This is a genomic window from Nocardia sp. NPDC057272, assembly GCF_042668615.1.
GTDB lineage: Bacteria > Actinomycetota > Actinomycetes > Mycobacteriales > Mycobacteriaceae > Nocardia.
Window position 1 is genome coordinate 224,476 of the sequence record NZ_JBHUYK010000006.1, and the last position, 54,403, is coordinate 278,878.

The 54,403-nt window shown below is 67.6% G+C and carries 61 protein-coding genes, 1 pseudogene and 1 riboswitch (2 of these 63 running past the window's edge); of the genes and pseudogenes, 26 read left to right on the forward strand and 36 right to left on the reverse strand.

Annotation, left to right across the window (positions count from 1 at the left end; translation table 11 throughout):
- Positions 1-355, forward strand: a pseudogene (locus tag ACFULV_RS12145) (nitroreductase/quinone reductase family protein); it begins 151 nt to the left of the window's first position.
- 176 nt (positions 356-531) lie between these two features.
- On the opposite strand, the gene ACFULV_RS12150 reads toward ACFULV_RS12145, so the two are convergent.
- Both ACFULV_RS12150 and ACFULV_RS12155 read right to left on the reverse strand, forming a co-directional pair.
- Positions 532-1,629, reverse strand: a complete 1,098-nt coding sequence (locus tag ACFULV_RS12150) for an SPFH domain-containing protein (RefSeq protein ID WP_378633668.1) — start codon at positions 1,627-1,629, stop codon at positions 532-534.
- A gap of 12 nt (positions 1,630-1,641) precedes the next feature.
- Entirely contained in the window at positions 1,642-1,860 is a 219-nt protein-coding gene (locus ACFULV_RS12155; RefSeq protein ID WP_378633666.1) for a hypothetical protein, read from the reverse strand.
- Between the two features lie 115 nt (positions 1,861-1,975).
- Between ACFULV_RS12155 and ACFULV_RS12160 the strand changes: the two genes are divergently transcribed.
- Both ACFULV_RS12160 and ACFULV_RS12165 read left to right on the forward strand, forming a co-directional pair.
- A complete protein-coding gene (locus tag ACFULV_RS12160) occupies positions 1,976-2,608 on the forward strand; it encodes a DJ-1/PfpI family protein (RefSeq protein ID WP_378655830.1) in 633 nt (210 codons plus the stop codon).
- Positions 2,605-3,054 carry a MarR family winged helix-turn-helix transcriptional regulator gene (locus tag ACFULV_RS12165; RefSeq protein ID WP_378655832.1) on the forward strand — a complete coding sequence of 150 codons (450 nt, stop codon included), beginning with the start codon at positions 2,605-2,607 and terminating at the stop codon, positions 3,052-3,054. Before ACFULV_RS12160 ends, ACFULV_RS12165 begins: the two co-directional genes overlap by 4 nt.
- A gap of 66 nt (positions 3,055-3,120) precedes the next feature.
- Here ACFULV_RS12165 and ACFULV_RS12170 read toward each other — a convergent pair whose 3' ends face one another.
- The 4 genes from ACFULV_RS12170 to ACFULV_RS12185 all read right to left on the reverse strand — a co-directional run bounded on the left by ACFULV_RS12170 (position 3,121) and on the right by ACFULV_RS12185 (position 6,292).
- Entirely contained in the window at positions 3,121-3,669 is a 549-nt protein-coding gene (locus ACFULV_RS12170) for a YceI family protein (RefSeq protein ID WP_378633658.1), read from the reverse strand.
- Between the two features lie 28 nt (positions 3,670-3,697).
- Entirely contained in the window at positions 3,698-4,312 is a 615-nt protein-coding gene (locus ACFULV_RS12175; protein ID WP_378655834.1) for an FMN reductase, read from the reverse strand.
- Positions 4,313-4,364: 52 nt separating this feature from the next.
- A complete protein-coding gene (locus ACFULV_RS12180) occupies positions 4,365-5,456 on the reverse strand; it encodes an LLM class flavin-dependent oxidoreductase (RefSeq protein WP_378655837.1) in 1,092 nt (363 codons plus the stop codon).
- Between the two features lie 77 nt (positions 5,457-5,533).
- Complete coding sequence (locus ACFULV_RS12185; protein WP_378634471.1) at positions 5,534-6,292, reverse strand: HAD-IIA family hydrolase; 759 nt, start codon at positions 6,290-6,292, stop codon at positions 5,534-5,536.
- Between the two features lie 159 nt (positions 6,293-6,451).
- On the opposite strand from ACFULV_RS12185, the gene fgd reads away from it, so the two are divergent.
- The 4 genes from fgd (at position 6,452) to ACFULV_RS12205 (ending at position 9,495) form a co-directional block, all read left to right on the forward strand.
- Positions 6,452-7,462, forward strand: coding sequence for a glucose-6-phosphate dehydrogenase (coenzyme-F420) (gene fgd, locus ACFULV_RS12190; protein WP_378633650.1), 1,011 nt, complete (start codon positions 6,452-6,454; stop codon positions 7,460-7,462).
- Between the two features lie 99 nt (positions 7,463-7,561).
- Entirely contained in the window at positions 7,562-7,918 is a 357-nt protein-coding gene (locus ACFULV_RS12195) for a hypothetical protein (RefSeq protein WP_378655840.1), read from the forward strand.
- A gap of 192 nt (positions 7,919-8,110) precedes the next feature.
- Positions 8,111-8,305, forward strand: a complete 195-nt coding sequence (locus ACFULV_RS12200) for a helix-turn-helix transcriptional regulator (RefSeq protein WP_378655843.1) — start codon at positions 8,111-8,113, stop codon at positions 8,303-8,305.
- Positions 8,302-9,495 carry a type II toxin-antitoxin system HipA family toxin gene (locus ACFULV_RS12205; protein ID WP_378655845.1) on the forward strand — a complete coding sequence of 398 codons (1,194 nt, stop codon included), beginning with the start codon at positions 8,302-8,304 and terminating at the stop codon, positions 9,493-9,495. The genes ACFULV_RS12200 and ACFULV_RS12205 overlap by 4 nt, the downstream gene beginning before the upstream one ends.
- A 59-nt stretch (positions 9,496-9,554) precedes the next feature.
- Here the strand turns inward: ACFULV_RS12205 and ACFULV_RS12210 are convergent, their stop codons facing one another.
- The 3 genes from ACFULV_RS12210 to ACFULV_RS12220 all read right to left on the reverse strand — a co-directional run bounded on the left by ACFULV_RS12210 (position 9,555) and on the right by ACFULV_RS12220 (position 11,831).
- A complete protein-coding gene (locus ACFULV_RS12210) occupies positions 9,555-10,763 on the reverse strand; it encodes an O-succinylhomoserine sulfhydrylase (protein ID WP_378655847.1) in 1,209 nt (402 codons plus the stop codon).
- Between the two features lie 10 nt (positions 10,764-10,773).
- Positions 10,774-11,190, reverse strand: coding sequence for a rhodanese-like domain-containing protein (locus tag ACFULV_RS12215; protein ID WP_378655850.1), 417 nt, complete (start codon positions 11,188-11,190; stop codon positions 10,774-10,776).
- Between the two features lie 17 nt (positions 11,191-11,207).
- A riboswitch (SAM riboswitch) is annotated at positions 11,208-11,327 on the reverse strand.
- A gap of 45 nt (positions 11,328-11,372) precedes the next feature.
- On the reverse strand, positions 11,373-11,831 hold the full coding sequence (locus ACFULV_RS12220) for a hypothetical protein (protein WP_378655853.1): 459 nt from the start codon (positions 11,829-11,831) through the stop codon (positions 11,373-11,375).
- A gap of 190 nt (positions 11,832-12,021) precedes the next feature.
- On the opposite strand from ACFULV_RS12220, the gene ACFULV_RS12225 reads away from it, so the two are divergent.
- Both ACFULV_RS12225 and ACFULV_RS12230 read left to right on the forward strand, forming a co-directional pair.
- Positions 12,022-13,410: an FAD-dependent oxidoreductase gene (locus ACFULV_RS12225; RefSeq protein WP_378655855.1), complete on the forward strand. Its 1,389-nt coding sequence runs from the start codon at positions 12,022-12,024 to the stop codon at positions 13,408-13,410.
- 153 nt (positions 13,411-13,563) lie between these two features.
- The gene (locus tag ACFULV_RS12230) at positions 13,564-14,415 is read left to right on the forward strand and encodes an amidohydrolase family protein (RefSeq protein ID WP_378655858.1); all 852 of its coding nucleotides are present in this window, start codon (positions 13,564-13,566) and stop codon (positions 14,413-14,415) included.
- Here the strand turns inward: ACFULV_RS12230 and ACFULV_RS12235 are convergent, their stop codons facing one another.
- A complete protein-coding gene (locus ACFULV_RS12235; protein ID WP_378634468.1) occupies positions 14,416-14,898 on the reverse strand; it encodes a DUF456 domain-containing protein in 483 nt (160 codons plus the stop codon).
- Positions 14,899-15,026: 128 nt separating this feature from the next.
- Between ACFULV_RS12235 and ACFULV_RS12240 the strand changes: the two genes are divergently transcribed.
- Positions 15,027-16,124: a CaiB/BaiF CoA transferase family protein gene (locus ACFULV_RS12240; protein ID WP_378633631.1), complete on the forward strand. Its 1,098-nt coding sequence runs from the start codon at positions 15,027-15,029 to the stop codon at positions 16,122-16,124.
- A gap of 78 nt (positions 16,125-16,202) precedes the next feature.
- Positions 16,203-16,574 carry a hypothetical protein gene (locus ACFULV_RS12245; protein WP_378655860.1) on the forward strand — a complete coding sequence of 124 codons (372 nt, stop codon included), beginning with the start codon at positions 16,203-16,205 and terminating at the stop codon, positions 16,572-16,574.
- Here ACFULV_RS12245 and ACFULV_RS12250 read toward each other — a convergent pair.
- Positions 16,561-18,060 (reverse strand): PLP-dependent aminotransferase family protein, encoded by a 1,500-nt coding sequence (locus ACFULV_RS12250; RefSeq protein WP_378633625.1) that lies wholly within the window; start codon positions 18,058-18,060, stop codon positions 16,561-16,563. The genes ACFULV_RS12245 and ACFULV_RS12250 overlap by 14 nt on opposite strands.
- A gap of 62 nt (positions 18,061-18,122) precedes the next feature.
- Here ACFULV_RS12250 and ACFULV_RS12255 point away from each other — a divergent pair, with 62 nt between their 5' ends.
- The 3 genes from ACFULV_RS12255 to ACFULV_RS12265 all read left to right on the forward strand — a co-directional run bounded on the left by ACFULV_RS12255 (position 18,123) and on the right by ACFULV_RS12265 (position 19,984).
- Complete coding sequence (locus ACFULV_RS12255; protein WP_378655863.1) at positions 18,123-18,386, forward strand: hypothetical protein; 264 nt, start codon at positions 18,123-18,125, stop codon at positions 18,384-18,386.
- Positions 18,387-18,423: 37 nt separating this feature from the next.
- Positions 18,424-18,987 carry a methylated-DNA--[protein]-cysteine S-methyltransferase gene (locus ACFULV_RS12260; protein ID WP_378655866.1) on the forward strand — a complete coding sequence of 188 codons (564 nt, stop codon included), beginning with the start codon at positions 18,424-18,426 and terminating at the stop codon, positions 18,985-18,987.
- Between the two features lie 178 nt (positions 18,988-19,165).
- Positions 19,166-19,984 (forward strand): alpha/beta fold hydrolase, encoded by an 819-nt coding sequence (locus tag ACFULV_RS12265; protein WP_378633618.1) that lies wholly within the window; start codon positions 19,166-19,168, stop codon positions 19,982-19,984.
- Here ACFULV_RS12265 and ACFULV_RS12270 read toward each other — a convergent pair whose 3' ends face one another.
- From ACFULV_RS12270 to ACFULV_RS12280, 3 genes are all read right to left on the reverse strand, one after another.
- Complete coding sequence (locus ACFULV_RS12270; RefSeq protein WP_378633615.1) at positions 19,985-20,278, reverse strand: hypothetical protein; 294 nt, start codon at positions 20,276-20,278, stop codon at positions 19,985-19,987.
- Between the two features lie 119 nt (positions 20,279-20,397).
- Positions 20,398-21,276 (reverse strand): hypothetical protein, encoded by an 879-nt coding sequence (locus tag ACFULV_RS12275; protein WP_378655869.1) that lies wholly within the window; start codon positions 21,274-21,276, stop codon positions 20,398-20,400.
- Positions 21,277-21,509: 233 nt separating this feature from the next.
- Entirely contained in the window at positions 21,510-22,799 is a 1,290-nt protein-coding gene (locus ACFULV_RS12280; protein ID WP_378633609.1) for an adenylosuccinate synthase, read from the reverse strand.
- 247 nt (positions 22,800-23,046) lie between these two features.
- Here ACFULV_RS12280 and ACFULV_RS12285 point away from each other — a divergent pair, with 247 nt between their 5' ends.
- Genes ACFULV_RS12285 through ACFULV_RS12295 form a run of 3 tightly spaced genes read left to right on the forward strand, consistent with a single transcriptional unit; the run spans position 23,047 to position 25,356 of the window.
- Entirely contained in the window at positions 23,047-23,676 is a 630-nt protein-coding gene (locus ACFULV_RS12285) for a hypothetical protein (protein ID WP_378633606.1), read from the forward strand.
- Positions 23,673-24,461 (forward strand): site-2 protease family protein, encoded by a 789-nt coding sequence (locus tag ACFULV_RS12290; protein ID WP_378655872.1) that lies wholly within the window; start codon positions 23,673-23,675, stop codon positions 24,459-24,461. The genes ACFULV_RS12285 and ACFULV_RS12290 overlap by 4 nt, the downstream gene beginning before the upstream one ends.
- A gap of 40 nt (positions 24,462-24,501) precedes the next feature.
- Positions 24,502-25,356 carry a glycosyltransferase family 2 protein gene (locus ACFULV_RS12295; protein WP_378633601.1) on the forward strand — a complete coding sequence of 285 codons (855 nt, stop codon included), beginning with the start codon at positions 24,502-24,504 and terminating at the stop codon, positions 25,354-25,356.
- A 2-nt stretch (positions 25,357-25,358) separates the two neighbouring features.
- Here ACFULV_RS12295 and ACFULV_RS12300 read toward each other — a convergent pair whose 3' ends face one another.
- Positions 25,359-26,525 carry an aromatic acid exporter family protein gene (locus ACFULV_RS12300; RefSeq protein WP_378633598.1) on the reverse strand — a complete coding sequence of 389 codons (1,167 nt, stop codon included), beginning with the start codon at positions 26,523-26,525 and terminating at the stop codon, positions 25,359-25,361.
- Between the two features lie 25 nt (positions 26,526-26,550).
- Positions 26,551-26,985 (reverse strand): DUF3151 domain-containing protein, encoded by a 435-nt coding sequence (locus ACFULV_RS12305; RefSeq protein WP_378633595.1) that lies wholly within the window; start codon positions 26,983-26,985, stop codon positions 26,551-26,553.
- A gap of 451 nt (positions 26,986-27,436) precedes the next feature.
- On the opposite strand from ACFULV_RS12305, the gene ACFULV_RS12310 reads away from it, so the two are divergent.
- The 3 genes from ACFULV_RS12310 to ACFULV_RS12320 all read left to right on the forward strand — a co-directional run bounded on the left by ACFULV_RS12310 (position 27,437) and on the right by ACFULV_RS12320 (position 31,610).
- On the forward strand, positions 27,437-28,225 hold the full coding sequence (locus tag ACFULV_RS12310) for a hypothetical protein (protein ID WP_378655876.1): 789 nt from the start codon (positions 27,437-27,439) through the stop codon (positions 28,223-28,225).
- Positions 28,226-28,509: 284 nt separating this feature from the next.
- The gene (locus ACFULV_RS12315) at positions 28,510-30,453 is read left to right on the forward strand and encodes a hypothetical protein (RefSeq protein ID WP_378655879.1); all 1,944 of its coding nucleotides are present in this window, start codon (positions 28,510-28,512) and stop codon (positions 30,451-30,453) included.
- A gap of 98 nt (positions 30,454-30,551) precedes the next feature.
- On the forward strand, positions 30,552-31,610 hold the full coding sequence (locus ACFULV_RS12320) for a fused (3R)-hydroxyacyl-ACP dehydratase subunits HadA/HadB (RefSeq protein ID WP_378655881.1): 1,059 nt from the start codon (positions 30,552-30,554) through the stop codon (positions 31,608-31,610).
- Positions 31,611-31,662: 52 nt separating this feature from the next.
- Here ACFULV_RS12320 and ACFULV_RS12325 read toward each other — a convergent pair whose 3' ends face one another.
- The 4 genes from ACFULV_RS12325 to ACFULV_RS12340 all read right to left on the reverse strand — a co-directional run bounded on the left by ACFULV_RS12325 (position 31,663) and on the right by ACFULV_RS12340 (position 35,175).
- On the reverse strand, positions 31,663-32,781 hold the full coding sequence (locus ACFULV_RS12325) for a BTAD domain-containing putative transcriptional regulator (protein ID WP_101465335.1): 1,119 nt from the start codon (positions 32,779-32,781) through the stop codon (positions 31,663-31,665).
- A gap of 30 nt (positions 32,782-32,811) precedes the next feature.
- Positions 32,812-33,849 carry a class II fructose-bisphosphate aldolase gene (gene fbaA, locus ACFULV_RS12330; protein WP_358184881.1) on the reverse strand — a complete coding sequence of 346 codons (1,038 nt, stop codon included), beginning with the start codon at positions 33,847-33,849 and terminating at the stop codon, positions 32,812-32,814.
- A 111-nt stretch (positions 33,850-33,960) separates the two neighbouring features.
- Positions 33,961-34,761 carry an RNA-guided endonuclease InsQ/TnpB family protein gene (locus ACFULV_RS12335; protein ID WP_378655971.1) on the reverse strand — a complete coding sequence of 267 codons (801 nt, stop codon included), beginning with the start codon at positions 34,759-34,761 and terminating at the stop codon, positions 33,961-33,963.
- 15 nt (positions 34,762-34,776) lie between these two features.
- Positions 34,777-35,175 carry a helix-turn-helix domain-containing protein gene (locus ACFULV_RS12340; protein WP_378655885.1) on the reverse strand — a complete coding sequence of 133 codons (399 nt, stop codon included), beginning with the start codon at positions 35,173-35,175 and terminating at the stop codon, positions 34,777-34,779.
- 280 nt (positions 35,176-35,455) lie between these two features.
- On the opposite strand from ACFULV_RS12340, the gene ACFULV_RS12345 reads away from it, so the two are divergent.
- Complete coding sequence (locus ACFULV_RS12345; protein ID WP_378634467.1) at positions 35,456-36,112, forward strand: DedA family protein; 657 nt, start codon at positions 35,456-35,458, stop codon at positions 36,110-36,112.
- A 32-nt stretch (positions 36,113-36,144) separates the two neighbouring features.
- Entirely contained in the window at positions 36,145-36,810 is a 666-nt protein-coding gene (locus ACFULV_RS12350; RefSeq protein WP_378634465.1) for a DedA family protein, read from the forward strand.
- Between the two features lies 1 nt (position 36,811).
- On the opposite strand, the gene ACFULV_RS12355 is transcribed toward ACFULV_RS12350, so the two are convergent.
- The 3 genes from ACFULV_RS12355 to ACFULV_RS12365 form a co-directional block, all read right to left on the reverse strand.
- The gene (locus ACFULV_RS12355; RefSeq protein ID WP_378655974.1) at positions 36,812-37,903 is read right to left on the reverse strand and encodes a glycoside hydrolase family 76 protein; all 1,092 of its coding nucleotides are present in this window, start codon (positions 37,901-37,903) and stop codon (positions 36,812-36,814) included.
- A 131-nt stretch (positions 37,904-38,034) separates the two neighbouring features.
- A complete protein-coding gene (locus ACFULV_RS12360; RefSeq protein ID WP_378633582.1) occupies positions 38,035-38,700 on the reverse strand; it encodes a TrmH family RNA methyltransferase in 666 nt (221 codons plus the stop codon).
- 24 nt (positions 38,701-38,724) lie between these two features.
- On the reverse strand, positions 38,725-39,063 hold the full coding sequence (locus tag ACFULV_RS12365; protein WP_378633580.1) for a DUF4190 domain-containing protein: 339 nt from the start codon (positions 39,061-39,063) through the stop codon (positions 38,725-38,727).
- Positions 39,064-39,138: 75 nt separating this feature from the next.
- On the opposite strand from ACFULV_RS12365, the gene ACFULV_RS12370 reads away from it, so the two are divergent.
- On the forward strand, positions 39,139-39,585 hold the full coding sequence (locus tag ACFULV_RS12370; protein WP_378655888.1) for a hypothetical protein: 447 nt from the start codon (positions 39,139-39,141) through the stop codon (positions 39,583-39,585).
- Here ACFULV_RS12370 and ACFULV_RS12375 read toward each other — a convergent pair.
- From ACFULV_RS12375 to clpB, 8 genes are all read right to left on the reverse strand, one after another.
- Positions 39,569-40,567: an alpha/beta fold hydrolase gene (locus ACFULV_RS12375; protein ID WP_378655890.1), complete on the reverse strand. Its 999-nt coding sequence runs from the start codon at positions 40,565-40,567 to the stop codon at positions 39,569-39,571. The two genes, ACFULV_RS12370 and ACFULV_RS12375, sit on opposite strands and share 17 nt — an antisense overlap.
- A 127-nt stretch (positions 40,568-40,694) precedes the next feature.
- Positions 40,695-41,390: a lysoplasmalogenase family protein gene (locus ACFULV_RS12380; RefSeq protein ID WP_378633573.1), complete on the reverse strand. Its 696-nt coding sequence runs from the start codon at positions 41,388-41,390 to the stop codon at positions 40,695-40,697.
- Position 41,391: 1 nt separating this feature from the next.
- Entirely contained in the window at positions 41,392-42,450 is a 1,059-nt protein-coding gene (locus tag ACFULV_RS12385) for a beta-ketoacyl-ACP synthase 3 (protein WP_378633570.1), read from the reverse strand.
- A 69-nt stretch (positions 42,451-42,519) separates the two neighbouring features.
- A complete protein-coding gene (pyrE, locus tag ACFULV_RS12390) occupies positions 42,520-43,083 on the reverse strand; it encodes an orotate phosphoribosyltransferase (RefSeq protein ID WP_358061648.1) in 564 nt (187 codons plus the stop codon).
- 5 nt (positions 43,084-43,088) lie between these two features.
- Entirely contained in the window at positions 43,089-43,895 is an 807-nt protein-coding gene (locus ACFULV_RS12395) for an SDR family NAD(P)-dependent oxidoreductase (RefSeq protein ID WP_378633568.1), read from the reverse strand.
- A gap of 53 nt (positions 43,896-43,948) precedes the next feature.
- Positions 43,949-45,115: a hypothetical protein gene (locus ACFULV_RS12400; protein WP_378633565.1), complete on the reverse strand. Its 1,167-nt coding sequence runs from the start codon at positions 45,113-45,115 to the stop codon at positions 43,949-43,951.
- A gap of 68 nt (positions 45,116-45,183) precedes the next feature.
- Complete coding sequence (locus tag ACFULV_RS12405; RefSeq protein WP_378655893.1) at positions 45,184-45,999, reverse strand: DUF5666 domain-containing protein; 816 nt, start codon at positions 45,997-45,999, stop codon at positions 45,184-45,186.
- 63 nt (positions 46,000-46,062) lie between these two features.
- On the reverse strand, positions 46,063-48,636 hold the full coding sequence (gene clpB, locus ACFULV_RS12410; RefSeq protein ID WP_378655896.1) for an ATP-dependent chaperone ClpB: 2,574 nt from the start codon (positions 48,634-48,636) through the stop codon (positions 46,063-46,065).
- 210 nt (positions 48,637-48,846) lie between these two features.
- Between clpB and ACFULV_RS12415 the strand changes: the two genes are divergently transcribed.
- Complete coding sequence (locus ACFULV_RS12415) at positions 48,847-49,836, forward strand: NADP-dependent oxidoreductase (protein ID WP_378655898.1); 990 nt, start codon at positions 48,847-48,849, stop codon at positions 49,834-49,836.
- A 105-nt stretch (positions 49,837-49,941) separates the two neighbouring features.
- Here ACFULV_RS12415 and ACFULV_RS12420 read toward each other — a convergent pair whose 3' ends face one another.
- The 4 genes from ACFULV_RS12420 to ACFULV_RS12435 are packed head-to-tail and all read right to left on the reverse strand — an operon-like array spanning position 49,942 to position 52,950.
- Positions 49,942-50,700, reverse strand: a complete 759-nt coding sequence (locus ACFULV_RS12420) for an ESX secretion-associated protein EspG (protein ID WP_378655901.1) — start codon at positions 50,698-50,700, stop codon at positions 49,942-49,944.
- A gap of 33 nt (positions 50,701-50,733) precedes the next feature.
- Positions 50,734-52,032: a hypothetical protein gene (locus tag ACFULV_RS12425; protein ID WP_378655904.1), complete on the reverse strand. Its 1,299-nt coding sequence runs from the start codon at positions 52,030-52,032 to the stop codon at positions 50,734-50,736.
- Position 52,033: 1 nt separating this feature from the next.
- The gene (locus ACFULV_RS12430; RefSeq protein ID WP_378655906.1) at positions 52,034-52,411 is read right to left on the reverse strand and encodes a hypothetical protein; all 378 of its coding nucleotides are present in this window, start codon (positions 52,409-52,411) and stop codon (positions 52,034-52,036) included.
- Positions 52,412-52,425: 14 nt separating this feature from the next.
- Positions 52,426-52,950 carry a DUF3558 domain-containing protein gene (locus ACFULV_RS12435; RefSeq protein ID WP_378655909.1) on the reverse strand — a complete coding sequence of 175 codons (525 nt, stop codon included), beginning with the start codon at positions 52,948-52,950 and terminating at the stop codon, positions 52,426-52,428.
- Positions 52,951-53,038: 88 nt separating this feature from the next.
- On the opposite strand from ACFULV_RS12435, the gene ACFULV_RS12440 reads away from it, so the two are divergent.
- The gene (locus tag ACFULV_RS12440; RefSeq protein WP_378633544.1) at positions 53,039-53,404 is read left to right on the forward strand and encodes a hypothetical protein; all 366 of its coding nucleotides are present in this window, start codon (positions 53,039-53,041) and stop codon (positions 53,402-53,404) included.
- Between the two features lie 7 nt (positions 53,405-53,411).
- Here the strand turns inward: ACFULV_RS12440 and ACFULV_RS12445 are convergent, their stop codons facing one another.
- Positions 53,412-54,044 carry a maleylpyruvate isomerase family mycothiol-dependent enzyme gene (locus tag ACFULV_RS12445; protein WP_378655911.1) on the reverse strand — a complete coding sequence of 211 codons (633 nt, stop codon included), beginning with the start codon at positions 54,042-54,044 and terminating at the stop codon, positions 53,412-53,414.
- A gap of 118 nt (positions 54,045-54,162) precedes the next feature.
- On the opposite strand from ACFULV_RS12445, the gene ACFULV_RS12450 reads away from it, so the two are divergent.
- A protein-coding gene (locus ACFULV_RS12450) for a MarR family winged helix-turn-helix transcriptional regulator (RefSeq protein WP_378655976.1) crosses the window boundary here: on the forward strand, positions 54,163-54,403 show its 5' portion. Its footprint extends 143 nt past the window's final position; only the first 241 of its 384 coding nucleotides appear in the window; it begins with the start codon at positions 54,163-54,165; its stop codon lies off the right edge, out of view.

Here is a 54,403-nt window from a genome sequence, read left to right on the forward strand (position 1 = left end):
AGTACACCGTGCTGGGCCCGATCGGCGCCCGGTGATCCTGCTCACCACCACCGGCCGCAAGTCCGGCGTCGCGCGCACCCAGCCGCTGCTCTACGTCCACGACGGCGACACCCTGTACGTGGTCGGTTCCAACTTCGGCCAGGCCCACCACCCGGCCTGGACCGGCAACCTGCTCGCCGATCCGGCAGCCACTGTCGCCATCGCCGGCGAACGCATCCGGGTGACCGCCACCCCGGTCACCGACGCGGACAAGGACGCGATCTTCGCCCGCTTCATCGACATCACCGGCGCCTACGCCGCCTACCGCGACCGCACCACCCGCGACCTGCGCATGTTCGCCCTGCGCCGGGCGTAAGCGCCGGGTTCGGTCCGGATGCTCTTCGAGAACGTCGAGCGGACTCTCGCGGCCGTCGGAGCGACCTGGACCGACGTCATTGCCGCCCGGGCGACCGCACTCGCGAGCCGGCAGGACTGACGAGGTATCCGGTCAGCCCTGCCGGCTCGAGTACTCGGCCCACGACGTGGCGGTGATCAGACCTTGTCGACTTCGCCGTTCGACAGAGCCTTCTGCAAGGAATTGAAGACCGTCAGGCCCTGACCGACCATGCCGTTGAGCAGCTCGCCCACGCCGTCGGGGCCGTTGAGGACGGTGAGGTTGGCGCCCGCCAGGCCGTGCGAGGCCTGCTTGACGATTTCCGGGAGTTGCTCGATGAGCATCTGGTCCAGCGCGATGCGGTTGTTGGACGCCGCCGCCTCGGCCTGAATACGGGTGCGGTCGGCCTCGGCCACCGCGAGGATGCGGACTCGTTCCGCCTCCGCCTCAGCGGGTTTCACCACTTCGGCCTGGAGTTGCTGTTCGCGCAGTTCCGCGTTCTTGCGGGCCTGCTCGGCCTGGGCGTGCAGCACGGCCTGCCTGGCGATGGCGTCGGCGAGCGGACCCGCCTGTGCCGCTTCGGCATTGGCCTTGTCGATGTCGCGCTGGTACTGCGCCTTGAGGATCGAGGTCTCACGTTCGTATTCGGCGCGACGGCGCAACGACTCCTGCTCGGCTTCAGCGGAGCGCTGCGCGGCCTGGGCCTGAGCGATCTGGGCATCCCGCTGGACGGCCGCATTGTGCGGTGCCGCAAGGGCATTGATGTAGCCGAGGTTGCCGTCGTCGATGGACTGGATCTGGAACGAATCGACCCACAGGCCGATATTGCTCATCTCCACCTTGGAGGCGATGAGCACCTCGTCGGCCAGCTTCTGACGTTCGCGGATGATCTCCTCGACGGTCATCGAGCCCACGATCGAGCGCAGATGACCGGAGAAGATCCGCCCGGTCAGCACCGACATCTCCTGCTCCTGTTCGGACAGGAAGCGCTGTGCCGCATTGACGATCGACTGGGTGTCGTTGGCGACCTTGAACGCGATCACCGCACGCACATCGAGCTGGATGGCCTGCTTGGTGACGCAGCGCTCGCGGATCTCGGACTCGAACATGGCCAGTGACAGGTATCGGACCTTACGGAACAGCGGCACCACCCAGGTGCCGCGCCCGATGACCACCTTGAACGGGGTGTCGTCCTTGGTCTTGGCGCCACTGACCAGCATGGCTTCGTCGGGATCGGGAACGTGATAGCCCAGCATCGCGGGCCCCTTTCATTCAGAGGGAAGCGGAATCCAGGTGACCACGTCGACCAGGCGACCCGGGTGGACCGCGACGATCAACACGGTGGTCCAGGCGGCGATCGGTTCGTCGGCTCGGGCGAGATAGAGCTCGGTGCCCCCGCGAATCGAGATCAGTACCTCACCCAGTGCGCCCGCCTCCCGAATCGGTGACGTGATGGTGCCCGTCATGCCCTGCACCGAGTCGGTCATCGCGGGTGAACCTCCCTGTCTCGCACCGGATGCCGTCAGCGTACGGAGGGTCGGCTATAAGCCGGTAGCAAAATTCTTATTGACAGCATCCTGTCAAAGATGACAGGATGCTGTCATGTCGAAGAAAACAGTTCACGTAGCCGTCTACGACACCCTGGCCGACTGGGAAGTGGGGGCCGCGACGGCCCACATCGCCAACGGCAACTGGCACCGGGAGCCTGGAACATTCGAGGTCGCGACGGTCGGCCTCACCACCGAACCGATCACCACCATGGGACGCCTGCGAGTGACACCCGACCTGGCCGTCACCGATCTCGACCCGGCCGGCAGCGCGATGCTGATCCTGCCCGGCGCGGATCTGTGGATGGGTGAGGACCTGATCGCGTTCGCGCACAAGGCGAAAGAGTTCGTCGACGCCGGGGTGCCGGTGGCCGCGATCTGCGGCGCGACCTTCGGACTGGCCACGGCGGGACTGCTCGATGATCGCGCGCACACCAGCAACGCGGCGGAATTCCTTGGCTACAGCGGATACTCGGGTGCGCGGCACTACGTCGAGGCGCCCGCGGTCACCGACGGTGACGTGATCACCGCGGACGGCATGTCGCCGTTCGAATTCGCCAGGGAGATCTTCGCGCGGCTCGATCTGTACGAACCGCGGGTACTCGACGCCTGGTACCAGCTGTATGCGCACAAGGACCCGGCCGGGTACGCCACGCTCGCCGAATACGAAGGGAGCCACGCGGCTTGAACTCCGAACAGGACCTGCTCGACGGCGCCGCCCTCACCGTCTTCCGGCTCAACGGTCAATTCCTGACCATCGGCGACAGCTTGTCCGCGCCGGCCGGAATCTCGGTGGCCTGGTGGCAGGTGATGGCCGCGGTACAGGACCAGCCGCAGCCGGTAGCCGGGATCGCCCGCGCGATGGGCATCACCCGGCAGAGCGTGCAGCGGATCGCGGACCTGCTGGTCGGCAAGGGCATGTGCGAGTACCGGCCCAACCCCGCGCACAAGCGGGCCAAGCTGGTCGCGATGACCGAGGAAGGCACGGCCGCCATCCGTCGCATCGATCCGCAGCACGCGGCCATGGCGCACCGGCTGGCCGAGGCGCTCGGCCCGGCCGAGTTCGCCGCGACGGTCGCGACCCTCACGCGTCTCGCGGCGACCCTCGACACGATCATCGCCGACGAGGACTAGCCACGGCGCACAACGGCCGACGCCCCCATCACCGCACAGGTGATGGGGGCGTCACGTCGGTCCGGGTCAGCCCTGGAGGACGGCCTCGATCTCGAGGGTGAGGGTGATCTTGTCGCCGATCACGGCGCCGCCGTCGGGCAGCGGCATGTCGATGTCGAGGCCGAAGTCGCGGCGCGAGACCACGGTCTTGGCCTCGAAGCCGGCGACCTGGCCGTTGCCCATGCCCGGGCTCACGCCGACGAACTCGACCTCGAGGGTGACCGGCTTGGTGTTGCCGCGCACGGTGAACTCGCCGTCGACGACGAAATCGCTGCCCTCGCCACGGAATGCGGTGGACTTGAAGGTCATCAGCGGGAATTCCTCGGCGTGGAAGAAGTCGGCGGTGCGCAGGTGGCCGTCGCGCTGAGCGTTGTCGGTGGTGAGGGAGTCGACGCGGATCTCGGCGTGCGCGGTGGCGGTGCCGTCCTCGGCGATCACGAGCGCGCCGTCGAAGTCGGTGAAGCGGCCACGGACCTTGCTCACCATCAGGTGGCGTACGGAGAAGCCGACGGTCGAGTGGGTGGGGTCGATTGCCCAGGTGCCTGCGGTGAGTCCCTTGGCGATGGCGGTGGTCATGAGTGTGCTCCTTGGGGGTTGGTGTGCATCAGTGATTCGCTGCGAGAAGGTCTTCGAACGGGGTCGTATCGGTGTAGGGGTCGGTGGGTCGGGTGGCGGACGTGCCGAGCAGCAGTGCGCCGAATCCGGCTGCGGCGCGGTCGATTCGATGGTTGAGCGCCTTGTCGCCGCCGTTCGCGCCCCAATCTGTCGACGCCGCGTAGACCGCGGTGGGGACGACGATCGAGCGCAGGTAGGCGAACAGCGGGCGCACCGCGTGCTCCAGCGCCAGGGAATGACGCTCGGTGCCGCCGGTCGCGCCGGTGAGCACCGGCATCCCGGCGAGCGAATCCGGTTCCAGCACATCGAAGAACGTCTTGAACAGGCCGCTGTAGGAGGCGCTGAAGATCGGCGTCACGGCGATCAGGCCATCGGCGGTGACGACCTTGTCGATCGCCGCCCGCAGCGCGGGGGCCGGGAAGCCGGTGAGCAGGTTGTCGGCCAGATCGCGAGCGTGATCGCGCAGGTCGACGAAGTCCACTTCGACCTCGGCGCCTTTCGCGCGGAGCTCGCGTGCTGCCGCGGCGGCCAGTCGATCGGCCAGCAAGCGTGTCGACGAAGGCTGCGAAAGCCCTGCCGAGACCACGGCGATACGGGTTGTCATGCGATCACCTCCGTGGTGTGCGGGCCGCCGAATGCGCGGCGCGGTGTGGATGTCACGCGCTGACCTCCGCCATGGTCTTGGCGGCGAGCAGCGAGTCGTGCGTCGGCGCGTCCGGGACGTGCGCCGGGCGTCGAGCCGCGAACTCCTTGCGCAACACCGGGATCACCTCCTCGCCGAGCAGGTCGAGCTGCTCGAGCACCGTCTTCAACGGGAGTCCGGCGTGGTCGACCAGGAACAGCTGGCGCTGGTAGTCGCCGAAGTGCTCGCGGAAGGTGAGCGTCTTCTCGATCACCTGCTCCGGGCTGCCCACGGTGAGCGGGGTCTGCTCGGTGAAATCCTCCAGCGACGGGCCGTGTCCGTAGACGGGTGCGTTGTCGAAGTAGGGCCGGAATTCGCGGACCGCGTCCTGAGAGTTCTTGCGCAGGAACACCTGTCCGCCGAGACCGACGATCGCCTGGTCGGCGCTGCCGTGGCCGTAGTGCTCGTAGCGCCTGCGGTACAGGTCGATCAGCCGCTTGAAATGGTCGGTGGGCCAGAAGATGTGGTTGGCGAAGAAGCCGTCACCGTAGTACGCGGCCTGTTCGGCGATCTCGGGGCTCCGGATCGACCCGTGCCAGACGAACGGCGGCACGTCGTCGAGCGGACGCGGGGTCGAGGTGAACGACTGCAGCGGTGTGCGGAACTTGCCTTCCCAGTTCACGACGTCTTCACGCCACAGCCGGTGCAGCAGAGCGTAGTTCTCGATGGCCAGGGGAATGCCGTCGCGGATGTCCTTGCCGAACCACGGATAGACCGGGCCGGTGTTGCCGCGGCCGAGCATCAGGTCGACGCGGCCGTCGGCCAGGTGCTGCAGCATCGCGAAGTCCTCGGCGATCTTGACCGGGTCGTTCGTGGTGATGAGCGTGGTCGAAGTGGACAGCAAGATGTTGTCGGTGCGGCCCGCGATATAGCCGAGCATCGTCGTCGGTGACGACGGCACGAAGGGCCGATTGTGGTGCTCGCCCATCGCGAACACATCGAGGCCCACTTCCTCGGCCTTCTGCGCGATCGCGACCATCGCCTTGATCCGCTCGGCCTCGGTGGGGGTGCGGCCGGTGGTGGGATCGGTGGTCACATCGCCGACGCTGAAGATTCCGAACTGCACGGGCCCTCCTTTGGTTGCCATGGCAACTATAACCACGGCAGGCGGGCACCTATTCCGATGAGATGCGGATCACATGGCTACTCGGCGAACGGGTGGCGCGTGCGGCCGATCAAGTCGGCCACCGAGCCCACCACCATGGTCGGCCGGAACGGATAGGCCTCCACCGAGGACTTCGTCGAGATGCCGGAGGTCACCAGCACCGTGCGCAGACCCGCCTCCAAGCCGGCGATCACGTCGGTGTCCATCCGGTCGCCGATCATCACCGTCGATTGGGAATGCGCGCCGATCTGACGCAGCGCCGAGCGCATCATCAGCGGATTGGGCTTGCCGACGTAGTACGGCTCCTTGCCGGTGGCACGGGTGATCAGGGCGGCAACCGAACCGGTGGCGGGCAGCACGCCGTCGCGCGAGGGTCCGGTGGCATCAGGATTGGTGGCGATGAACTTCGCGCCCCTGTCCACCAGCCGGATCGCGGTGGTGATCGCCTCGAAGGAGTACGTCCGGGTCTCGCCGAGGACCACGTAATCGGGGTCGCTGTCGGTGAGCACGTAGCCGATCTCGTGCAGCGCGGTGGTGAGACCGGATTCGCCGACCACGTACGCGGTGCCGTTGGGGCGCTGGTCGTCGAGGAAGGTCGCCGTGGCCAGCGCCGAGGTCCAGATCGACTCCTCGGGGATGTCGAGGCCGGTGTGGCGCAGGCGGGCCTGCAGGTCGCGGGGCGTGCGGATCGAGTTGTTGGTCAGCACGAGGAACGGGATCTCGTTGGCGCGCAGTTCGGCGAGGAACTCGTCGGCGCCGGGGATCAGCTGATCCTCGTGCACCAGCACGCCGTCCATGTCGGTGAGGTACGACAAGATCTGTTCATCCTTGGTGGCCACCAGTTAATTGTCCGCTAAAACTCGGCGTGGTGGGTGACGAAACGGCATGGGCGCGGATGACGGGCTGCGCGCTAGTGTCGTGTTGGCAGGGGTCAACGGACGACAGGAGTGGCTGGAATGGTTGAGCTCAAGCTCGGGTACAAGGCATCGGCAGAGCAGTTCGGGCCACGAGAGCTGGTCGAACTCGGCGTCGCCGCCGAGCAGCACGGTCTCGACAGCGCGACCGTGAGCGACCACTTCCAGCCGTGGCGCCACGACGGCGGGCACGCGCCGTTCTCGCTGGCCTGGCTGGCGGCCGTCGGCGAGCGCACCGAACGCATCCAGCTCGGCACCTCCGTGCTCACCCCGACCTTCCGCTACAACCCGGCGGTGATCGCGCAGGCCTTCGCCACCATGGGCTGCCTGTACCCGGGCCGGGTGATGCTCGGTGTGGGCACCGGTGAAGCGCTCAACGAGATCGCCACCGGTTACAAGGGCGAATGGCCCGACTTCAAGGAGCGTTTCGCCCGCCTGCGGGAAGCGGTGAAGATGATGCGCGAATTGTGGACCGGCGATCGCGTCGATTTCGACGGCGATTACTACCACACCGTGGGCGCCTCCATCTACGACGTACCCAAGGGCGGCATCCCCGTCTACATCGCCGCGGGCGGCCCGGTGGTCGCCAGGTACGCGGGTCGCGCGGGCGACGGTTTCATCTGCACCTCGGGCAAGGGCATGGACCTCTACACCGAGAAGCTGCTGCCCGCCGTCGCCGAGGGCGCCGAGAAGGTCGACCGCGATGTCGCCGAGATCGACAAGATGATCGAAATCAAGATCTCCTACGACACCGATCCCGAACTGGCACTACAGAACACGCGATTCTGGGCCCCCCTCTCCCTGACCCCCGAACAGAAGCACGACATCACCGACCCCATCGAAATGGAGAAGGCCGCCGACGCCCTCCCGATCGAACAGGTCGCCAAGCGCTGGATCGTCGCCAGCGACCCCGACGAAGCCGTCGCCGCGATCAAGCCCTACCTCGACGCGGGCCTCAACCACCTGGTCTTCCACGCCCCCGGCCAAGACCAGCTCCGCTTCCTCGATCTGTTCAAGCGAGACCTGGCCCCCCGCCTGCGCGCCCTGGGCTGAGACCGGCCGGCTCGAATCCCTGGCCGGGCTCCATTAACGGCGCCCGGCCAGATATCGATCCATGGTCACGAACATCGGATCGACACAAGGAAACGAACCATGGGATTGTGGATCGGTAGCCCCGCGCTGAACGCCACCGAGAACGTCGTCTGGCAGAAACTCGCCAATCGAACACAAGGCAGCAGGGCCGTCGGCGGACGCCTCCACCTGACCGAAACCCGACTGCTCTTCGTGCCCAATCACCTCGACGCGATCACCGGCGGCAAGCGCTGGGAAGCGCGCCTGACCCAGCTGCGCGCCGTCGGGCAGCAGAGCCCGGATGGCGGCCTGTTCAGCGGCGGCCTCCGTACTCGTCTGCGCGTCGACACCGACGCCGGAACCGAACTCTTCGTCATCGATCCGATCGACGAGGCGATCGCGATTCTGGACGCCGCGAGGACAGATACCCGGAGCTAGCTCAGGGCGGGGGCGGGTGTTCGACTAGCCAAAATTCGGCAGCATCCTGCCGGTTCAGCCCTGCCGGGGCGACGGGGTGAACACCACACACCAAGTCGGCAGAATATTGCCGGTACTCTACTATTTGAGGTACCCTCACTTAGCCGATGGAAAATTCGGCGGAATTCTGCCGACCAAAGGCTGGCTGCGAATATGTTGCATGCGGTGGGCGCGGCGATTCGGGCGGAGCGGCGCCTCCACCACTTGACGCAGGAGCAGCTTGCCGAGATTGCGGGCACCTCGACCCGAACGGTCCGCGATATCGAGCAGGGGCGAGGTTCACCCAGCATCGGGACGGTCGCCGCGGTGGCCGGCGCGCTGGGGCTGTCCCTGGCGGTCACGCCATGACAGACTTCGAAGCATTGCGCACCGTCAGGAGCGCAGATGTCTATAAAGCCGGTACCCTCGCTGCCTCGATCAACCGGACACGGCAAGGCGGCACCGAATTTCAGTACGCACCAGGGTATTCCGGTGATCCGGTCGCTTCTACTCTGCCGCTCGGCACCGAGCCGGTCACCAGCGGATCGGGATCTGTACCAGCCTTTTTCGCGGGCCTGCTGCCGGAAGGGCACCGCTTGACGGTGCTTCGTCGTGCCGTAAAGACCAGCATCGACGACGAACTCAGCCTGCTACTCGCGGTCGGTGCCGATGTACCGGGTGACGTTCAAGTGTTTCCCGCCGGCGCACAACCTGTCGACGTTCCCGCGCTGGTCGACTGCATGTCAGCCGACGAGCTCGAATTCGACCGCCTCGTAGACGATGTCGATCGACAGGCGATCCCTGGGATCCAGAACAAGGCGAGCGCGTCGATGATCAGCACACCGATTGCCGCGGGCTTCGGTCGATTCATCCTGAAGCTGTCACAGTCGGGATACCCGTATCTGATCGAGAACGAATCCGCGCACCTGGCCGCGGCGCGGGGACTGAAGCTTGATGTTGTCGGGTCGGACCTGGTGCACGACCGATATGGGCAGCCGGGCTTGCTGGTCCGACGGTTCGATCGTGTGCACGAAGGGGATGAATGGCGTCGTCTCGCGTTCGAGGATGCCACCCAGGTCCTCGGGTTGCCGCCGTCGTCGAAATACAACGTCGACGCGGTGCAGGTCGTCGAAGCGCTCGCTGGAATGGTCCGCGCCCCTCTGATCGCAGCACGAAATCTCTACCTGCAGTTCCTGTTCGCGTGGTTGACCGGCAACGGTGACCTGCACGGCAAGAACGTCGGGGTACTTCGAGACACCATGGGACGCTGGAGTATCGCGCCGCTGTACGACATTCCGTGCACTCTCGTCTACGACGACGATTCGATGGCGTTGCCGATCGCCGGACGAACCAGGGGCCTTCGAGCGAAGCACTGGGCCGAGTTCGCCGGACAAGTCGGACTGCCTGCCAAGGCCGCGAAGTCAGCGCAGCAACTCGCGCTCCGCGCCGCCGCGACGGTCGATTTCGACCAGCTCCCGTTCACCGGTTCACCGTTGAACAGGACTCGGCGTGAGCTGCGCTTACGCCGAGGCGATTTGGAGCTTTCGCTCAACTCGTGACAGGGGTGCCAGATCTGACCCTGCCCATTCGTCTCCTGGCGCCTGGCACTTCTCGGGGGCTAACTCAGGGCGTGGTCCAGGTCGCCGAGGAGATCTTGGAGGTCTTCCAGGCCGACCGAGATGCGGACTACCCCGTCGGACAAGCCGATTGAGGCGCGGCCCTCGGGGCCCATGGCTCGGTGGGTGGTGGTGGCGGGGTGGGTGATCATGGTTTTGGCGTCGCCCAGGTTGTTGGAGATGTCGATGATGCGCAGGCGGTTCAAAACCTCGAAGGCTCGCTTCTTGCCGTCGTCGCCGGTGAGGGCGAAGGTGACCACGGTGCCGCCGCCGGTCATCTGCTCCTTCGCCAGTGCGTGTTGCGGATGTGATTCCAGGAAGGGGTATTTCACCCAGTCGACCGAATTCTTGGTCTCCAGGAACTTCGCCACCTGCAGGGCCGACTCGGTGGAGTGGCGCACGCGCAACGGCATGGTTTCCAGGCCCTTGAGCAAGGTCCAGGCGTTGAAGGGGCTCAGGGCCGGGCCGGTGTGGCGCATCAGGGTTTTGACGGGGCCGTCGATGTAGTCCTGGGCGCCGAGGATGGCGCCGCCGAGGACGCGACCCTGGCCGTCGATGTGTTTGGTGCCGGAGTAGACCACCACGTCGGCGCCGAGTTCGAAGCCGCGCTGGAGCAGGGGGGTGGCGAAGACGTTGTCCAGCACCACCTTCGCGCCCGCGGCGTGGGCGAGCTCGGTGACCTTGCGGACATCGACGAGGGTCTGCATCGGGTTGGCGGGGGTCTCGAAGAACACGGCCTGGGTGGGGACGGACAGGGCCTGCTCCCACTGGTCGAGGTCGTCGCCGTCGACGAAGACGGTTTCGATGCCCCAGCGCGGCAGGATCTCGTTACAGACCACGAAACAGGATCCGAACAGGCTGCGGGCGGCGACGAGACGGTCGCCCGCCTTCAGCAGGGCACCGAGCGCGGTGAACACCGCCGACATGCCGGACGCGGTCGCGAAGGCCGCCTCGGCGCCGTCGAGCAGGCGGATGCGCTCCTCGAACATGGCCACGGTCGGGTTGCCGAAGCGGGAGTAGACGAAGTGCTCGACGTCGCCGGTGAACGCGGCCTCGGCGGCTTCGGCGCTCTCGTAGACGAAACCCGAGGTCAGATACAGCGCCTCGGAGGTCTCGTCGAAGCCGGAACGGCGCAGGCCGCCACGCACGCCGAGCGTACCGGGACCGACGCCTTCGGGCAGTGGCTTGTCGAACGAACCACCGGTGATCATGCTTTTCTCCTTATGCCTGACGCCACGGCAGGCCGACAGCGCGCCAACCGGTGCTGCCGCGCTGACCGAACGCGTCGGGACCACCTTCGAAACCGTCGAGCACGTTGTAGGACGGCGCCACGCCCGCCGCCGTCGCCAGGTTCGCCGCATGCGCGGAACGCTGGCCGGAGCGACACAGGAACACCACGGGCGCGTCGTCGGGGCGACCGGCGAGTGCCTGCTCGAGCTGCGCGCCGAACTCGGGATTGCGGGTGCCGGTGCCGTCGACCCATTCGATGAAGTGGGCCGGGCGCTCGATGGAACTGGTGTCGGGAATGCCGATGTGTGCCCACTCGCCTTCGGTGCGCACGTCGACCAGCACGGCGCCGGGGTGCTCGGTGAGCAGCTCCCACGCCTTCTCAGGGGTGATGTCGCCGGCGTAAGTCATGTCGATCCTCCTGCGTGAATCCGCTCTTGCCGTGCCGGAAATCCCCGAACACACGGCCAGGTCGTCACCCGGAGCACCCCACCGCGGAGGAGGGTTGCCGACCAGCGAGCCGGGGCTTGACGCTGGCACTCATGACCTTGCGATCTGAGATTGCCTCGGCACCGGTCATCGTGTCAAACGATTCAGAACGAGCACACCAGCCACGCGCTGTCCACGCGGGTCAGTTTCCAGTTGCTCGCCGCCGGGTTGCCGTTGACCACGAGCGCCGCGTCGATTTTGGCGCGGTCACCGTTGACGGTGGCGTTCTCGAAACCCTTGCCGTCGATCGTGACAGTGGATTTCGGGCCACCGAGCTGTTCGCCGAGGCCGGAGGTCTCTTCGCTGAAGCCGGGGCAGGCCACGCCCGTCGGCGGACGGAGGTCGCTGCGCGAGCGCGCGTCGATATAGTTGGTGACGGCGGCCGCGAGACGGTCGGCCTCTGTGACATTTTTCTCAGCGGGTGAGAGCAGTCCGCCCGCCACGATGCCGATGAGCACGATGATCGCGACCACCGCGGCCGCGACGAACGGGACGATGGAACGCTTGTCGGTCTGATCCACCACTACGGGCTGGTCATCCGAGCCTGTTTGCTCCTCGTTCATGCTGTAATCCTGACAGACCCGCGCGGGCAGCTACACCGCGCGCCGGGTGGCTGCAACGCCGCAGCTAGAATCGCCTTGATTGCGGTCGGCTGCCGACGTCGATGGCAGCTGCCAGTAAGCGGATGTCCGACTTAGCCTAAGCTAAGTTGACGCCGTCAAATCAGTTCTCGACCAAAGGGTGCGCGTAGAAATGACCGAACAGAGTGCAGCGACTCGCCCACTTCGCATTGCGATCGTGGGTGCGGGACCGGCCGGTATCTACGCCGCCGACGCGTTGATGAAGTCCGATGCCGACGTGAGCATCGACCTCTACGAGCGCATGCCCGCACCCTTCGGCCTGATCCGCTACGGCGTCGCCCCCGACCACCCCCGCATCAAGGGCATCATCACCGCCCTGCACAAGGTCCTCGACAAAGACCAGGTCCGCCTGCTCGGCAACATCGACTACGGCACCGACATCACCCTCGACGACCTGCGCCAGTTCTACGACGCGGTCATCTTCTCCACCGGCGCCAACGCCGACCGCGCCCTGGCCATCCCCGGCATCGACCTCGACGGCTCCTACGGCGCCGCCGACTTCGTGTCCTGGTACGACGGCCACCCCGACGTCCCCCGCTCCTGGCCCCTCGAGGCCGAGAAGGTCGCCGTCCTCGGCGTCGGCAACGTCGCCCTCGACGTCGCGCGCGTACTCGCCAAGACCGGTGACGAACTGCTGCCGACCGAGATCCCGCCGAACGTCTACGAAGGCCTCAAGGCCAACAAGGCCCTCGAGGTCCACGTGTTCGGTCGTCGTGGCCCCGCGCAGGCCAAGTTCACGCCCCTCGAGCTGCGCGAACTGGATCACTCGCCGACGATCGAGGTCATCGTCAACCCCGAGGACATCGACTACGACGAGGGCTCCGAAGCCGCACGCCGTAACTCCAAGCAGGTCGACATGGTCGCCAACACCTTGGAGCAGTGGGCCATCCGCGACCACGGCGACCGCCCGCACAAGCTGTTCCTGCACTTCTTCGAATCGCCCTCGGAGATCCTCGGCGAAGACGGCAAGGTCGTCGGCCTGAAGACCGAACGCACCCAGCTCGACGGCACCGGCAACGTCAAGGGCACCGGCAACTTCACCGACTGGGACATCCAGGCCGTGTACCGCGCCGTGGGCTACCTCTCGCAGAACGTCACGCAGCTGCCGTTCGACGATCAGGCGGGCACGGTGCCCAACGAGGCCGGCCGCGTGATCGCCGACGACACCGCCGAAGGTGACGCCCGATTCATGCCCGCCACCTACGTGACCGGCTGGATCAAGCGCGGCCCGGTCGGCCTCATCGGCCACACCAAGGGCGACGCCAACGAGACCATCGCCTGCCTGCTCGACGACGCCAAGGCCTTCGCCCCCGCGCCGAAGCCCGAGCTCGACGCCGTCACCGAGTTCCTCGAGGGCAAGGGCATCCCGTTCACCACCTGGGCGGGCTGGTACCGCCTCGACGCCCACGAGCGCGCCCTCGGCGAGCCCGAAGGCCGCGAGCGCGTGAAGGTCGTGGAGCGCGAGGACATGCTGCGCGCCTCCGAGCCGAACAAGGCCTGAGTTTTTGGCGCGCTGGCGCGCGCGTGTTCGCGGCCCTGAATGGCGGGGGTTGAGTGTGCTGTCATGGCAGAACTCGGGGTTTCGGTGGTCCCGTCCTAGTGGGGGCGCGACGTTGAGCGCGCTCGCGCCGCAGAGATAAGGCATTCTGTACTGGTGTTCGATGCCCACGTCCACATCATCGATCCGCGGTTTCCGCTGATCGAGAACGAAGGCTATCTCCCCGAGCCCTACGTGATCGATGACTATCGAAAGCGTATGGCGCACTTCGATGTTCGCGGCGGTGCTGTCGTCAGCGCGTCTTTTCAAGGCGCCGATCAGACGTACCTGAAGGCAGCACTGGCCGCGCTCGGTCCCGACTGGGTCGGCGTGACCCGGCTGGATCTCGACGCCACCGACGACGAGATCCTCGAGCTGAACCGGGCAGGCGTACGCGCCCTGCGGTTCAACCTCAAGCGCGCCGCCGCCGACATCACCGAGATGACATTGCAGGCGTTGCGCGCCCATGAACTGGCGGGCTGGCACGTGGAGCTCTACATCGACGGTCAGATGCTGGCCTCGCTGCAACCGGTGATCTCGAAGCTGCCCGCGCTCTCGATCGACCATCTCGGCATGTCCGACGAGGGTCTGCCGTACCTGCTCGACCTGGTGGACCGCGGCGCCAGGGTGAAGGCGACCGGGTTCGGCCGGGTCGAGATGGATGTGGCCGAGACGCTGCGACGCATCCACACCGTCAACCCGGGTGCGCTGATGTTCGGCAGCGATCTGCCCGGCACGCGCGCCGGTAGGCCGTTCGAGGAGCGCGATGTGGACCTGATCTCGCAGGTGGTCGGCTCCGATATCCACGCGGTGCTCGAGGACAATGCCCGCGAGTTCTACCGGCTACCCGCGGTGCGTCGCCCGGAATCCGAGCCGCTACCCCGCATCGAGAATCCGACTATCCCGATCCCGCGCAATCAGCTCCCCGGCGCGGACGACCGCACCCGCCCGCTGCCGATCATCGAGTAGTCAGCTGATGATCGCGCCGGTGAGCCACACACCGGACGCGATCAGCGCGCCGAACAACTCGACCAGCATCGACAGGCCGACGCCCTTGAGCGCGTGCACCGTCGCGGGCCAGGCCAGGTCGTTGGTCTTCAGGCGGTACAGCTCGGCCAGGTACACACCGAGCACGAAGCCGATGAACAGGCCGACGATCGGGATCACGAAGAAGCCGGCGATGCCGAGCACCGCACCGGCCAGCAGCGCGCGGTTCGACACCCCGGCTTCGCGCATCCGCTTGCCCGGCCAGGTGTACTTCACGACGCCGGAGAGCGCCAGCGCGACGGTGGCGATCGCCAGCACCGTCCAGGCCGTCGCACCGCCGGTCATGAACGCCCACACCGCGATCGCCGCGAAGATGAGGATCACCCCCGGCAGAATCGGTACGATCACGCCGACGATGCCGACCAGAATGACAAGGCCGACAACGACCTCACCCCACACGCCCACTACCGGGTCCTCCCGTTGCCGCGCCGAGTCGCGCTCGTGCGAATTCTCGCCCATGCTCTACCCGAGCCGCCACCCCAGCGCTATTGTCGGAGTGTCAATACCGTTCGACGACGAACTGAGGTCACCGCGTGAGCACGGAGTCCACCGCCAAGCAGGGGCCCCTTGCGGGCATCAAGGTCATCGAGTTGGCAGGCATCGGGCCAGGTCCGCACGCCGCGCTGCTGCTGGCCGACCTCGGCGCCGACGTGGTGCGGGTGCAGCGCCCGAACCAGCTGCCCGGCTTCATGGAACGCCCCCAGTGGCGTGGGCGAACGATCGTCGAGGCGAATCTGAAGGACCCCGCCGACGTCGCCAAGATCCTCGACCTGGTCGAGAAGGCCGACGTGCTGCTCGAGGGCTTCCGTCCCGGCGTCACCGAGCGCATGGGCCTCGGACCCGACGAGGCGCTGGCCCGCAACCCGCGCCTGGTGTACGGCCGGATGACCGGCTGGGGCCAGCACGGCCCCCTCGCCGATCGCGCGGGACACGACATCAACTACATCTCGCTGACCGGTGTGCTCAATGCCATCGGGCGCAAGGGCGAGCGACCGGTGCCGCCGCTGAACATGGTCGGCGACTTCGGTGGCGGCTCGATGTTCCTGGTGTTCGGCGTGCTCGCCGCGCTGGTGGAGCGGCAGAATTCCGGCAAGGGCCAGGTGATCGACGCCGCGATGATCGATGGCGCGCTTGCCCTTTCGCACATGATCTGGGGCATGCGCGGGGTCGGCCTGTGGTCCGACGAGCGCGGTACCAACCTGCTCGATACCGGCATGGCCTTCTACGACACCTATGAGACCTCCGACGGCAAGTACATGGCCGTCGGCGCGATCGAGCCGCAGTTCTACGCCGAACTGCTGGCCGGGCTGGAGATCGACCCGGAAGGTCTGCCGATGCAGATCGACCCGAACGGACAGGAACAGCTGCGCAAGCTGTTCACCGACAAGTTCCTGACGAAGACCCGCGACGAGTGGGCCGCGATCTTCGACGGCACCGATGCCTGCACCACCCCGGTGCTGACCTTCACCGAGGCCACCGAGAACCCGCACATCGTGGCCCGTACCGGCCTGATCGACATCGACGGTGTGGTCCAGCACGCGCCCGCGCCGCGCTTCTCGCGCACACCGGGCGGCACGCCCACTCCCCCGCCGAACGTCGCGACACCGATCGAAACGGTCTGGGCTGACTGATTTGCCGGCCTGTCGTCGGTAAAGTTTTCCACTATCGACGACAGGCCGAGGTTCCGAACCGTCAGAACCCCACCGAAGGTGCTCGCCGCCCTCATCGCGGTCACCACCTTCGGCGCGGCAGTGCTGTGCTTCATCCTGGCCGAGGGATTGTTCGACACCCGTACCGCGCAGATCGCCGAAAACCATTGCCACAGCGCGGCACCGGTACCGGTGATGGTGAGCGTGCTGAACGGGCTGGCGACCGGGATGCTGCTGGCCGCCGCCGTCTCACTGCTGTGTTTGCTGGTGCTGCTGTTCCGCTATCCGTCCGAACGCGGCGCTGTCGCGGTGCCGCTGACCGCGGTGGGATTGGTGGCCTCGGTGTTGTTCATGTTCGGGGCGGGGTACGAAACCGTGCGCCCCGAACCGGCTTCCACCGGGCACAACCCGTGCGCGTTCAGTAGCAGGTGAGCGGTTGCAGCGGGTCGGCGGCGCGGGGCGTGAGGGCGTCGTAGGCCGCGGCGATGGATTTGACGGCGATGCGTAGCTCGGCTTCGGGGTGGGTGTACGGCAGCCGGACGAAACGTTCGAACGCGCCCTGGACGCCGAAACGTGGTCCGGCGGCCAGCAATACGCCGTGATTGGGCGCGGTGGCGGCGAGCGCGGTGGAGACCGGGCTGGGCAGTTGGGCCCACACCGACATGCCGCCCGCGCCGACCGTGATGTGCCAGCCGGGGAGGTCTTCGGCGACGGCGTCGAGCAGGGCGGTGCGCTGGGCGCGCAGCTGTTCGCGACGACGCTCGAGGATGGGTTCTGCGTTCTCGAGCAGGTGGACGGTCGCCAGCTGATCCATCACCGGGGTGCCGAGGTCGACCGTGGAGCGGATGCCGAGCAATTTGGTGATCAGCGGCTGATTGGTACGGATCCAACCGACCCGCAGGCCACCCCAGAACGACTTCGACGCCGAACCGATGGTGACGATCTCCGAGCCCTTCGCGAACGCGGCGACCGGCGGGGGCATGGTCCCGTCCGACAGGTTCAGTTCGCCCATCGACTCGTCGACGACGACAGTCATCCTGGTGTCGCGGGCGATGGCGGCCAGTTCGGCGCGGCCCTCGGCGCCGAGCAGCAGTCCGGTGGGGTTGTTGAAGTCGGGAACCAGGTAGGCCAGGGTGGCCGCGGTCTGCCGCGCTGTACTGCGCAGACCTTCGAGATCCCAGCCGGCGTCAGGGAATTCGGGGCGCAGTGGGATCGGGATGGGGCGGGCGCCGACGTCGCGAATGGCTTCGATGGCGTTCGGGTAGGACGGGTGCTCGATCAGGACCCGGGCGCCGGGTGAGGCGAGCACGTTGAGGAGCAGCCGAAGTCCGTGTTGCGCACCGAGGGTCACCAGGATCTGGTCCGGTTCCGTCGGCAGACCGCGCGCGGTGTAGCGGCGGGCCAGTGCTTCGCGCAGCGCGAGGATGCCGACCGGGTCCATACCGTGGGTGCCGAGATAGGACGGGATTCCTTGCAGCGCGGTCGAATACGCGTCGTGGAGTTCGGGGGACGCGGGCATCGCGGCATAGGTCATGTCGATGGTCGGCAGTTCCGGCTGCGCCATCAGGGCCATGATGCCGCGGCTTGGCTTGGCGCCGTCGTGCTGGATCGCGGGCGGCAGCGCGACAGTGCTGCGAGAACCCTGGCGGCTGATCAGGTAGCCGTGTTCGCGCAGCAGCGAATAGGTGGAGGTGATGGTGGTGCGGCTGACGCCGAGAGTTCCCGCCAGATCGCGTTCACTGGGCAGGGCCACGCCGAGTGGGGCGCGGCCGTCGTGGATCAGCAGGCGGATGGCTTCGGCCAGGGCCAGGTAGGCGGGCCGGTGCGGGCGGCGTTCGGCATCGCCGTCGGTTTCGGGGTCACGCCACCGGCCGAGGTCGCGAGCCAAGCCTGCTGCGCCGATCACTCTTGTCGCCATAAAGTCCAGTATTCCCTAAGTGGATATTTCTAAGCAAGGCCAGTGGGTGGATTCTTACTGGCATGACCACTTTCCTAGCCCTCACCGTTGCCGTTGCCTTCGGGTTGGCGGTCTACCACTTTTCGCCCAAGAAGGGCGAACTACCCTTCTGGCCTTTCCAATATCTGCCGCATGACCGGGCCTTCGGCACGTACGACGAGCAGCGCCTCTACCGAGATCTCGATGCGATGCGCTCACACGAGGTAGGCGACGATGCAGTCCAGTCGCCCAAAACTGGCCTTGAAGTCCAGTCGACAGATCCGCAGCGAGGGTCGCTCGCCGCGTGAGTATGTCTTTGTCGGTGGGTCGGCGCACACTGTGATCATGAGTGACTCGACGCAGACCGAGACGGTGGTCTCGGCACTGTTCGACACCGCTATCGGGCTGTGCGCGATCGCCTGGCACGGTGACGCCGTTGTCCGGTTCCAGCTGCCCGAGGCGAGCGAAGAGGAAACCCTCGCCCGGATCACCCGGCCGTTCGCCGGGTCACCGGTGCCGGAGAGCGCACCGGGGCCCGTGATCGTCGAGGCGATCGCGGGAATTCGCGCCCACCTCGACGGGGCGGTCGACGCGCTGCGCTGGATCGAGGTGGACCTGCGGGGTGCGCCGGAATTTTATCGCGCGGTGTACGCGGTGACGCGCGAGATCGACCCGGGTCACACGCTCAGCTACGGCGATATCGCCAGTCGGATCGGAGCTCCCGGCTCCGCGCAGGCCGTCGGACAAGCGTTGGGGCGCAACCCGGTGCCGCTCATCATTCCCTGCCATCGGGTGCTCGCGGCCGATCACGCGCTGCACGGATTCTCGGCGCCGGGCGGGATCGGCACCAAGGCGCGGCTGCTGGAGATCGAACGGACGCCGGGCTTCGGCGAACCGATGTTGTTCTGATCGCCCAACTCGTTCGGCGGAGCACCGATGAATTCCCGCGACGCGTCCCGTCTCAACGAACAAGATCGGACTCGCCCGGCTCGTGCCGGCTGCCGGATCCGCGAAACCCGCGCGGACCTGCGGTCGAGGTGATCGCGTACCGTCGAACGCGGCGGCCCGTTATCGAGAGGAATTCCCCATGCAGACTGTGACGTCGGCCGACGGCACCACGATCGCCTACGACCGGATCGGTGAGGGGACCGCCGGAACCGTCATCCTGATCGGTGGCGCGTTCAGCTACCGCGCGTTCCCCACGATGGTCGAACTCGCGCAGGCGCTCGCCGACGACTACGGGCTCACGGTGCTCAACTACGACCGGCGCGGGCGCGGTGACAGCACCGACTCCCCCGGCGTGTACGACGCGGCCAACGAGATCGCCGATATCGCGGCGCTGGTCGAGGCCGCGGGCGGGAAAGCGGCGCTGTTCGGCTGGTCCTCCGGTGCCGCGCTGGCACTGCTGGCAGCGCGGTCCGTGCCCGGCGTCACCGAGGTGGTGGCGTTCGAGCCGCCGTTCGTGGTCGACACGAAAGGCCATGTGCCGCCGAAGAATCTGGAAGCCAAGCTGCACCCGATGATCGCGGCCGGCGATCGCGGTAAAACCGTGCGGTACTACATGACCAAGGCGATGGGGATGCCGTCGCTCATGGTGGCGGTGATGCGGGTGACGCCCTTCTGGAAGACGCTGACGGCGACGTCGAACTCGACCGCGCACGACTGGGCCGTGATGAAGCCGTACATGCAGGGTAAGAAGCTGGACCGCGCCGACTGGCAGGGTGTCGAGGTGCCGGTGCTCGTGCTCGCGGGCGACCGGACCGCGGCGCTGCTCATCAAGGGTTCGAAGGCCGCCGCCGAGGTGCTCCCGAACGCGGAATTCGCCGAACTTTCCGGCGTGGGTCACAACCCCAAGATCTCGATCCTCGCCCCCGCTGTCGGCGAATTCCTCACCCGCACAAAGTAATCAGGGCGGCGGCGGGTGATCGCGGAAGAACTGGCACGGCTCACCGGTGAGGTAGCCGTCCAGACACGCGAAGTAGACCTGGACGCAGCTGTTACTCGTGCAACCGACGGTATAGAGCATCCCGCGAATGCGTTCGTTGCGCTGCTGCGAGGGGGCGAGAGTCTGGGCGGGCGGCGGCGCCGAACTCACCGGGGAGACGCTGGGCGAGGGAGCCGGCGCGTCCTGGGCGGCGCATCCCGGCAGGACCGCCAGCGCGAGCAGAGCCGCCGCGGCTGACCCACGTCGCAGAGCCATCGTCCACCTCCATCCCGAAACCCTTCTCGACGCTACCCCGGCGGGCAGTCGGACGACGAGGTCGCCCGAGCCGATTCCCACCGGATCGCGGGACTGTGGCCGTGCCGTCGGGGGACGGGTCAGAGGGTCGCCCCGTAACCGCTGCCGAGCACGCCGCCTGCGACGGCACCCGCCGCGGCCGCGGGAACGCCGAGCACGGCGGCACCGGTAGCCGCACCCGCCGCGGCGCCGATGGCGGCGCCCGCACCGGTGCTGGCGGCTGCGATCGGCCACGCCAGGGCGAAGCCTGCGGGGATCGCCGCCAGGGCGCTCGCGCCCGCCGTCGGGACCGCCGCCGCGGCACCGAGGATCGCGGCCGCACCCGCGGTGCCCGCGGCGCCCACCGCGAAGCCGACACCGGCACCGATGCCGGCGCCGATGAGGCCGCCGCCGACCGCGCCGACGGCAGCGGCCGGAACACCCGTGATCGCGGCACCGGCCAGCGCGCCACCGACGGTCGCCGCGGCGATCTTGTCGGAGCGGCTCGGGTTGATGCCGACCGAACGGCCCTGGGTGGCGATCGCGGCTTCGGCGTCGGCCGCGGTGCCGTTCACACCATCGAGGACGTCGTTCGGAACCTCGTCCGGGACCGGGCTGGTGAAGTCACCGATGCGCAGTGTCCGCTCGGGCGGGGCGATCGGCGCCACCGGCTCGACCGGCTCCGGAAGGTGGAGTTCCTCGATGACGATCGGCGGGGCCGGGGTGGTGTACTCCGGCACCGGGCGCGACTCCGGACGCTCGGGCGTGAGATGCCCGAGCGAATCCGGACCGTCGAACTTCGCCAGATCCGAGCGACCGCCTTCGTCGGCGGGCGACTCGGTGGTGACACCCGGCTGCACCGGAACATTCACTCCCGGCTGCGGCACCGCGATCGCGACACCCGCACAGGCGACCGCCAACGCCATGGGCACCACCCCGATCACCGGCCGAGCGACCCGCCGCACCGTCGAAGAGTTCACATTCACAGACCGACGGATCACGCCGACACCCACTGACACTCGAGGAGAACGGCACGTCCCCGCGTGCCGCCCCGCGACGATAGCGTTAGCCAGCTGGATGCCACAAATCGATAGCGAGTCCACATAATTCACACATGTTGCCCTGACCAGGGCGGATATTCGGAACCCCGCCCAAAACAAAGGTCCGGTGCCGTAACCGGCACCGGACCTCCGACTGGCTTCCCAGTCTCACATCACGCGAGCACGTCGTGCCGGACGATCGTCTGGTCGCGACCCGGACCCACACCGATGCACGAGATCCGCGCACCCGACAGCTCTTCCAGCCGCAGCACGTACGCCTGGGCGTTGGCGGGCAGCTCCTCGAAGGTGCGGGCGTGGGAGATGTCCTCCCACCAACCCGGCAGCTCCTCGTAGATCGGCTTGGCGTGGTGGAACTCGGTCTGCGTGGTCGGCATCTGCTCGACCCGCTTGCCGTCGATCTCGTACGCCACGCAGATCGGCACCGTATCCAGCCCGGACAGCACGTCCAGCTTGGTGAGGAAGTAATCGGTGACCCCGTTGACGCGCGTGGCGTACCGGCTGATCACCGCGTCGAACCAGCCACACCGCCGCGCACGACCGGTGGTGACACCGACCTCGCCGCCGTTCTTGGCCAGGAACTCACCGAAGTTGTCGAACAGCTCGGTCGGGAACGGGCCGGAGCCGACGCGGGTGGTGTAGCACTTGAGAATGCCGAGCACCGTGTCGATCTTGTTCGGTCCGATACCCGAACCCACCGCCGCGCCACCCGCGGTCGGGTTCGACGAGGTGACGAACGGGTAGGTGCCGTGGTCGACGTCGAGCAGCGTGCCCTGCGAGCCTTCGAGCAGCACGGTGTCGCCGCGCTCGAGCGCCAGGTTCAGCTCGAGCCGGGTGTCGGAGATGCGGTGCTTGAACGATTCGGCCTGCTCGAGCACCTCGTCGACCACCTGCTGCGGGTCGAGCGCGCGGCGGTTGTAGATCTTGACCAGCACCTGGTTCTTGAACTCCAGGGCGGCTTCGACCTTCTGGGTGAGGATCTTCTCGTCGAGCACGTCTGCCACCCGGACGCCGACGCGGGCGACCTTGTCCTGGTAGCAGGGACCGATACCGCGACCGGTGGTGCCGATCTTGCGGTTGCCGAGGAAGCGCTCGGTGACCTTATCGATGGCCACGTGATACGGCATGATCAGGTGCGCGTCAGCGGAGAGCAGCAGGCCGGAGGTATCGACTCCGCGCTCTTCCAGACCGGCCAGTTCGTCGAGCAGCACGCCCGGGTCGACGACGACACCGTTACCGATGACGTTCTTCACACCGGGGGTGAGGATGCCGGACGGAATCAGGTGCAGCGCGAACTTGTCGCCATTGGGGAGAACCACCGTGTGGCCGGCATTGTTGCCGCCTTGGTATCGGACCACCCACTGCAACCGCTCACCGAGCAGGTCTGTAGCTTTGCCCTTACCCTCGTCGCCCCATTGGGCACCGATGAGGACGATTGCCGGCATTTCGGAGTCTCCTACAGATCGACGGCAGCACACGCGGCACTGCAGCTACCTGCCGTACTGAGGCGGTGGCCGGAGACACAGTCTAGCCGACGCCTGATCAGGTCCCGTCGACCTGCCCCGCCGGAGCGGTTCGACCCCGCCCTACCGCACCTGCCCTGATCGGTTACGGTTACCAGTCGGCAGTGAGTTTGCGTGACCGAGGAGGGTGTACCGCAGTTTGAGTACCCACGTTCTCCGATGCGGTGAAATGCCGGTCCCGATCGCGCTCTCCTCGTTACCCAACACCCAGACCGGGCGGGTCCCCGATGTCGCGGTGATCGACGAGCTGCTTCCGGTGCTGGCCGCCGACAGCCTGCCGCGCCTGATCGTGCTCGGCGCCGATGCCTCGCTCGCGGCCGTGCTCACCCATCTGATGCGCACCGAGCGATTGCACGTCGAAGTCGGTTTCGTCCCCGTCGACACCACCTACGCCTCGCGGGTCTATCAGACCGGAACCGGCAACGGCGCCGCGAAGCGAGCGGTGGAGGGCCGGGCGATCGAGACCCCGCTGATCCGCGACGACACCGGCACCGTACTGGTCGGCCGCGCGAGCATCACCGGTGTCGACGGCGCGAAGCTCGAGGGCGAAGCCTATGTCGACGACACGCTGCTGTTCACCGGCAAGGTCACCACGATGCTGATCTCGCCGACGATGACCATGCCCGGTGTCCGCGCGCGAGTACGCAAAGGCCTGCGCAAGCGCACCTGGGTGTCCGGCCGCGCCGCCCAGCTCGGGACGCCGGGGGCGGTCGTCACCCGCGACGGGATCACCGCCGAACGCACCGTCCCCCGCTCGACCTTCTATCGATTCGAACAACCCTGGCTCTTGGTGCGATGACCTACTCCTTCCCCTCGGATCGGCGGTCCGGGCACAGCGCGGTCCGGCCGAGCCCGGTTTTCCTGCTGATCGTCTTGATCACCGTCGGCGGCGGTGCACTCGCCTGGGACGCCGACATCGATTCGGTGCGCGCCAAGGTCGGCGTATTCGTGCTCGTCGTGTTCGGCTGGATCATCAGCTTGTGCCTGCACGAGTTCTCCCACGCGTACGTGGCGTGGCGGGCAGGCGATCACGAGGTGGAGGTGCGTGGGTATCTCACGCTGAATCCGCTGAAGTACAGCCACCCCGTGCTGTCGATCGGTCTGCCGCTGGTGTTCATCGCGCTCGGTGGGATCGGGTTGCCCGGCGGCGCGGTGTATGTGGACACGACGCGGTTCAAGACGAGTGTGCAGCGCCTGGTGAGCGCGGTCGGCCCCGCGTCGAACGCGCTGTGTGCGGTGGTGCTGCTGATCGTGATCCGGGCTTTCGGTTCGGTCGCCGAGCATCCCGCGTTCTGGTGCGGGCTCAGCTTCCTGGCGTTTCTGCAGATCACAGCGTTTCTGCTGAACATTCTGCCAGTGCCGGGGCTGGACGGCTACGGGATCATCGAGCCGTCGCTGAGTTACCAGACCCGGCGCTCGCTCGATCAGTTCAAGCCCTACGGCATGTTGATCCTGTTCGCTGTCATCTTCTTCACCCCGCTGAGCCAGGTGTTCTTCAACGGTGTTTACGCATTGTTCGAACTGTCGGGGGTACCTGAGGTGTGGGCCGCCTACGGTGGCCAGTTGACCCGATTCTGGCGTTGATAGCCTCGGGTCAGAATCGACCCTGGAACGGAAATTGCGTATGAGCTCCACCGGATCGTCCGCTGTCCTGTCCGTCGTCATCCCGGCGCTCGACGAAGCAGCGGGCATCACCGCATGCCTCGAGCGCCTCGTCGGCCAGGACACGATCGATGAGATCGTCGTCGTCGACAACGGCAGCACCGACAACACCCGCGAGATCGTCGCCGAACTCGCCGCCCGACATCCCAAGATCGAGCTGATCTCCGAGCCGCAGCCCGGCGTCGCGTTCGCTCGCAACACCGGCTTCGACAAGGCTCGCGGCGACTACCTCGGCCGCATCGACGCCGACACCCTCGTCTCCCCCGACTGGGGCGCCACCGTGCGCGCCCACCTCGACTCCTACTCGGACACCATGGCGGTGACCGGCATCAGCACCTATCACGACTCCCCGATCGGCATCTTCCTCGCGGCCGCGATCGGCGGCCAGGAACGGCTGGGGATGATCAAGACCCAGCCCGTCGGCAATGTGCACGGCGCCAATATGGCGATCCGGCGCTCGGCGTGGGACCAGGTGCGTTCCGCTACCACCACCCGTCGCGACCTGCACGAAGACCTCGATCTGGCGCTGTGCCTGTCGAAGGCGAAGCTGCGGATCGACCAGCTGCCGACGCTGCGGGCCGAGATCTCCGCGCGCCGTCGCAAGACCCCGCCGGACGTGTGGTGGAAGTACCAGTTGCGTGGCCTGCAGACCATCGCCAATCAGGGCTACGCCATCGTGCCGTTCCATCGCGCGGTGATCACCGGCGCCTGGATCATGCACACCTCGCAGTGGCCGATCTACCGGGCGTGGGATTTCGATCGCAAGCGTTTCTCGCTGCGACCGGGGCGCCCGCGTGTTTCGCCCGTCGGCGACTGAAGCTACTCCTCCGGCGTCACATACGGATTGGGCACGGTGGGCGGAAGCAGGGCGATCGCCGAGATGCGCTGCATTCCGCACACCACCATCAGATCCACCACGATCGAGCGCAGCTGCGCGAACACCACATGCGCCGACAATCCCGCCCCGACAACGAGTTCGGGGCGGGCAGCCTTGGCGACGCTGCGCAACGACGTGAGGGCTTCGGCCTGATCGGGCTGCTCGCCCGGATCGGCCAGCATCATCTTGCGGACCACATCGGTGGCATGGCCCAGCTGGTCGACCAGGTCGATCAAGCGCGGATCGAGAACCTCGTCGTCGCGGACCAGGGTGAGCGAACGGCGAAGCAGCACACGGGTGTTGCGGACCGCGTTGTCGAGCGGGTCGGCCGCGTTGTGGATCCGTTCCAGACGTTTTCGGGAATTCCAGTACAGCGGTGAGATGCGGCTGATCTCCCGGCCGCCCGCGAGCGCGTCGCGCAGGGCGTCGATCTGGGGCTGGGTGTCGCGCACCGCCGACAGTGAGTCGGACACCTTCGTCGAGTTCTGTTCGAGCAGGCCCTCGGCGCAGGTGATCATCGATTTGCTCATCACCGACAGCACGTCGGCAGCGTGTTCGCGGGCGCGGCGCACCGGGTGCAGTGGGATCAGCGCGACCATCACCACCCCGACGAGTCCGCCGATCAAGGCGTCGATCATGCGGTTCGGACCCGCGCCGGGCGCCTGGTTCAAGGTCGAGACCAGCACGGCCGAACCCGCCGCCTGGATGGTCATGAGCGCGCCGCTGCCGAGAAAGACCGACACCGACATGGCGCCGCCGACCACCAGCGCCACCTGCCAGACGCCGGTCCCGACCTGGGCGATGAACAGGTCGCCGATGCCGATGCCGACCGCGACACCCACCACCAGTTCCACCGACCGGCGCACTCGCGCACCGAACGAGATCCCGATGGAGACCACCGCGGCGGTGGGGGCGAAGAACGGTTCGATGTGGCCGACGAGATTGTGGGCGATGAACCACGCCAGCGCGGCGCCGAGCGCGCACTGGATGATCGGGATCGCCGAGAGCCGCAGGCGCTCGATCGACGCCCGGTACCGGCCGACGGTGCTGACCTTGGCGGCAGCGACAACCGGAGTGGCAACGGCGACGAAAGGCTTGTGTTCGCTCACCTACGACTCGGACCCGACCGCTGGCTCAGTCCAGGCCGAGTTCGTTCGCCGCGCGCGGGTCGCAATCTTCGAGCAGGTCGAGGCAGCGCGCGTACTCTTCGGTCTCGCCGATCGTCTTCGCGGCGCTCGCCAGCGCGCCGACGCTGCGCAGGAAGCCCTGGTTGGGTTCGTGACTCCACGGGACGGGGCCGAAGCCCTTCCAGCCGTTGCGCCGCAGCAGGTCGAGGCCGCGGTGGTAGCCGGTGCGGGCGAAGGCGTATGCCGCGACGGTGTCGTGGTTCACCTCGCCGCCGGCGCGCTGCAGAGCGGCTTCCGCGAGCTGGGCCCACGCGATCGATGCGGCCGGGAACTGCGCGGCGACATCGACCGGGTCGGTGCCCGCGGCAATGGCGTCTTCGGCGTCGATCAGTTCGGGAAGGAGGACCGGCTGCGGTCCGAGCAGGTCACCGAAGGAGGTCATGGGTTCATTGTGCACCGAGGCTGTGGCAGTCGCCGACCGGCCCGCCGCTGAGCCGTCGGCGGTCTCCCCACGCAGCGCCGGTCAAGCGTGCCTTCACCCTCGCTCCGGGCCTGCCTGCCTCTTCGCCGCGGCCGTGCGCGAGAGACTTGGGACCGCTTCGCCGCTGTGCCTATTAGGCTGAGCGCAGAGTGCAACGTTCGAGCCTGAGCGAGGGGTACAGAGGTGTCCGACCCGACCGACGAGAACAACCCGGCAGCAGAGTCTGCCGGTCCCGGCGCGCCCGGCCAGCGTGACGATTCGTCCGCGTCCCCTCCCGGCGCACCGGAGTCGGTCACCGAGCCGGACCGGGCGACGAGCCCGCCGGTGGGTCCTGATGAGACCGTGGTGATCCGGCGAGGAGATCTGCCGGGTCGGCCCGATGACGGTGCGCGCGTGCAGGACACACGTTCCGGTGGGACGCAGCCCACTGCGGGACCGGGCGAGCCCGGTGGTGCTCAGCGCCCGGGTGGTCCCGGCGGATCTCGGGTACAGGGTGGGTCTGCCCAAGATGGACCGCGCGCACCGCAGGGCAACGCCGCCGGTGGACGACCGGGTGGCACTGCGCCCGGCGCGGGACAGGGCCCCGCACGACAAGGCACCGTGGCCGGCGGACAACAGTCTTCGGGACCGGGTGCACAGCAGTCCTGGGGCCGTCCAGGGTTCACGCCCGGTGGGGCGCGGCCGGGCGCGGGACAACCCGGCAATGTTGCTGGTGCTCAACAACCTTCAGGTCGTCCGGGCAATGCGCCTGGTGCACAACCGCATGCGGGTCAGGGCGGGCCGCGCGCCGCCGGTCCGGCCGGCGGGCCGGGTTCGCCGCAGGGCGGCGGACCACAAGTGGGACACGGACCGAGCGGTGGACCCCAGGCGAGTTTCGGGCCGAGCGGTCGTCCGGGTTCGCAACAGCCAGGTGGACCGCCGGCGGGCCGCGGGCCGAGTGGCCCGGGTTCGCCGCAAGCAGGTCGCGGGCCGAGTGGCCCGGGTTCCCAGCAAGCAGGTGGACGACCCGCGGGCCGCGGGCCGGGTGGCCTGGGTTCGCCGCAAGCGGGGCGCGGGCCCAGTTCTCAGCAAGGTGGTGGACCGAACGCGGGATACGGACCGGGCGGTGGCCCAGGTTCGCAGCAGGCCGGTGGACCCCGTGTCGAGGGTGGAAATGCCGGTGCGCCCGGTGCTCGGCAGGCGGGCGGGCCGGGCAATGTGAGCGGTGGATCGCAGCCCGCCGGACCGGGTGTCGATTCGCGAGTCGGCGCTCCCGGTGGTGGCTCGCCTTCCGCCGGACTGCAAGGGAACGTGTCCTCGGGTTCGAACGGCCGACCAGGTGCGCAAGGGCCGGAACAGGATTCGGCTGACGGCGGTTCGCCGTTGGCCGGGTTGTCGAAGGGATTGCCCGGCGGGAGCCGGGGCGACCACGCGAACGTTTCGGGCCCAGCGGCTCGGGACGAGCAGGGGTCCGACATCGCCGGACCGGACGCGCCGACTACCGCGATGTCGATTCCCGGACGGAATCCGACGGCGGGGCGCGGGGGTTCGGCGGATGACCGCACCGTGAAAATGGGTGGCGCCCAGTCGAAGTCAGCTCAGGCCGATGTGCCGACTGCCGCGATGAACAGGGCCGATCTGGCAGCGGCGTCGGATGCGGAGTTCGGCGACGACTCCGCGCCGGACGACACCACCACACGTGGCGCGGTTGCCGGAGCAGCGGCGGCAGGTGCTGTCGCCGCAGGTGCCGCAGCGGCGACCGCGAGCGGCGGATCCGACGAGGCGTCGGATGCGCGGGGCTCGACGTCGACCGCCGATGACAGCTCCGGCACGCGGGCGCGGGACGGCGACATCTCCACGGAAGACGCCGCGACCGAAGCTGATTCGAGTGCGTCCGCCACCGCAGAGCAGCAGGACGACCCGACTGCCACTGCGAAGACGAACACCGAGGCCAAGTCGGTCACGCCCACCGGGTCCACCGCTTCAAGGCCCGCAAAGACCGCGTCCTCGCCTGCCGAGCAAGCGTCGGACGCCGAGGCAGCAGGCTCCGCAGCCGCACAGCCCGCGGTAACAAAGCCCGCAGCCGCCGGGTCCGCAGCCGCCGGGTCCGCAGCCGCCGACGCCGCAGCCGCCGGGTCCGCGGCCACAGGGTCCGGTGCTGCTGCGGGACAGGGTGACTCGCGGGGCGACAAGCCGGTTGATGTCGACGCGACCGAGAAGTTCCAGACCAGTGGGCCCAAGGACGCAGGCTCCGGGTCCGAGGATCGGACCGTGGCGATGCGGACGGTGAGTTCGGCGGATGCGCCGACCACCGCGATGCCGGTGCAGCGGGCGAAGACCGCCGGGCCGGGCGCGACCGACCGGGTGGTGCCGTCCGCCGGTGGGCGGCCCGCGATGACGCCGCCACCGAATACGCCGCGCGGTCCCGCCGGTCCCCGACAGGCAGGTCAGTCCGGGCTCGGCGGTCCTGCCGGTCCCGGACAGCACCCCGCGGGTCCGGGACAGCAGGGACCGTCGGGTCCCGGCCAATACGGACAGGGACCGCAGGGACCCGTACGCGGTCAGCAAGGCCCAGCTCAGCAAGGGCCTGCCGGCTCGCGGCCCGGCGGCCCCGGGCCTGTCGGTCCAGGCCAACAGGGCCGAGGCCAGTACGGGCCCGCCGGTCAGCAAGGATCGGGTCAGCAGGGCCCTGCGGCGGCCGGCGAGCAAGGACCCGCCGGTCCCAAGCAGTTCGGGCCCGCTGCGGCCGGTCTGTCGGGACTCGCGGCCGCGGGTAACCAGTCCCCTGGTGGCGCCGCCCCGACCGATTCCGACCAGCAGGGAATCGAGGAGACTCAGCCGTCGCCGCCGCGCGGGCCGGGTGTGCCACAGCGGACAGGGGGATCGGCGCCCTCGCCCGCGGATATCCAGCCGACTCGACCGGCCCAGCAGTTGGCCGAGGGTCAGCGGCAGGTGGCGCCGCCGCAGCGGGTCGGGGTCGAGCAGGGCGAGGAGGCCGGTGCGCCCGGCGCCGAGCGGTCGAAGAAGTGGCTGCTGGCTGCCGGTGGCGCCGCGGTGCTGGTCGTCGCCTTGATCGCGACGGTCGTGGCACTCATGAGCGGTGCGGACGATTCGCCCGAGGGACAGGTGAAGGCGGTGATCGGGGACTACACCGACGCGCTGCGCAGCGGCGACCTGGAGGACCTGCGGGCGAGCACGTGTGGCGAGCTGCACACGTTCTATCAGGGCATCACTCCCGAGCAGTTCAAGGGCGTGCACGAGGTCTCGACCGAGCGCGGTTCCATTCCGGTTGTGGACAGCGTGGACGCGGTCCGGATCACCGGTGACACCGCCCTGGCCCAGGCCACGGTGTACACCACGGCGGATCCGACGAAGCGGACCGCCCGCACGTTCGACCTGCAGCGCACCGACGGTAGCTGGAAGGTGTGCGACCCCGCGGGCACTCCCTGATCGTGCGTCGACCCGTCGTAGTGGGCACTTCTGCCTGCTATGACGGGTCACACATAACTGGTGATCCAGATGGGTGAACAAGTAAAGTTTTCCGGATCATGAGCAGGGAACAGACAGTGGAGCAGCCGGACATCGATGCTGTGGTCCCGGATGCGACGCTGGTCGGTCAGCGCTTCGCGTTCCGCGATCACTACGAAGTCGGCCGCGAGAAGATCCGGGAATTCGCTCGCGCGGTGCAGAATCTGCACCCCGCCCATCAGCAGGAAGTCGACGCGCGCAAGCTCGGCTACGACGGGGTGATCGCCCCGCCGACCTTCGCATCGGTGATCGGCATGACCGCCACCCGCGCCCTGCTCGACAGCGTGCTCACCGAGTACGACCTGTCGCAGGTGCTGCAGACCGACCAGGTCTTCGAGCTGTTCCACCCGATGCTGGCGGGCGACCGGATCAGCACCGAGATCGAGATCGAGTCGATCCGCCAGTTCGGCGACAACGACTTCATCAACGTCGGCTTCAAGCTGCGCAACCAGCACGACCAAGTCGCCGTGCAGGGCACCACCACGATCGTGGCCCGCCGCGGCATCGAGGTCGACCCCAATATCGTCGAGGCCGTCGAGAACATCAGCATGCACCCGCGCCCCGACACCATCGGCGGTGTCGGCGCGGGCGATCTCCTGATCCGCCACACCGGCATTGCCCCCGCGCTCCCCCCGCGCGAAACCGTCGCGGTCAACACCACCCCCGAATTCGACTCTCTGACAAAGGGAACCGAACTTCCCCCCGCCACCGCCCGCCTGACCCGCGGCGACCTGGCCAACTACGCGGGCGTCTCCGGCGACCCCAACCCGATCCACTTCAGCGACCGCGCCGCCGAACTGGCCGGACTCCCCACCGTGGTCGCGCACGGCCTGCTCACCATGGGCCTGGCCGCGCAGTATCTGACCGACTGGCTGGGCGACCCGACCGCCATCGAGAAGCTGAGCGTGCGCTTCTCGGGATTCGTTCCGGTTCCCCCGGCCGAGGCGGGCCTCATCGAATTCTCCGGAAAGATCAAGTCGATCGATCCCGATCGCCGCGCGGCAACCGTGCTGCTGAGCGGAGTCTCCGAGGGCCGCAAGCTCTTCGGCCGAGCCGCAGCCGAAATCCGCCTGACGTAGTACCTGCCACCCCAGGTCGGCCACGACCGCACTACCGTGGCGGACCTGGGACCTACTTCACCGCGATGAACACCAGAACAGTTCCGCCGATACGGATTACGTCCCCATCGGCCAGCAGTGCCCCGTTGTCGATCGGCACCTCGTTGACATAAACCCCGTTGGCCGAGTGCAGATCCTTGATCAGCAGCCCGGCACGGCTGGGCATGATGTGCGCGTGATACCGGCTCGCCTTCGGATCATCGAGAACGAGTTCGTTATCCGTCATCCGGCCGATCCTGATCCCCCCATGGGGAATCGGCAACGTGCGCCCATCGGCGAACCGCAGATTGCCGTTGCGAATCGACTGCGGCACCTCGGTGACCGTCTCGGTCATCGCCGCGGCCACCTGATCAGATCGCCTGGACGCCAGCACATTCAACGGCTCCTGGCGCAGCACCTGCCGCTCCAGCTCGATCAGCGCGGCCCCCGGGTCGATTCCCAGCTCCTCGGCCAGCACGCTGCGCACCCGGCGGCACGCCTCCAGCGCGTCCGCCTGCCGCCCGGACAGATACAGCGCGGTGATCAACTGCCCCCACAGCGGCTCACGCAGCGGATGCTCGTTGGTCATCGACACCAACTCGCCGATCACCGAAGACGCCCGGCCACAGGCGATTTCCGCGTCGACGCGCGCGGAGACGGCGAGTAGCCGCTCCTCGTTCATCGCGGTGGCGAACCCGTCGGCGAATTGCAATCCGGCCAGGTCGGCCAGCGCCCGCCCGGTCCATTCCCGCAGTGCCGCACCGAAAAGGTTGGCGGCACCCGGGTGGTCACCGACATCCAAACACCGCGAACCCGCTTCGCGCGCGCTCTCGAAACGTCCGAGATCGCACGCGGTATCGGGGATTTCGAGCCGATAGCCCGCGCCCTCGGTCCGCAGCACCTGCGCGGAGTCGATCCCCGCGTTGCGCAGCGCTTTACGGATGTTCGACACGAACACCTGCAGGCTGGCCGCGTAGGAATCCGGCGGATCCTCGTTCCAGACCATCTCGGCGAGCACAGCAGAAGACACCGCGCGCCGCCGATTGACGGTGAGCGCGGCAAGGAGAGCGCGCGGCTTGGGCCCGCCGACCGCTACCGGCTCGCCGCCGACGAGCAGTCGAACGGGCCCGAGCACACGGACATCAAGACTCATGAGCTCGGGCCCCGTTTGCTGGTACGAAAATCAGGAACCGCTGACGGAGCGTCCGGCCGACTTCAGGTCGTTGCAGGCCTCGGTCACGCGCGCGGCCATCGAGGTCTCGGCCTTCTTCAGGTAGCTGCGCGGGTCGTAGACCTTCTTGTTGCCGACCTCGCCGTCGATCTTCAGCACACCGTCGTAGTTGGCGAGCATGTGACCGGCGACCGGGCGGGTGAAGGCGTACTGGGTGTCGGTGTCGACGTTCATCTTCACCACGCCGTAGCGCAGCGAGTCCTCGATCTCGGACTTCAGCGAGCCCGAACCACCGTGGAACACGAAGTCGAACGGCTGCGCACCGGACTCGAGGCCCAGCTTCTCGGCCGCGACGCGCTGGCCCTCAGCCAGCACCTCGGGCTTGAGCACCACGTTGCCCGGCTTGTACACACCGTGCACGTTGCCGAAGGTGGCGGCCAGCAGGTACTGCCCGTTCTCGCCCGCGCCGAGCGCGGCGATGGTCTTCTCGAAGTCCTCGGGCGAGGTGTAGAGCTTGTCGTTGATCTCGGCCTCGACGCCGTCTTCCTCGCCGCCGACCACACCGATCTCGACCTCGAGGATGATGTTGGCCGACTTACAGGCCTTCAGCAGTTCCTGGGCGATCTCGAGGTTCTCGTCGATCGGGATGGCCGAGCCGTCCCACATGTGCGACTGGAACAGCGGGTTCAGACCGGCGTTCACGCGGTCCTGCGAGATCGCGATCAGCGGACGCACGTAGGTGTCCAGCTTGTCCTTGGGGCAGTGGTCGGTGTGCAGCGCAATCGTCACGTCGTACTTCGCGGCGACGATGTGCGCGAACTCGGCCAGTGCCACCGCGCCGGTGACCATGTCCTTCACGCCGAGACCGGAGCCGAACTCGGCACCACCGGTGGAGAACTGGATGATGCCGTCACTGCCCGCGTCGGCGAAGCCCTTGATGGCGGCGTTGATCGTCTCCGACGACGTGCAGTTGATAGCCGGGAACGCGAACGAGTGCGCCTTGGCCCGGCCGAGCATCTCGGCGTAGACCTCCGGGGTCGCGATAGGCACAGCAGTGACCTCCGTCTTGTGGGGAACAAAAACATTCTGTCAGGCCACACCCTAAATTACAGCGTGTCCGAACACTTGTTTGCATCCGGACACCGCCCTTCCCGGGCGTCCTCAGCTCACGTCACGCGTGATGTGAGCATCGGTTCCCGCGTCTACCGGGACGGTTTCACCGACACCCAGAGGGTTCCGGTCAGAGCCTTCCCGTCGGCGGACATTGGTGACCCGGCCCCCTGCTCGGAGGTCCAGGGATCGCGAAAAGCACTGGTTAATGGTCGGCCACACAGCCAGATTGATCGCCGCGTTGTGGTCGCGGTCGGCACAGAACCCACACTCGCAGAGAAACATCCGATCCGCCAAGGTCAGAGTAGGTTTGATCGCCGCGCAAGCCGAACACCGCCTGCTCGACGGATACCGCCGATCCGCGATGGCGACCGTGCCGCTACGCCATGCCTGTTTGTAGGTCAGCAGCCGGGCGAAGTCTGCCCACCCGGCGTCGCTGATAGCGCGAGCCACATGACGATTGCCGAGCATCCCCGCCACGTTCAAGTCTTCGATCACGAGCCGGTCGTGGGTTTTGACCAGCATGTTTGCGACCTGATGGGCGAAGTGACGACGAATGTTCGCAATTCGATGATGGTGGCGCGCCAATCGCGCCATCGCGTCGCGACAGTTGCGCGAACCCTTCTGCTTCCGGGACACCGACCTCGCCAGGCGGCGTTGCCTGCTCACCTCGGTGACCAGCGGTTTGGGAGCGGTATCGATGCGAGCGACTTCGGTCCCGTCGGCTGTCGCGGCGACCGCGAACACAGCCAGTCCTCGATCTATCCCGACCCAACCTCGGTTATCGCGATGTTCCCTCGGCAGATGATGGTGGGCCGAGTGTAGATCTGCGGCTTCGAGCGTCAGGCTGATCCACCACCGCCGCGCCTACCCGACCCGTTTACCCCTGCGTTTACCGGCACGGGAGCCCGAGAACGCCGCCAGGCCGCGTGCGCAGTCCACGGCGGCCTCTTCGAATACTTGCTGGCAGATCCGGGTGCGCCACTCCAATCCGGTTACCTGGATCTCTGGAACACCGTCGGAGCTGACGGCGAAGACTCGTCCGGCTGATTCGCTCTTCTTCCAGGTGTTGAATGCGTTGATCAGGTCGAACCGGGTCCACGGGACCCGAACTTCCGGGTTGGTTTTGTGGTGGTCGAGGGCTGTTCTGACGAGATGGAGGCTCTGGTTGAACGCGAACCGGGCCGCACCGGCATGCCGTGCGAGCACGTCCGACTGCTCGACGGTGGGGTCGAGGCAGTACCGGAAAGTGGTGTGGCGGCTCATCATCGGAGATTGTGACAGAGACCACTGACATTGATTGATCGCGAACAGCGGGACCGGAACCGGGCTCTCGATCCGTCGGATTCCGGCACTGACCGGACTCGGGTAGGCACGGGTCGCAGGCGTGCTCGCAGGAGGCGAAGGCGAGATCACCCGGTGGGGCGAGGTTCACCCGCAGGGCACTCATGTCACAGATCGGACCGGTACTGTGGGGGCCGTGACTTTGCTGGCGGTATCCGATGCGGTGACGAACAACCTTGCGTTGACCCAGTTGCTGGACCCGATGTATCTGCTCCAGGAAACCTGGCTCAAGAACGCGGTGCTACCGGCCATCCTGGCGATTGTGTTCATCGAGACGGGTCTGCTGTTCCCGTTGCTGCCCGGTGACTCGCTGCTGTTCACCGGCGGCATGCTCGCGGCGCAGCCGGGCTCGACCCTCTCGATCTGGGTGCTCGTGCCGTTGGTGATTCTCACAGCCTTCGCCGGCGACCAGTGTGCGTATTGGATCGGCCGCAAGATCGGTCCGGCCATCTTCAAGAAGGAAGACAGCCGCTTCTTCAAGAAGCACTACGTCACCGAGACGCACGAGTTCTTCGAGAAGCACGGCCCCAAGACCATCATCCTGGCCAGGTTCGTGCCGATCGTGCGCACGTTCATGCCGGTGCTGGCCGGTGTGTCGAAGATGAGCTACCGCAAGTACGTGGCGTTCGACATCGTCGGCGCGGTGCTGTGGGGTGGCGGCGTCACGATCCTCGGCTACTTCCTCGGCAACGTGCCCTTCATCCGCGATCACATCGAGGGAATCTTCCTGCTGATCGTGTTCGTCTCGATCCTGCCCGCGATCATCACGGTCGGTAAGAAGGTGCTCGAGCGCCGCAACGCACCGGCCGCGCCGGCGCAGAGCGGCGAGCTGGCTGCTTCGACGAACGAGACGCACTGATCCCTGTGACCGCAGTACCGTCGACCCTCGCTATGGGCAGCTTCGATCCGCTGATCTCAGCAGGCCCCGCTGTGGTCTGCACGGTGGTGCTAGTTTTCGTCTTTCTCGAATGCGCGTTCATCATCGGGCTGTTCCTGCCCGGTGATTCCATGCTGATCACCGCGGGCATCGTGCTCGCCTCGCACGCCAATGGCGAGGCGCAGGTCTGGGCGTTGTCGGTGGGCACCATGCTCGCCGCGATCGCGGGTAATCAGGTGGGGTATGTCGTCGGGGCGCGGACCGGGCATCGCCTGGTCGCGCGCAAGAACGGCCGATATATCAACACCAAGAATCTGGCCAAGGTCACCGATCTGCTCGAACGGCACGGGTTCCTCGCGGTGCTGGTGGCCCGCTGGATTCCGTGGGTGCGCACGCTGTGCCCGATGGTGGCGGGTGCGGCCGGGATGGATCATCGGCGCTACACCGTCGCCAGCACGCTCGGCGCGATCATCTGGGCGCCGGTGCTGTTGTTGATCGGGTACTACGCGGGCGAGTTCCTCGAGCAGGTTCCGTGGCTGATGCCCGCGGTGATCGGCACGCTGATCGTCGGTCTGATCGTCGGCACTGTTCTCGGTATCCGGCACTATCGCCAGGAGATGGCGAGGCCGGTCGAGGATTACGACCTCGAGCCGAGCGTCGCGGTCGAGTCCGAGCGCTGAGCTACAGCCCGGCCGCGGTGACCTGATAGGCCGCTTCCATCAACATCCAGCCGGACAGCTGCACGGACAGGTCGCGTTCGGGCACCGCCGAGGCCGTCACCGAACCGCCCGCGGTGAATCTGCCCGCGCCCGCGGTGCCGCCCGGCAGCCTGGCCGGTTTGCTCCAGTCGAATCCGAACAGCGGCTCGCCTTCGAACTCGAGCCGATTGGCCCAGGCGGCGGTGGCCGAGGCTTTGACGATGGCCGCGGCGGTGCGCCGATCGGTTTCGGCCTGCTTGCCCTCGCCGGGCAACATCAGGGCGACCACCGCCAGGTAGCGCGCCAGGACGCCGTTGAACAGCCCACCGTCACCGCCGCCGCCACCGTTGATCACCAGGCGGGTGGTCATGTGTTCTTCCACCGCGGCCAGCAAGCCGCTGACTCGTTCGATGTGACGTTCGTCGTCGTCGGTGTACACGGCCAGCTCGGTTTCCAGACCGAGCACGACTCCCTGGCAGTAGCTGAACACCGGGCGCTCGACCTCGCCCGAGGGTAGGTGGATCCCGTCGAGGATCAGGCCGGATTCGGGGTCGCGGAGGGTGGCGTCGAGCCAGTCGGCCATCTCTCGCGCGCGCTCCACCCGGCCGAGGCGTAAGAGCGCGATGCCCGCCGGGCCGTTGGCGGGGGCGTTGAAGAAGTCCGACTTGATCCGCCACGGAATACCGCCGCCGACCTCGGGTTCCCAGGCGCCATAGAGCTTCTGCTCGAGGGCGAGCAGGCCGCTGCGCGCCGAGGTGAGTTCCTGCGTGCGCTCGGCGCGTTCCAGGGCAATGGCCAGCCAGGCCATGTCGTCGTAGTAGCGATTGGTCCAGCCGGTGATATTGCGTAGCCGGATGCCGCGGGCGATCGCGCCGATGCGCCTGCGGCGGGCGGGGGTGGGGACACGATTGGCGGCGTCGACCGCGACGTCGAGCAGGTGTGCCTGCCACCAGTAGTGCCAGCCCGCGAACGCTCGTTCGCGACGAGTCGCCGGCCAGCCGACAACACCCAATTCCGTTCCGGGACAACCCCACAGCGTCCGCAGGTGCCGCGAGACGATCGCGGACTCGGCCATGTCGGCACGCTCGGACCACAGCGCCGGGGTGGGCACGGATCCGGCGCGATCAGAGGGCTGGGGGCGCCGGCCGCTGCGCGAGGTCATGGCTCCATGGTGCCAGGTGGTACCGACATTCCGTGCCCATTCCGTTACCAGGCCGCAGACAGGTCGGCGTGTTGGCGGATCCAGGCGTGCATGGCGATGCCCGCGGCGACACCGGCGTTTATGCTGCGGGTCGAGCCGAACTGGGCGATCGAAACAGTCAGGGCCGCTGCGTCTTTCGCGTCGTCGCTGACGCCGGGGCCCTCCTGGCCGAACAGCAGCAGGCAGTCGCGTGGCAGTTCGGCGGTCTCGAGCGGGACCGCGCCGGGCACATTGTCGACGGCGACCACCGTCAAACCCTCGCGCGCGGCGAACTCACGCAGTTCGGCGAGGTCGCTGTGGTGGACGAGGTGCTGGTAGCGGTCGGTGACCATGGCGCCACGCCGGTTCCAGCGCCGTCTGCCGACGATGTGCACCGCGGCGGCGGCGAAGGCGTTGGCGGTACGAACCACGGTGCCGATGTTGGCGTCGTGGCCGAAGTTCTCGATGGCCACATGGAAGGGGAAACGGCGGGCGTCGATGTCGGCGACGATCGCCTCGCGGGTCCAGTAGCGGTAGGCGTCGACGACGTTGCGGCGGTCGCCCTCGGCCAGCAGAACAGGGTCATAGCGCGCGTCGGTGGGGACGGGGGTGTCGTATTCCTGCTCCCACGGACCGAGGCCGTGCGGGTGCTCGCCCCACTCGGTCGGGCCCGCGACCTCTGCTTCATTCACCCGGCAATGCTAGGCGGGGGCTCGCTACGACGAGGAATCGGCCATCGCGCCGACGATCATCAGCACCACGGCAACACCGACGATCAGGACGGTGAAGGCCAGCAAGCACGTACCGACGATGCCGAGGATGTACCCGGCGTATACCTGCGTGCGGCCACCGATCTGCCCACCGGACCCATCGATTTCAGCGAGCACGCCGCGCCCCTTGAGCCAGGCGAACGGAGCGCAGAGCCCGCACAGCGACATGCCGAGCACACCGAGGACGAGGACCGTGGTGGCCTGCGGATGCTCGGGCGGCGGGCCGTAATAGCCCTGGGGATAGCCCTGCGGGTAGCCCTGGGGCCCGTTGTCCGGGTAACTCATGACCGAAGCGTAATCGCGACCGCCCTGAATCGCCGTTTATCCTGGAGGGACAGAGTCTTTTCGGTGGTGAGCGTGATGGATCATGCGCGAGTGGCGCGGGCGCTGATCGGCGTCGTGGCGGGGTATCTGATCGCGCTCGCGGTGTGGTTGGGGTGGCTGGCTCCGCACGCGCCGCCGGGCACCGCACCGTTTCAGGTGATGATCATGGTCGGGCTGTTCGGTTCGGCGTGCGGGATCGCGATGACGTGGGCTTCGATGCCGACGCGGGCGGATCGGCGGTTGCTCAGGCACGGGCTCGAGGGGTGGGCGCGCATCGACGGGGTGCATCCGCTGAGCCTGACCGATCACGCGAGTGAGCTCACCGAGTTCGATGTGGAGCTCACCGTGCCCGGCTCCGAGAGTTACCACGGGACGATCGTGGTGGACGTGATGCCGGTACACAAGCCCAGAATGGTTGTCGGACAGACAGTTCCGATTCGGGTGGACCCGCAGGACCGGGATCGGATCATCCTGGCGCTGTGAGCGGCGCGTGTCCGTTCGACAGCGCCGGGTCGTCGGAGGGTGCGGGGATGTTCGACGGCGCGGGCGACGGGAGGCCGACGATCGGGCGACCGCGGCGGAGGGTGCGCTGCCAGCGCAGGGGGTCGAAGACGGCCGGGTCGGTCTCTTCGATGAACGAGCGGATCAGTGCGACGAAGCGGTCGGGATCGAAATGATGCGGGAAATGGCCTGCGCCCGCGAAGATTTCGATACGACTGCCGGGGAAGGCACGGTGTGCGCGATCCGCGTGACCAGACGGGATGACGGTGTCGCGGGTGCCGCCGACGACCAGGGTGGGCAGGTGGGCGGCGAGATAGCCGCGGTCGAGCATGGTGATCGTCTGGCCGCGGCGGTCGGCGGCCGCACGAATGGTGCGCAGGAAGGCGTTGCGAGCGCCGGAGTCGGAGAGGTGGCCGTAGAGGCGGAGCACGTATTCGGCGTCGGGACCGAGGCCGAGGCCACCCAGCGCGGTGACGATCGGCACCGCGGCCGTCACCGCGGTGCGGACCGGCCAGCTGGTGATCGCCATCAGCGCCGGGCCCGCGCCTGCCAGTGTCGCGAGCCGGAACGCGGGGTGCACCCCCGCACCCATTCCCGCCGGGCACACCAGGGCGATCCGCTCCACCTTCTCGGGAAACTGGTAGGCGAACTGCATCGCGACACCGCCGCCGAGCGAGTGCCCGACGGCGGTGATCCGCTCGATACCGAGGATGCTGAGCAGATCGCGCATGCCGTTGGCGTAGGCCGCCACGGCGTAATCGCCGCGCGGTTTGTCCGATTCGCCGTGGCCCAGCAGGTCGGGTGCGATCACGGTGTAGTGCTCGGCGAGCGCGTCGAAGACCGGCGCCCATGTCCCCGAGCTGTCGGTGATGCCGTGGATGAGCAGCAGCGGCGGCCCGGTTCCGGCCATCCGGAACGCCCGGCGATACCCGTGCACCTCGATGAACTGCGCTTCCCCACTCATCTACGAAGCGTGCGCGCGAGGTGTTGCGCCCCGACGACACCTGAGTTAGCGCCGTGTGACACCGAGTATCACGAACTCACCGGCGAGCGGGGAGTGCGAAGCGCCGAGACGCTCCAGGTGCGAGATCCTACGTCCGGCCCAGATCACGGGGAGGCGGGACAGTGAGCAGGTATTGCGCGGAGGCGTATGTCGCCAGGATGACGCCCTCGGTGATCCGGCGGGTGCGGTCGTCGCGGGCGAAGAGGCGGCGCACGACGATCAGCGCATCCGAGATCGTGAACAGCAGGGCCCCGACGCCGTAGCGACTGCGCGGGTCGGAGTTCGGAATGTTCAGGCCCGCGATGTTTTTCGCATCCGGGGCGAGAGCCGGGTCCGAAGCGAGAGTCGCGGCCGTGCCCAATGTCGCGCCGTAGGCGGTGAGCGGCAGAACGAGGTTCGGGGCTTTGGCGCGCAGCAAGCCCGCCGCGCCGACCCAGGCCACCACGCGCGGGAGGGCGATCTCGGGGCGCGGCCGGGCACCGCGCTTCCACCACAGCAGGGAGTAGCCGGTTTGCATGACCGCGAAGGACGACGCGCCCGCGATGAGGCGGCGGTCGTCGTCGGGGTCGAGCAGCAGCACATCGCCGACCGTCGCGGCGGCCAGCGAGCCGAGCAGGAGCCGGCGTTCGGCCGGATCGAGATCGACGCCGCTGGTCACCGTGTCGGCGGCGAGCAGCGGCATCAGCAGCGGCTTGGCGACCCATTGCAGGCGGTCGCGACCGGTGACGGCACCGAACACGGTGACCGCCGCCGCCCCCAGATAAGCGGCGCGCAACCCTCGCATGTCAGAAGCTCGGTTCCTTCGGGGCGGGCGGCAGGGTCACTACTTGGCCCGCGTAACTCAGACCCGCGCCGAAGCCGAGCAGCAGCGCGAGCTGACCACCTTTCGCCTTGCCGGTGACCAGCATTTCCTCGATCGCCAGTGGCACCGAGGCAGCGGAGGTGTTGCCGGTGTTCTCGATATCGTTGGCGATCGGGACACTCTCGGCCAGGCCGAGGTTCTTCTTCATCAGCTCGTTGATCCGGGCGTTGGCCTGATGCGGGACGAACACCTCGATGTCCTCCTTGGCCACGCCGGAGGTCTCGAGCGCCGCGGAGAGCGCGCGCGGCAGCGTGACCGCGGCCCACCGGAAGACCTTCGGGCCCTCCATGTGCAGCGACATCCGGCCGACGGCCTCGACCGCCGGATCGGTGCCCTGCAGGGCCTGCGCCTTGTTCATGTACTCCAGGAAATCGACGTCCTGGGCGATGGCTTCGGCGTTCTCACCGTCGCTGCCCCAGACCGTCGGGGAGATGCCGTTGTCCTCGGCCGGGCCGACGACCACAGCGCCCGCGCCGTCACCGAAGATCATCGCGGTACCGCGGTCGGTGGGGTCGAGGCCGACGGTCATCGTCTCGGCGCCGATCACCAGCACGTAGTCGAACGAGCCCGCGCGGATCAGGTCGGCGGCGACACCGAGTCCGTAACAGAAGCCACCGCAGCCGGACGTTAAGTCGAAGGCGGCGACCCCGTTGAGCCCGAGGTCGAAAGCCACCGAGGGAGCGCCGTGCGGGGTGAGCTTGAGCCAGCTCGAGGTGCACAGGACGACCGCGCCGATCTTGGATCGATCGATCGGGGTGTTGTTCAGCGCACGCTCACCGGCGGCCGCGGCGATCGACCGGATCGTCTCGTCGCCACTGATCCAGCGCCGGTTGTGGATACCGGTGCGCTCGAAGATCCAGTCGGGCGTCGAGTCGAGGGTCTCGCACACTTCGGCGTTGGTGACGATGCGCTGCGGACGGTAGGCACCGATCCCGAGCATCGCAACGTTGTCGCGACCTTTGTTTACTGCAATGCTCACCACAGGTGACTCACACGTCCTTCAGACTGTCCGGACAGACCACGTCGTCGTCCGGGTTCGGCGTTGTTCAGGCTATCCCAGGGCGAGATCGTCGAGACCGAGGATGGATCGATATTCCAGCCCCTCCTCGGCAATCACCTGGTCAGCACCGGTTTCCCGGTCGACAACGGTGGCAACGCCGACCACGATCGCGCCCGCGTCGCGCAGTGCGCGCACCGCGGTGAGCGGCGAGTTGCCGGTGGTGGTGGTGTCCTCGACGACGAGCACGCGCTTGCCGACGATGTTGGGGCCCTCGATCTGGCGCTGCATGCCGTGCGCCTTGGCGGCCTTACGGACCACGAAGGCGTCGATCGGACGGCCCGGCGCGTGCATCACAGCCATCGCGACCGGATCGGCGCCCATGGTGAGCCCGCCGACAGCGTCGAAGTCCCAGTCGGCGACGAGCTCACGCAGCAGCGTGCCGATCAGCGGCGCCGCCTGGTGATGTAGGGTCGCGCGGCGCAGGTCGACGTAGTAGTCGGCTTCCTTGCCCGAGGACAGCGTCACCTTGCCGTGCACGACCGCGAGCTCGCGCACGAGGGCGGCCAGCTGGTCGCGATCGGCCTTCGTGAGCGCCTGACGTGCTTGGTCGATCATCTAAGTCATGTCCTTCCGCGTGCGTTGAAGAGTCCGCGATTCATGCGGGCCACCAGGGTGCGCGGGACGAAGCCCGCTACCGCGGTGAGCACCTTGTACTGCACGCCGGGCACGCTGATCACCCGGCCGGAGTCCAGATCCTGCAGGCACCCGTCGACGACCTGGTCGACGTCGAGCCACAGGCGCTCGGGCAGCGAACTCATCTCGATGCCCGCGCGCTCGTGGAACTCGGTGCGCACGAATCCGGGGCACAGCGCTTGGATGCGGACACCGGTGCCCACCAATCCACCCGCTAAACCCTCCGTGAAGGATACGACGTAGGCCTTGGAGGCCGAGTAGGTCGACCCCCGTCCGGGGATCAACCCGGCCACACTCGCCACATTCACGATCGAACCCGCGCCCGCCGCGACCATCGGCGGCAGGGCCGCCCTGGTGAGTTGCAGGACCGAGGTGACGTTGACGTCGAGCTGGGCCTGCAGCTCCGCGGGCTCCAGGGTCCAGAACTCACCCGAATGCGCGAAACCCGCGTTGTTCACGAGGAATTCGATGCCTTGGGCGGCTCTGGCCGCGACGCGAGCGCGATCGTCGTCATCGGCCAGGTCGGCGACGACGACTTCGGCCGACGTGGCGAAACGGCGGGCAACATCGTCGGCGAGTGCGCGCAGGCGTTCCTCGTTCCTGGCGACGAGGACCAGGTCGTAGCCGAGGGCGGCGAGACGGTGGGCGAAACCCCGCCCGATGCCGGACGTCGGTCCGGTGATCATCGCGACGGGGCGGTGCACGCCGGGCAGACGTGAAGGACTATCAGACATCGCTGGTCGATTCCGGTCGACGGGGTGCCGCGACGACTACCGCGGCAGGTGGATCACTTCGGAACAGGGCCCTGGTAAGGGCGGAAACCGGGGTGGAACGGTCCGCCCGGCTGACCCGATTCCGCGTCGTCGAGCGGTGGCTCGGTGCGCGGACGCGGCTCGGGGACGACGGCCAGCGACGGGCGCTTCGGCGGTTCGCCCAGCGGGCGGCGGCCGGGCGCGGGCTGGTCTTCGAACTCGGGGTCGTCGAGATCGGGGTCGTAGTCGGCGGGCAGGGCGGGGGCGCGGCCGCCGATCGGGGCGCGATCGTCGACGTCGCGGGTCGCGGCGCCACGCGCCGCGGAGGGCGCGTCGACTTCGGGGAAGCGGGCGCCACGATAGGGCTCGTCGTCATCGGGCAGGCGGGCCGCGGAGCCACGGGGGGCGAAGGGCTCGTCATCGGAGTCGAGTTCGTCGGGGCCGGGGAAACGGGCGCGGCCACGTTCTTCCACATCGGCGTATTCCGCACGGCCCGCGGCGAATTCGCGATCGTCGTCTTCGTCGTCGTACTCGGGGCGGAAACCGGGTGCGAGATTGGCACTCGACCGCGGCCGGGTGAACTCGTTCGGCTCGGCCACCGGGGGCAGCACGTGCAGCAGGCCGGACAGGCGGAGCACCACGTCGATGGCGGTCTCCCAGTCCTTGGATCCGCTGCCGACGGGGAGCATGCCGAGGGTCCAGTTGCCCTCACTCCACAGCATCTGCACGGTGTCGGACAGCGACTCGATGAAGCCGACCATCCGCTGATCCACCGCGTGGCGCGCGATCTCGGGGTCGGTGGCGAACACGACCCGGTCGCCGATGGCGCCGAGCAGTTCCAGATCGTGGTCCTTCGGCGGCGCGGCGGTCTTGAGCCGCATGTCGACATCGATCTCGGAACCGATCTGGCGTCGCACGGCCACCAGGGTCGCGGCGTCCTCCAGGTCGAAGAGCACGAACTTCTCGCCCTTGCGAATACCGGAGACCACGTCGACCGCCGAGAGATAGCCGAGCTTGGCCAGCGCGCCACGGCGCCACGTCGAGGCGAGCGCGGGCTCCACCGACACGTAGGTGTAGCCCTGGGACTTCGCCCACACCTGTCTCGCGTGTCCGGTGCGCTGCCGCTGGACCCGATCGAAATACAACAGGACGACCGCACCCACGAGTGCGATCGCTGCTAACCCGAACCACATAGCCGTCATCGTCGCCTAGCCTATCCAGCCGTCGCCGTGATTGCCCGGTAGCACCGGGGATTCGACGCGCGGGTCGCTCATCGGGGGCCGCCCGGCAACGCCGTACTGATAATGATCTTGGCGTGGATCGACCCGTCTGGGTTCTTGTCGCCCTGCACCATAACCATGTCGCCCACGGGAAGCTCGCTCGCCTTCGTGCTGGTCAGCGAGATCACCTGGGTGGCATCGTCGATCAGCACCCGCACATCGGATCCACCGAGGGTGCTCATGGTGATCTCGGTGCCGGTATTGGCGGTGATACTGCCCATGGTGGCGCCGAGATCTTCGCCGCCGCCGAGACCGGGCAAGCCGGGGAGCCCGCTCGCGCTCGGCGGAGAGCCCGGCGTGGTTTGTTTCGGTGTCGGCGGGACGAGCAGCTGGCTCGTCGTCGGCGCCGATGCGGTGTTGTCGCCCGAGTCGTTACCGCTGAGCACCAGACCGGCGAGCACCCCACCGACCGCGATCAACGCCAGTACGCCCAAGCCGAGCGCGATCCACAAACCGATGTGACGTTTGGGAGGTTCCTCCTGGTCACCGTCCTGCGGCCGCGGTGGATACCCCGGCGGCGGCGCGGCGGGATAGCCCTGGCCATACCCGGGCGGCGGCGCCTGGTAACCCTGGTCGTACCCCGGCGGCGCCTGCTGCGGCGGGGGTTGAGCTGCCGGATAACCACTTTCGTAGTCACCCCATTGCGCGTCGTGCGGCGGCAACGCCTGCGTCGGGTTCGACGGTTGCCCCCACTCGTCGAACGAATTGCCTCCGTACGGCGTGGTCGAGTCGGTGCCCGGCGAACCCAGCCGTTCGGTCGGCGAATCCTCCGGGCGTTGCCCCCACGGATCGTTCGGGTTCGTCATGGGCTCCAGGGTAGGACAGCCCGGTGCGTTTGGTAGGTCCCTACGCACCGGGCTGTGGATAAATCACGAGCTGTGGACAACTTCGCGTTCGACGACGAGCTTGTCGGTGGCGTCGTCCACACTCACCTTCACCGTGTCGCCGTCGGCGACCGAACCGGACAGGAGTTCCTTGGCCAGGCTGTCGCCGATGGCCTGCTGGATCAGCCTGCGCAGCGGTCGCGCGCCGTAGGCCGGGTCGTAGCCGCGCACCGCCAGCCACTGCTTGGCCTCCTCGGTGACATCGAGGGTCAGCCTGCGCTGCGAGAGCCGTTTCTGCAGCTGACGCAGGTTGATGTCGACAATCGACTCCAGTTGCTTGGCGTCGAGCGCGTGGAACATCACCACGTCGTCGAGCCGGTTGATGAACTCCGGCTTGAACGCGCGCCGCACCGCCTCCATCACCTGATCGCGGTCGCCACCGGCGCCGAGATTGGAGGTGAGAATGAGGATCGTATTGCGGAAGTCGACCGTGCGACCCTGGCTGTCGGTGAGCCTGCCTTCGTCGAGAACTTGCAGCAAAATGTCGAAGACGTCCGGGTGCGCCTTCTCGATCTCGTCGAACAGCACCACCGAATACGGTCGCCTGCGCACCGCTTCGGTGAGCTGGCCACCCTGGTCGTAGCCGACATATCCGGGCGGCGCGCCGACGAGGCGAGCCACCGAGTGCTTCTCGCTGTACTCGCTCATGTCGATGCGGACCATGGCGCGTTCGTCGGCGAACAGGAAGTCGGCCAGCGATTTCGCCAGCTCCGTCTTGCCGACACCGGTCGGGCCGACGAACAGGAACGAGCCGGTCGGACGGTTCGGATCGGCGACACCGGCGCGCGCCCTGCGGACCGCGTCCGACACGGCCTGCACCGCTTCCTCCTGCCCGACGACACGGCCCGCGACCTCGGTTTCCATCCGCAGCAGCTTGGCGGTCTCGCCTTCGAGCATGCGCCCGACCGGCACACCCGTCCACGCCGAGACGACGTCGGCGATGTCGTCGGGTGTGACCTCTTCGTTGAGCATCACCTCGCCGCTGGCAGCGGTGCCACTGGCGGCCTCGGCGGCGGCGAGCTCCTTCTCCAGCGCCGGGATCCTGCCGTAGCGCAGCTCGGCGGCCTTGCCCAGATCGCCGTCACGCTCGGCCCGTTCGGACTCCCCGCGCAGCGCCTCCAGCTGCTCTTTGACCCCGCGCACCGTGTCGATCGCGTTCTTCTCGTTCTGCCAGCGCGTGGTGAGCTGGCCGAGCTTCTCCCGGTCGTCGGCGAGTTCCTGACGCAGCTTCTCCAGACGCTGCTCGGAGGCGGCGTCGGTCTCCTTCGCGAGCGCCACCTCCTCGATCTCGAGGCGTCGCACCGCCCGTTCCACCTCGTCGATCTCGACCGGCCGCGAGTCGATCTCCATGCGCAGCCGCGACGCCGATTCGTCGATCAGGTCGATCGCCTTGTCGGGCAGGAATCGTGAGGTGATGTAGCGGTCCGAGAGCGTCGCCGCCGCCACCAGCGCGGAGTCGGTGATCCGCACGCCGTGGTGCACCTCGTAGCGCTCCTTGATGCCGCGCAGGATGCCGATGGTGTCGGCCACCGACGGCTCGCCGACCAGCACCTGCTGGAATCGCCGTTCGAGCGCGGCGTCCTTCTCGATGTACTTGCGGTACTCGTCGAGGGTGGTCGCGCCGACCAGGCGCAGCTCGCCGCGGGCCAGCAGCGGCTTGATCATGTTGCCCGCGTCCATCGCCGAGTCGCCGGTGCCGCCCGCGCCGACGATAGTGTGCAGCTCGTCGATGAAGGTGATGATCTCGCCCGCGCTGTTCTTGATATCGTCGAGCACGGCCTTGAGCCGCTCCTCGAATTCACCGCGATACTTCGCGCCCGCCACCATCGCCCCGAGGTCGAGCGAGACAACCTTCTTGTTGCGCAACGACTCCGGCACATCGCCTTCGATGATGCGCCGCGCCAGACCTTCGACGATGGCGGTCTTGCCGACGCCGGGTTCGCCGATGAGGACAGGGTTGTTCTTGGTGCGCCTGCTCAGCACCTGGACCACGCGACGGATCTCGGTATCGCGCCCGATGACCGGGTCGAGTTTGCCTGCGCGGGCCGCTTCGGTGAGGTCGGTGGAGTACTTCTCCAGAGCCTGGTAGCTGGCTTCCGGGTCGGGGCTGGTGACGCGGGCGCTGCCGCGGACCGTGGCGAACGCGTCGCGCAATGCCTCCGGGGTGGCGCCGTGCTTGCGCAGCAGCTTCGCCACGTCGGAATCGCCGTCGGCCAGTCCGACCAGCAGGTTCTCGGTGGAGACGTACTCGTCGCCGAGTTCGGTGGCCAGTCGCTGAGCGGCCGTGATCGCGGCCAGGGACTCCCGGCCGAGCTGGGGTGTGGTGGTGGCGCCGGTGGCCCGCGGCAGTTTGTCGGCGATGTCGCCCGCCTCGCGTTCGACGGTCGCCGGGTCGACACCGATGGCTTTGAGCAGCGGTGCGGCGATGCCGTCGGTCTGGTCGAGCAACGCCACCAGCAAGTGCGCCGGACGGATCTCCGGATTGCCTGCGGCGGAAGCGGCCTGCAGAGCGGCGGTCAGCGCCGCCTGCGTCTTGGTGGTGGGATTGAACGAGTCCACGAATCTCCTTGTGTGTGTCCGGTATCGACTTGTTCAACGCTCACAAAGTTGAGTCTGTTCCGCTCAACTCTAAAAATATTCACGGACTTCGAATCCGCGCTTCACGGTACGCCGCGACACCACCGAAGACGACCAATCACCGCATGTCGAACGGCTATCCGCCTAGGATTGCGATGCCCGGCTCACCCCCGATGCGAGGAGTTCACCCCCATGCGCGCGATCGTGGTTCAGAAGTTCGGCGCCACACCCGAGCTCGCCGATGTCCCGGTTCCCGACGCGGGTCCCGGCGAGGTTCAAGTGGCGCTCGACGCGGCCGGGGTCAACCCGTTCGACCTGAAAATGGCCGACGGCATCCTGGAGGGCAAGATGCCCACCGACTTCCCGATGATCCTCGGCGTCGACGGCGCGGGCACCGTCTCGGCGATCGGCACGGGCGTCACCAAGTTCAAGGTCGGCGACAAGGTGGTCGGCAAATTCCTGACCGCGCCGGCGGGACACGGCAGTTGGGCGCAGTACGCCACGGTCCCCGAGGACGCGACCCTCGTCCCCATTCCCGACGGCGTCACCACGGTGGCCGCGGCGGCGTTGCCGGTCGCCGGGGTGACGGCCCAGGATCTGGTGGACGCCGCGCATATCCAGCCCGGCCAGACGGTACTGATCGTGGGCGCGACCGGCGGTGTGGGTTCCTTCCTCGTCCAGCTCGCCAATATCGCCGGCGGCTATGTGATCGCGACCGCCCGCGGCGACGCCACCGACCAGGTCGCGCGCCTCGGCGCCGCCGAGACCGTCGACTACACCCAGATCCGCCCCGCCGACCCGAATGTCGTCGACCCCGACCCGGCCACCCGCCAGGACTCGAGCATCACCGACGCCGTCCGGTTCACCCACCCCGACGGCATCGACGTCCTGTTCGACCTGGTCAGCTCCGCGGGCGATTTCGCCTCGCACGCCACGCTCGTCCGGCGCGGCGGACACGCCTACTCAACGATCTGGGCAGCCGACGAAGCCATGCTGCGCGACCGCGATATCACCGGCGGAAACTTCGAATCCAAAGGCCGCTCACCGGAATTGAGCCGCCTGCTGTCGCGGGTCTCCGCCGGTGACGTAGTGGTGCCGGTGCAGATGACGGTCCCACTGGAGGCCGCTCCCGCCGTCCTCGGCCAGGGCAGCGCACGCGGAAAAACCGTCCTCGCCATCTGATCCACGGCCGGCCGACAGCTTCCTGGCGTTCCTGCGAAATGCGGGCCATATCCACCGCGAACTTCGCGAAGCGACGGCGGCGATGCGACCTCGGCGATGACCGGATCAGCGGGGGAGGTAGGTGCCGGTGCGGGCCTTGGTGGCTGTGGTGGTGAGGATGGTGGCGAGGGTGGATTGGATTCGGGTGGGGGTGGTGGGTTTGGCGATGAAGGTGGTTTCGCCGTAGAAGACGTAGCGGCCGTCGCCGGGGATGTCGTGGAGCTGGAAGTCGTCGCGGCCTTCGGTGTGGCGGTTGTCGACGCTGCCGTGGGCGTAGACGCCGATGTGGGTGAGGGTGGTGGTGGGTTTGGCCAGGAAGGATTCGAGTTGTTCCCGGGGGGTGGGGTTCCAGCGGTCGCGGACGTGCGGGCGAGGGGCCGCGAGTTCTGCCGCGGTGACCCGGATTTCGCGGCCCTTGCCGGGGGCGACTCTGGGGAGGGTGGACAGGACGGCGGCGGCCAGGGCGTCGGGGTCGAAAAGGTGGAGGGTGATGTCGCCGGGGTTGGTCTCGTCGCCGGGGGCTTGGACGGCGAGGGAAGCGTAGGTGTCGCGGGTGCCGCCGTGGGCCCGGATCGTTTTGACACTCTTGGACGCTCCCGCCACTTCGACGCGGGCGTGGGGGGCGAGCAGGGCGGCCATGGCGCGGTCGAGATCACTGTCGAACTCGGCCATCAGGTTCTCCGCGGCCTTGCTGCGCAGGCGCAGGACCTCGGCGTGGGTGTCGACGTCGGTATGGCGGTGATGCAGCGGGTACGGGAGGACGTCGCGGCCCGCGGCTTCCCACAGGGTGCGGAAATCTAACGCGGTGAAATGCCAGGTACGCACGGGAGATCTACTCTGTTCCATCAGGATTGGCGACTAGTCGGCGCCGATGACCGGCGGGACCATCTTGGGCAGGGTGTCCAGACCGGTGAGTTCGTCACCGTTCTCCTGAGTGATGAGGTAGTCGGGGATTCCCTTGGTCGATTCGTCGTCCTTGCCGCCGCCCTTGCCCGCGCCGGGGCTCATCATGCCCGGCATGCCGGAACGGCCCGCTGTGCCCGTGCCGGTTCCACGGCCCCCGGCGCCGGTGGACGTCGGACTGCCGGCCACCGCACCACCCGGCGTTCCCGCGCCCGGTGTGCCCGCACCCGGCGACCCACCGCCGGGCGAGCCCGCGCCACTCGGTGATCCGGACGGCGAGCCCGAACCGGGAACGGTCGCGCTCGGGGTGGTCGAGGCGGGAGTCGTCGAGCCCGGTTCCGTCGACTCGGGAGTGGTCGATTCGGGAGTGGTCGAATCGTCGGTCGAGTCATCGGTGTCGTCCGGGTCGGTCGTGGGAGTGGTCGACGCCGGAGTGGTGGGCTGCGTCGTCGTGGACTGGGTGGTCGGCTGCGTTGTCGAACCCTGCGTCGTGGATTGTGTTGTGCTGACCTCTGTTTCGGGTTGGCCGCCACCGTCTTCGATGGTCTTCGGGATGGGGATCACCGGGACCTTGTTGTCGGATTCGTAAATCACAGGGGCGTAGACGGTTTGGAGGATACGAACGGCTTCGACGCGCGCGTTCTCTTGCGCGACATCGTCATTGCGCCACCCACGGCCCGTGAGCAGGGCGCCGACATTGTCGAGACCGCTGCGGTGCTCGGGCTCATGGGGGACGAGACGTTTTGTCGGCTCGAGGCCGGTGCGGAGTTCGTCCAGTTTGGTGCTGGTGAGCGCGGCGGCGGTGGTGACCTTTTTTCCCGTGGTGTCGTATGCCGCAACGGTCTGCGCGGCCGCGTTCGCTGCGGAACCTGCCCAGACGTCGGGGGACATGCCGCGGGCGATCTGCTTGCGGAACTCGTCGAGGGATGTGCTGTTGCGCGTAGAGATTTCGTTCCAGGCGCCGATCAGGCCGTTTACGGCGTCGAGATCGATCTTGTCGACCCGATCGCGTAGCTCCGCGACGGTCCCAGGGAAAGCATCGTTCTTCGCCACCATTGAGGGGCGGTAATCACCGTCGAACCCGAGGTCGCCTGCCTTCCGCCGGTTGCCGTCTCGCTGAGCGTTGTACCGGTTCTGGATGTCAGCGATTTCTGAACTGTCGAGTTCGCCGTCGTCACCGGAGAACGGCGACATGACGAAGTCGCGGAGGTTGCCGAGTAGGTCGATGCCGCCGATGCTCTGCATGCCGGTCAATTCAGCTCACCTGCCCCGTGGCGTAGTCGAGGGCATTGGCGTTTTCGATGTCTTTGCCTGCAATGCGTTTGAAGGAGATGGAGAAGACCTCACGCAGCTGTTGCACAGCCTCGATGTCTTTCCTCACCACGGCATCGATCGAGTTCTGGTCGCCAGTCGCCTGAAGGAGGAACTTCTTCTCGAGATCTTTGCCGATCTGGAAGTCACCGAACCCGGTGACGCTCTGGACCCGACGGGTGACAACCAGGATCTCTTGCAGATCGGCAAGTCGGTCGTCGCACGCCTTGAACATGTGGAAAGCCGCAGCTTCGTCGTTCAGATAGACCTCGCCCGCCTTGGCTTGCGCAAGCAATGCGCTGTATGCGGTGTTCTCACTCATGAACCCTCCCCGGTTCAGTTCGGAAAGATCGGAACAAGCACTTCGCCCACGCGCTCGAGGTACATGCAGGGGTCATCCAGCCCCGTCTTCAGCGCCGAGTTGAAGATCTGCAATTGGACGACGCCCCGATTTGCGGGGAAGACCACGTCACAACCGAGATCCTTCGACGCACCCGCGACCTTGAACTCGCGTCCCGCACGGCCCGCGATAGTCACGTCCCGGAAGTCGACATTGCCTGGCTTCTGCTCGAACTCGTTTACAGCCTTGTTCGTCGTGTAAACGGTGATCGAATAATCGGGTCCACCCCATCCACAGATCTCCCACCCCGACTGCGGAACCCCCGCGACACCCTTCTCCTCCGTAGCCGGATCAACCCCAGCCTCACTCAACGCAGCATCCGAAATCTCCGTGCACGGATTCCACAACACCGGTTTGGCCGTGGTCGTCGCCCCCTTCGACGTCGACTCCCCCGAGTCGCACCCGACCAGCCCGACAACCGCCAAACCGGCAACCACCATCGCCGTACCTGCGCGTTTCATCCCCACCCCTTCCGGCCGAGTACTGCCTTGACCAGGCACATTAGCACGGTCAACCGACCAGAGCCGGGGCCGCGTAGGTTGTCGGAGCATGAGCGAACTTCGACTTTCGGCGCCGTTCGACGGGCGTAGTCCCGAGGGCAAACCGGTGGTGAACCGGTCGGCGGTGGACTCCGATATCCAGGATCGGGTGCTGTCCTACCTCGAGCACGCGCCGGTGATTCTGAGCGCCCGCGGCCACGACGCCGACGAGTTCGACCCCACCCGGCGCGACGTGCCGTTGAACTTCCACACCGACGGCACGTTCGTCTGGCCGGGCGCTGTCCCCTACTACCTGCGCAAGTACGGGCTGCCGCCGGAGGCCGCGCTGGTCCAGCACATCGTGGGCAAGGGGTTCGAGATCGGGGAGGTCGACGAAGGGGCACGGCAGGCGGCGGTGCGGAGGGTCACCGGCTGACGCGGTCTCAGCGCAGGCTGTGTGGCAGCGCTTCCAGGCCGGGGCCACGCAGGTTCGCCACGGCGGCCGACCTGCCGGTCATCAGCAGCAGGAGGTCGAGGATGGGGCCGTGTACCGGAGTGCCTGCGCCCGTTGACCATTCGATGTCGTCGGCGGCGAGGTGCAGGCCGCGGAGGTGACGTTTCGCCCAGAAGGGCCAGCCCATCGTCCACACCCGCTGTGCGGCGACGGCGGCCGCGCGCGGGGTCACGTCGATGGTGCGGCCGAGTGGGCGGGCGATGTCCTGAGCGTGGACGATCACGTCGAAGAAGATATTGCGGTAGTTGGTCACGGCGGGCAATCGGCGCGATGCCGCGTGGGCGCGGATCTCGCCGGCCAGGTCGGGGCGATCCGAACAGCGCACCGCGGCGTCGTGATTCATTCGGTGGAAGCGGCCGCCCGCGCGGATTCCCATCCGGATCATCGCGGCCGGGCCGGGTGGCTGCGGCGCCATCGCCAGATGCGCGGCCACGTCGCGCACCCGCCAGCCCGCGCACAGCGACGGCGACTCCCATTCGGCCGGGGTCAGGTCGTCGAGTAGGTCGGCTACGGCACGGCGCTGCTGTTCGATGACCTGCCACTGCTGCTCACGATCCATCATCGACCTCCGAATTTAGTCAGCTTATCTGACCAATATAGTCAGATACACTGACCGAAACAAGGAGGAGAGCGTGGACGAACCGAACCTGGGCCTACTCCTGTTCGTCCCCTACCGCGAGATGGAGCGCCGGGTGTTCGCGGCGCTCACCGCGGGCGGTCACGCCGATCTCACCCCGGCCAAGGCCCGCCTGGTCGCGCGGATCGGTACCAACGGTTCCCGTCTCACCGACCTCGCCGCCCAGGCCCAGGTCACCAAACAGACCGCGAGCGCCCTCGCCGACCAGCTGGTCCGCGCCGGCTACCTCGAGCGCGTCCCCGATCCCACCGACGGCCGCGCCCGCCTTCTCCGCCTCACCCCCA

Bases quoted from the DNA above. Each gene is read 5' to 3' on its own strand.
- ACFULV_RS12150 (WP_378633668.1), bottom strand. From the start codon at position 1,629: ATGCTGGGCTATCACGTTCCCGATCCCGACGAAGCCATGCTGGTCAGT.
- ACFULV_RS12155 (WP_378633666.1), bottom strand. From the start codon at position 1,860: ATGACCGACTCGGTGCAGGGCATGACGGGCACCATCACGTCACCGATT.
- ACFULV_RS12160 (WP_378655830.1), top strand. From the start codon at position 1,976: ATGTCGAAGAAAACAGTTCACGTAGCCGTCTACGACACCCTGGCCGAC.
- ACFULV_RS12170 (WP_378633658.1), bottom strand. From the start codon at position 3,669: ATGACCACCGCCATCGCCAAGGGACTCACCGCAGGCACCTGGGCAATC.
- ACFULV_RS12175 (WP_378655834.1), bottom strand. From the start codon at position 4,312: ATGACAACCCGTATCGCCGTGGTCTCGGCAGGGCTTTCGCAGCCTTCG.
- ACFULV_RS12185 (WP_378634471.1), bottom strand. From the start codon at position 6,292: ATGGACGGCGTGCTGGTGCACGAGGATCAGCTGATCCCCGGCGCCGAC.
- fgd (WP_378633650.1), top strand. From the start codon at position 6,452: ATGGTTGAGCTCAAGCTCGGGTACAAGGCATCGGCAGAGCAGTTCGGG.
- ACFULV_RS12195 (WP_378655840.1), top strand. From the start codon at position 7,562: ATGGGATTGTGGATCGGTAGCCCCGCGCTGAACGCCACCGAGAACGTC.
- ACFULV_RS12200 (WP_378655843.1), top strand. From the start codon at position 8,111: ATGTTGCATGCGGTGGGCGCGGCGATTCGGGCGGAGCGGCGCCTCCAC.
- ACFULV_RS12205 (WP_378655845.1), top strand. From the start codon at position 8,302: ATGACAGACTTCGAAGCATTGCGCACCGTCAGGAGCGCAGATGTCTAT.
- ACFULV_RS12210 (WP_378655847.1), bottom strand. From the start codon at position 10,763: ATGATCACCGGTGGTTCGTTCGACAAGCCACTGCCCGAAGGCGTCGGT.
- ACFULV_RS12215 (WP_378655850.1), bottom strand. From the start codon at position 11,190: ATGACTTACGCCGGCGACATCACCCCTGAGAAGGCGTGGGAGCTGCTC.
- ACFULV_RS12220 (WP_378655853.1), bottom strand. From the start codon at position 11,831: ATGAACGAGGAGCAAACAGGCTCGGATGACCAGCCCGTAGTGGTGGAT.
- ACFULV_RS12225 (WP_378655855.1), top strand. From the start codon at position 12,022: ATGACCGAACAGAGTGCAGCGACTCGCCCACTTCGCATTGCGATCGTG.
- ACFULV_RS12250 (WP_378633625.1), bottom strand. From the start codon at position 18,060: ATGGCGACAAGAGTGATCGGCGCAGCAGGCTTGGCTCGCGACCTCGGC.
- ACFULV_RS12255 (WP_378655863.1), top strand. From the start codon at position 18,123: ATGACCACTTTCCTAGCCCTCACCGTTGCCGTTGCCTTCGGGTTGGCG.
- ACFULV_RS12260 (WP_378655866.1), top strand. From the start codon at position 18,424: ATGAGTGACTCGACGCAGACCGAGACGGTGGTCTCGGCACTGTTCGAC.
- ACFULV_RS12265 (WP_378633618.1), top strand. From the start codon at position 19,166: ATGCAGACTGTGACGTCGGCCGACGGCACCACGATCGCCTACGACCGG.
- ACFULV_RS12270 (WP_378633615.1), bottom strand. From the start codon at position 20,278: ATGGCTCTGCGACGTGGGTCAGCCGCGGCGGCTCTGCTCGCGCTGGCG.
- ACFULV_RS12280 (WP_378633609.1), bottom strand. From the start codon at position 22,799: ATGCCGGCAATCGTCCTCATCGGTGCCCAATGGGGCGACGAGGGTAAG.
- ACFULV_RS12285 (WP_378633606.1), top strand. From the start codon at position 23,047: ATGCCGGTCCCGATCGCGCTCTCCTCGTTACCCAACACCCAGACCGGG.
- ACFULV_RS12290 (WP_378655872.1), top strand. From the start codon at position 23,673: ATGACCTACTCCTTCCCCTCGGATCGGCGGTCCGGGCACAGCGCGGTC.
- ACFULV_RS12295 (WP_378633601.1), top strand. From the start codon at position 24,502: ATGAGCTCCACCGGATCGTCCGCTGTCCTGTCCGTCGTCATCCCGGCG.
- ACFULV_RS12305 (WP_378633595.1), bottom strand. From the start codon at position 26,985: ATGACCTCCTTCGGTGACCTGCTCGGACCGCAGCCGGTCCTCCTTCCC.
- ACFULV_RS12315 (WP_378655879.1), top strand. From the start codon at position 28,510: ATGTCGATTCCCGGACGGAATCCGACGGCGGGGCGCGGGGGTTCGGCG.
- ACFULV_RS12320 (WP_378655881.1), top strand. From the start codon at position 30,552: ATGAGCAGGGAACAGACAGTGGAGCAGCCGGACATCGATGCTGTGGTC.
- ACFULV_RS12325 (WP_101465335.1), bottom strand. From the start codon at position 32,781: ATGAGTCTTGATGTCCGTGTGCTCGGGCCCGTTCGACTGCTCGTCGGC.
- ACFULV_RS12340 (WP_378655885.1), bottom strand. From the start codon at position 35,175: ATGAGCCGCCACACCACTTTCCGGTACTGCCTCGACCCCACCGTCGAG.
- ACFULV_RS12345 (WP_378634467.1), top strand. From the start codon at position 35,456: ATGTATCTGCTCCAGGAAACCTGGCTCAAGAACGCGGTGCTACCGGCC.
- ACFULV_RS12350 (WP_378634465.1), top strand. From the start codon at position 36,145: ATGGGCAGCTTCGATCCGCTGATCTCAGCAGGCCCCGCTGTGGTCTGC.
- ACFULV_RS12355 (WP_378655974.1), bottom strand. From the start codon at position 37,903: ATGGCCGAGTCCGCGATCGTCTCGCGGCACCTGCGGACGCTGTGGGGT.
- ACFULV_RS12365 (WP_378633580.1), bottom strand. From the start codon at position 39,063: ATGAGTTACCCGGACAACGGGCCCCAGGGCTACCCGCAGGGCTATCCC.
- ACFULV_RS12370 (WP_378655888.1), top strand. From the start codon at position 39,139: ATGGATCATGCGCGAGTGGCGCGGGCGCTGATCGGCGTCGTGGCGGGG.
- ACFULV_RS12375 (WP_378655890.1), bottom strand. From the start codon at position 40,567: ATGAGTGGGGAAGCGCAGTTCATCGAGGTGCACGGGTATCGCCGGGCG.
- ACFULV_RS12380 (WP_378633573.1), bottom strand. From the start codon at position 41,390: ATGCGAGGGTTGCGCGCCGCTTATCTGGGGGCGGCGGCGGTCACCGTG.
- pyrE (WP_358061648.1), bottom strand. From the start codon at position 43,083: ATGATCGACCAAGCACGTCAGGCGCTCACGAAGGCCGATCGCGACCAG.
- ACFULV_RS12395 (WP_378633568.1), bottom strand. From the start codon at position 43,895: ATGTCTGATAGTCCTTCACGTCTGCCCGGCGTGCACCGCCCCGTCGCG.
- ACFULV_RS12400 (WP_378633565.1), bottom strand. From the start codon at position 45,115: ATGACGGCTATGTGGTTCGGGTTAGCAGCGATCGCACTCGTGGGTGCG.
- ACFULV_RS12405 (WP_378655893.1), bottom strand. From the start codon at position 45,999: ATGACGAACCCGAACGATCCGTGGGGGCAACGCCCGGAGGATTCGCCG.
- ACFULV_RS12415 (WP_378655898.1), top strand. From the start codon at position 48,847: ATGCGCGCGATCGTGGTTCAGAAGTTCGGCGCCACACCCGAGCTCGCC.
- ACFULV_RS12430 (WP_378655906.1), bottom strand. From the start codon at position 52,411: ATGAGTGAGAACACCGCATACAGCGCATTGCTTGCGCAAGCCAAGGCG.
- ACFULV_RS12435 (WP_378655909.1), bottom strand. From the start codon at position 52,950: ATGAAACGCGCAGGTACGGCGATGGTGGTTGCCGGTTTGGCGGTTGTC.
- ACFULV_RS12440 (WP_378633544.1), top strand. From the start codon at position 53,039: ATGAGCGAACTTCGACTTTCGGCGCCGTTCGACGGGCGTAGTCCCGAG.
- ACFULV_RS12445 (WP_378655911.1), bottom strand. From the start codon at position 54,044: ATGATGGATCGTGAGCAGCAGTGGCAGGTCATCGAACAGCAGCGCCGT.